The following is a 57,671-nucleotide window of genomic DNA, read 5'->3' as shown; positions in this document are numbered from 1 at the left end:
CTAAAACAGTTGAATCTGTCCATAATGCACAATAAACGCAAAACGGGCAGTATGTCAAAACATAAAAAGGAGGTATCGATATGGCAAATCCCAGATTACCCAATATAACAGAGGCGGAACAGGAGCTCCTGTATGAGAAGTTGAATATTTATAACCAAGGGAAAGCCTCGTATAAGGAGGCAGGGTGCTACCTTGTGGTCTTACCGAGAGAAGGGCATCCGAACTACAGCCTGTGGTTCTATACGCCTTTGCTCGACAAGCGATGCATCCTGTTTATCGAAGACTTGAAAACGGACATTATCCAGTCGCTGCGCATCGTCACTTCCGAATTGTGGTATGCCAACCGTCAGATCCTAATCACGGACTACAACGAGAAAAGGATGTCGACACATGGGGATGACCTGATCGCTTTCGGCAAATACCGTGGACATTTCCTGTATGAAATCCTGCGGATAGATCCGGGCTACGTGAACTGGATCGCCTTTAAATATACCCCTACCATCCCCAAGCAGGAACGTTTCGTCAAAATGGCACAAGCCTACAACTGCGTCTACCTGGACAAGATGCTCAAAAAGAAATATCAGCCACGCCCTACCAGCCGTTTCTTAGGAAAGAAAGGGGACAAGCTGTCCAATCTCACCCTAAAAATAACCAAAGTACGGGTGGAAGACGACCCGTACAGGACCCATGTCATCGGGACGACTCCAGTCTTCTTCGTCCGCCAGCGCCTGACGGCCATCGATGCGAGCGGCAACCTGGTCAACCTGACCTTTGCCTCCGGCAATCCCAGCCATGCCTCCGGACAGCTGCCCTCCCTGGAACATGCCTACCGGCCGGGTGAAGTGCTACATATCTCTTCGGCACGTATCGCCGCGACATTTGAAAGTTACGGCATACAGTACACGCGGCTGAATTATGTCAAGATTGGAAAATAATCCCTACCTTTGCCTTCTCGAAAAAGGACAGCAAGATGAAAATAGTCGCCGACAATACCGTTCCTTATCTGAAAGGAATCGCAGAACCGATCGCAGAGGTAAACTATCTCACTTCTAAAGAGTTTACACCGGAAAACGTAAAGAATGCAGACGCACTGATCGTGCGGAGCATAGACAAATGTACCCGCGAACTGCTCGAAGGAAGCCGGGTGAAGTTGATTACCAGCGCCACGATAGGTTTCGACCATATCGACACCCGATATTGCGACGAGGCAGGTATCGCCTGGAAGAACTCACCGGGATGCAATGCCGTTTCGGTCGCCCAATATGTATTCGCCGGATTGCTCACGATTGCACTCCGAAAGGGTGAACCCCTACAGGGGAAGACGATCGGGATCGTCGGAGTCGGCCATGTCGGAAAAGAGGTGGAAAAGTTATGCTCGGCCTACGGGATGAACGTGCTCCGTAACGACCCGCCACGCGCAGAGGCAGAAGGAGAAGACGGCTTCGTCCCGCTGGATACGATCGCAGAGCAAGCTGACATCGTCACCTTCCACACGCCGCTGACAAAAGAAGGCCGTTTTGCCACCCGCCACCTGGCAGGAGAAGACTTCTTCCGTAAGCTCCAACGGAAACCTTGGTTCGTCAACGCATCCAGGGGGGCCGTCCATAATACGGATGCCCTATTGCATGCCCGGAAAGAAGGCAAGATCGGCGAACTGATCTTGGACTGCTGGGAAAACGAACCGGATATAAACCGGAAACTGCTGGAACTGGCCACGATAGCCACCCCACATATTGCCGGCTTTTCGGCAGACGGGAAAGCCAACGGCACGCGTATGTGTTTGGAGAACATTGAAAAGTTCTTCCAGGTGAAGATCGAGAAGATCGGCGAAGTAGTTCCGCCAGTCCCCGAAACTCCGGTTATCGATTTGGACCGGTTTGACGGAAACCGGATTGAACAGGCGATCCTGACCGGTTTCAACCCGCTTACCGTGGACCGGGCGCTACGGGAACATCCCGACAGATTCGAATGGTTCCGGGCTAACTATCATCACCCAAGAGAATACGGTGCATACACAATCGTCCATGCAACCCCGGAAGAAGCCGGACTGCTCCGAAGATTGGGGTTCGGAATCCAACAATAACACAAACAAAACGGAACAATGGCAAAAGACAAACTTATATCACCCAGCTTCTGCTATATCTTAGCAGCCAACTTTTTGCTGTTCTTCGCATTTTATCTGATATTGCCGATCCTGCCGTTTTACTTGCAGGACCAATTCGATGCGGATAAATCGATGATCGGTTTTATCCTGTCATGCTATACCATTGCTGCTCTCTGCATCCGTCCGTTCTCCGGATATCTGCTGGACACATTCGCCAGACGGCCGTTGTATCTCTTAGCCTACTCCGTCTTCATGGTCATCTTCGCCGGATATATGATCGCCAGCCTGCTGAGCATCTTTATTGTGCTCCGTATCCTGCACGGCTTCGCCTTCGGCATGGTGACAGTATCGGGCAATACGATCGTGATCGATATCCTACCCTCCTCCCGCCGTGGCGAGGGGATCGGTTACTACGGGTTGGCAAATAATACGGCCATGAGTTTCGGACCGATGACAGGGTTGTTCATGCACACCAGCTTCTCTTACGAAATGATTTTCGCTTGCTCGCTCCTCTCCTGCCTCCTCGGCTTCATCATGGCCTATTTGGTCAAGACGCCACAGAAACAACCGATAAAGAAAGAACCGATCTCGCTGGACCGTTTCTTTTTGGTGAAAGGCGCTTGGGCAGGTATCTCCTTGCTGCTGCTCTCCATACCCTACGGCATGACAACCACATACGTGGCCATGTATGCCGATGAGATCGGGATTTCCGTCAATTCGGGATTATATTTCACCTTTATGGCGATCGGTCTGGCTGTCTCGCGCATGTTCTCCGGGCGGCAGGTCGACAAAGGGAGGATCACGCTGGTCATCTCGTTAGGAATGTATCTTGCCGCCGCCAGCTTTTTCGGGTTGGCAGCTCTGGAAAGGCTGATGCGGTGGAATCCGTCTTTCACTTCTTATCTGTATATCGGGATTGCCCTTTCACAAGGAGTCGCATTCGGTACGATGTTCCCGGCTTTCAATACCCTGTTCGTCAACCTTGCCCCCAACAGCCAGAGGGGAACAGCGACTTCCACCTATCTCACCAGTTGGGATGTGGGGATCGGGATCGGACTGATGATAGGCGGAAGCATTGCACAGGCTTTCGGGGGATTCAACTACGCTTACCTGTTCGGAGCGTGCCTGACCATTCTCTCAACACTGTTCTTTTTATTGAAAGCAGGTCCTCATTTCAACCGGAACAAACTGAGGTAAAGTCAGCTTAGCTGTTGCGATACTCCAGCGGTGACATCCCCACGTAGCGGCGGAAATACTTGTCGAAGAAAGCGACGTTGCTGTAGCCCAGTCCGATAGAAATTTCCTTGATCGGGAGATTCGTTGATTTCAGTTGAGCTTTGGCATCCATTATCACGACATTGGCAATAATATCGAGGGCTGTCATCCCGGTCGTCTTTTTGATCACATAACAGAAATGCGGCAAGGTGATCCGCAGTTTTCCGGCATAGAAAGAGGCGCTCCGCTCTTTCGTATAATATTGCCAGACAAGCTGCACGAACTCGCGGGCGATCTCCTTGTCACGGCTCAGAACCGGTTCTTTCCAGGTATTGAACTTCCTGTACATATTGACTACCCCTTGAATCAGTAGGTCGAGGACCGGTTTCAAGCTGTCGGTAAAGAGGATAGAATCAGGAGCGTTGTCGGCCCGTACTAGCAGGGAGAAAAAATCCTTATAGATAGTGGCGGCATTACCGGGTAAAGGGACTACCGGATTCTCGATGATCGTAACAATCAGGTTGGAGATCGTCCGGATAAAATTGATGCTTTCCAGAAAACGGGAAGAAAAAGCGACGAAACAAACCTCCGCATCTTCCGACACTTCATGGATCTGGATAAAGGTATTGGGTAGCAAGGTGATGAAATCGTTCGCCCGCGCCGTATGTTCATCCAGGTTTATCGTCACACGGATCGTCCCCCGCGTACAAAAGGCAAACACGCCCGCTTTTATCTTACAGGGAAAAAGCCCGTACATGTTCAGGATGTCGCCCGTAATACCATCGCCTACAATAAAATCCTTCGGAATATCGAATTTAGGCAAGTCAACGTCTATCTTCATAAAACATCGTTTTGTTGTTTCAAAAGTAGCAAAATATGTTTAGCTCGCCTAACAATCTTAAAAATAGAATATTTATTCCCAAACATGGAGATTGTTTGATTCAAACTTAAACCTGTTCTTTGTATCATCCTATAATATAACTAAAAGCGAAATACATGGACAGAAAATCAATATGCAGTTTCCTTTACGCCATGATGCTGGTTATTCTCTTGATAGCCTGCAATGACGATGATGATTATGACGGCCTTGCCCCGGCGAAACTGAGCGGGACCTACTCTAACAAACTAAGCGCCCCGGCAAACGGAGATCCCCTTATTTTAAGCTATAACGGGAATACATTTATCGGGAAAGACGTGGAGTTTAAGACGGATGACGGGAAAACCGCACACATCATTCTTAAATATGTATTACCACACGATAAAGAAACGACTGTTGCCGATATCTCTCTGACAGCAGGTTCCGACAGCTATTCCTTCAGTGGCGACGCAACTGCTTCAACCGGTACGGCGTTTCATTACCAGGGCAGCATACAGGCCGGAAGGCTGGTGCTGGAATTGTCGGACATCATGATTCCGGAGAACCGGCTACAGACGAACGGGACTTGGCATATCGCCCATGAAAATGCCTCTTATTATAATGTAGATAACGGCAGCATACAGACGATGATCGGAATGCTGTATAACCTGGTAGGCGGCAAACTGGTCAGTAACCTGATCAGCTCTGTGCTGGACGGTCTGACTTTCCAGGCGGACGGGAACATCATCGCCCGCTATGCTCCCCTGCCTGACTCGATCCAGATAGGAAGTTTGATAGGCAGCTACATCAAACATCCGGCAAACGACTGGACCGCTTCGCCACCCAACCTAGCAACTTATTATGTGGAAGACAATACATCCATATATGTAATCCCGCAGATCGACATGATCATCCGCCAGATGATGATAAACAGACAGACGAAAACCGACTCCGGGGATAGCTCTATGGAAAATGCGCTACTGGCGGCCTACCAGAAGATCAATACCTGGTCTACAACCGGCATCAAAATGACGATCCTCGAAAGCGAAGACCCGGCAAAAGGCGATCTCATCCTGCTCCTCGATAAATCGGAAATCCAGGAATTGTTTGCCCTACTGGACATTGTGAAGGTCTTTATCCCGGAAGAGACGCTTAACGCACCCGTCATGGACCTGATCGGCAACCTGATCCCGCCCCAGTTCACAAGTATCGTAGCCATACTCCTGAAAGGGAAAACGTTCGGCGCAATCCTGGACCAGTTAAGCCAGGAGCTGAATGCAATTCCCATCGAGATCGGTATCTATTTATACAAGGACAAAACCGTCAATTAAAAGCAATTCACATGAAAAAGCTATATATCCTGATTTTTACCCTGCTGCTTTTCACCGGGGTTACACTCGGACAAACAGTGAAAGGGCATGTCTATGACGCGGAAACCCATGAACCGCTACCGGGCGTCAACATCACCTACAAAAAAATAAACGGGGATACGAACGGAACCATATCGGATACCGACGGAGCCTACGAAATCGCACTGCCGGACGGTGGAGTCGACCTCCTGTTCAGTTACATCGGATACGAAAACGAACGACTCCCGTTGATGCTCCGCAAAGGGGATATCAAGACAAAAGATGTCTATATGCACATCAAAGCCAACTTGCTGGGGGATGTGGTGATCAGTGCCGGACGCTTCGAACAGAAACTAAGTGACGTCACCGTTTCGATGGATCTGCTGAAGGCGGGCGATATCGCCAAGCAGGCCCCTACCGACCTTAGTTCGACACTGAACACAATGCCGGGCGTGGATATCAACGACAAGCAGCCCTCCATACGTGGCGGAAACGGATGGACATACGGGGTCGGTTCGCGCAGCCTTGTGCTGGTGGACGGTATGAGCGCCCTGAGTTCGGGCAACGGAGTGATCAACTGGAACATCGTCCCGCTCGAAAACATCGAACAGGTAGAAGTGATGAAGGGTGCCTCCTCCGTACTCTACGGTTCATCGGCTCTGAATGGGGTGATCAACATCCGCACGAAACGGCCGGGACTCACGCCGACTACAAGCGCCCGAGCCTATGTCGGGGTCTACGACCATCCGGCTCATGACGAATACGAAGGGGTGGATCTCTCGCACGCACGACGGATCGGGAACTTCGATGTGTCGGGAGGACTCAACCTGTTTTCCGACGATGGATACCGCGAGCAGGGATACAACCGGCGCCTGCGGCTCGGAGGCAATATAACATACCACCATCCGATGAAAGAAGGGAAGCTCCTGAACTATGGGTTCAATTTCAACTATCTGGCCGACAAATATGCCGACTTCTTTATCTGGCGCTCTCCAGTGGAAATCTACCGGCCGTCGTCCATCGCCAACATGGGACGCAAGGGGAACACCTTCTATATCGACCCGTTCTTCAATTTTACCAATCCGGCTAACAACACCTCGCATAAGATCAAGACCCGTTTCTATTACCGGGGAGACAACATCATCGACGGAAGCTCCACCCGCAAGTCGCTCGACAATATCTTAGGTAATATGGGAAGCGATGCCACCACCGTCAACGCCTATATCGACAACATCAAGAACGGAGACTACAGCCCTTTCTTCCCGCTTATCCAGCCGATATTGCAAGGAGACCTGAACGGGATCGTGGATGGAGCCGTCAACATTCTGAACGGAGTATTCCCGACTGCCACGACTGCCGACTACTGCGACCTGATCTCCTGGGTGATGAACAACAACAAGGAGAATGTGCCTAAAGGGACAGACAAGAACTATACTTACTATGTAGACTACCAGTTCAATAAGAAATGGGATAACGGAAGCCAGATCACCGCCGGGGCGACCTACGAACATATGAAAAGCGTTTCGAAAACGACCGGGACACACGACAGCGACAATGCCGCCCTGTTCGTCCAATACGATCAGCGCTTCTTCGACCGCCTGAGCGTATCGGCCGGTATGCGTGCCGAATACTACCGGGTGGACAACTACCTGCGGGAAGCGGAAACCAAACTGTTCGGAACCAAGATTCCAGTCAAACCGATCTTCCGTGCCGGACTGAACTACCAGCTTGCCGACTACAGCTTTATCCGCGCCAGCTTCGGGCAAGGTTACCGCTATCCTTCGCTAACCGAGAAATATGCCCGCAAAGACATCGGTGGTGTCGGCGTATACCCGAACAAAGAGGTAAATGCCGAAAAGGGTATGAACGTTGAACTGGGGTTCAAACAGGGATATAAGTTCGGAAACCTGACAGGCTTCTTTGACCTGGCGGGGTTCTATACCCAATATACCGACATGATCGAGTTTCGCTTCGGAATCTTCAACAATACGACTTTCCAGTACATTAACGGCACGCACGACCTCCTGAGCATGATCACCCAGGGTCAGATGCCGGGGATCGGAGCCCAATTCTATAACGTGTCGAAAGCACGTATCTACGGAGCGGAAATCAGTACAAACGGCATCTATACGTTCAACCCCAATACCACATTGAGCTATAACTTAGGGTATGTATTCATCGAACCGGAAGACGCCGGCTACAAAAAAAAGAACGAAGAAGAAGCGGCCTACAACGATCCGATGCACATGAAAGAGAAGTCCAACACATCCAAATACCTGAAGTACCGCCAGAAACATACCGTAAAAGCCGTCCTCGACTTCCAGTGGAAACGATTGACGTTGGGAACCAATATCGTGTGGAAAAGCAAAACGTTGGCCGTCGACTACCTGATGGTGGACGAGCGGGCGAAAGAGCAGCCGGAGATTATGGACTACGTGCGCAACATCCTCTTCGGCAATGTGAACGGGCAAACACTTCATTCCTATTGGGCGAAGAACAACACGCCCTACTGCGTGATCGACCTGCGTGCGGGCGTGAAGATCACGAAGGAACTCTCTTTCCAGTTCATGGTGAACAACTTGTTCAATAAAGAATACAGTACACGCCCGATGCTCGTTTCCGCACCCCGCACCTACGTCATTCAGCTGAGCGCGAACTTCTGATACAATCCGGTCAACGGGTTGCAAGCAAATCTTCTATGATCTTAGGATAATGGGCGTATTCGAGTGCGTGCACTTTCGCAGCAACCTCTTCCGGCGTATCGGACGGCAGAACCGGACAGGTTGCCTGGAAGATAACCGTCCCTTCGTCGTAATGTTCGTCTATGTAATGGATGGTAATGCCAGTCTCCCGTTCACCGGCAGCAACGACCGCCTCGTGCACATGCATTCCGTACATGCCTTTACCGCCGTATTTAGGCAAAAGGGCGGGATGAATATTGATGATTTTACCCGGATAGGCATTCAGTAGGGGATCGGAGATCTTATTCATGAAGCCGGCAAGAACAATCAGATCCGTATCATATTCCGCAAGTTTTGCCAGGACAGGTTCCCCATCTGCAAATTCCTCCCTCGAAAAGACAAAAGAAGGAACCCCCAACTTATTCACCCGGGCATGTACGCCTACATTCCGGTTGTTAGACAAAACAAGCGCCACTTTAATAGTTTCACTTTTAGAGAAATATCGGACGATATTCTCCGCGTTCGTACCCGAGCCAGAGGCAAAAACTGCTACGTTTTTCATGTTTTCTCCTATTTTTGTGCACAAGAAAAGAAAAAATGTGCAGTTTTCCACATTTTTAGTGCATTAAATTTGTTTTGTAACATAAAAAATTCTTTTCTTTGCACTGCAAATTTAAAAAGTATATTCGTATTTATTAATCTAAATTGAAAAAGTTATGTCTGAAGTTGCTGAAAGAGTAAAAGCTATCATCGTTGACAAATTAAGTGTTGAAGAAACAGAAGTTACAAACGAAGCAAGCTTTACTAACGATTTAGGAGCAGACTCTCTTGACACTGTAGAACTGATTATGGAATTCGAAAAGGAATTCGGTATTTCTATTCCTGATGATCAAGCAGAAAAGATTACAACTGTAGGCGACGCCATTGCTTACATCGAAGCTAACGCGAAGTAATCAATCCTTTTAATTAAAGGTATGGAATTAAAAAGAGTTGTGGTAACAGGTCTTGGAGCTATTACTCCTCTTGGTAATACTCTCCCGGAAACATGGGAAGGTATTATCAATGGGAAGAGTGGAGCCGGGCCTATTACTCAGTTTGATGCATCCAAATTCAAGACACAATTTGCATGCGAAGTAAAAGGCTTCGACCCGTTGACAGTAATGGATCGTAAGGAAGCCCGCAAGTGTGACCGTTATAGTTTATTCGCAATAAATGCCGCAAAACAAGCGATTGATGATGCAGCTATGGACTTGGACAAGGAAGACAAGAACCGTATCGGCGTTATCTTTGCCTCTGGTATCGGTGGTATCAAGACATTCGACGAAGAAGTGTTAGGATATGCAAAGATCAAAGATACGATCGGTCCTAAGTTCAATCCTTTTTTCATCCCGAAGATGATCTCCGATATCGCAGCCGGACATATCTCCATGCTTTACGGATTCCACGGTCCCAACTTTGCGACAGTATCAGCTTGTGCATCTTCAACCAACGCGATCAGTGACGCGTTCAACTATATCCGTTTAGGAAAAGCTAACGTGATTATCACCGGTGGTGCCGAAGCCGCTGTTTCGGAATCAGGTGTCGGCGGGTTCAACTCGATGAATGCACTGTCGACCCGCAACGATTCACCCGAAACTGCTTCCCGCCCATTCAGCGCAAGCCGTGACGGATTCGTTATGGGAGAAGGAGCAGCCTGTCTGGTCCTGGAAGAAATGGAACATGCCTTGGCTCGTGGAGCTAAAATATATTGCGAGATTGCCGGAACCGGCATGTCTGCCGATGCTTATCACCTGACAGCTTCCCATCCGGAGGGATTAGGAGCCAAGTTGGTTATGCGTAACGCACTGGAAGACGCGGAAATGACTCCGGAAGACATCGATTACATCAACGTTCACGGAACCTCTACCCCGGTAGGAGATATCTCGGAAGTAAAAGCGATCAAAGAAGTTTTCGGAGATCACGCTTACAACCTGAATATCAGTTCGACGAAATCAATGACCGGACACCTTTTAGGGGCAGCTGGAGCGATCGAGGCAATACTCTGCATCAAGGCTATAAACGACGGTATCATTCCTCCGACGATCAACCATGCGGATGGTGATGATGATCCTGAAATAGATTATAAACTGAATTTCACATTCAATAAGGCTCAAAAAAGAGAAGTGCGGGCAGCACTGTCCAATACTTTCGGGTTTGGCGGTCACAATGCTTGTGCTATTGTTAAAAAATTTGTGAAGTAACGTGTTTACAAAGCTATACAAAAGAATAAGGCTCCTCAAGAACATGAATAAGGAGCCTTATTCTTCTTTATACAAGATACTCGGTTTTTATCCCGATAACATCCACCTTTATGAACAAGCCTTCCACCATAAATCCTCTTCCATAGAAAGCAGTGACGGCAGATGGCTGAACAATGAACGGTTGGAGTTTTTGGGCGATGCCATATTGGATGCGGTCGTAGCCGACATCGTTTTCAACCACTTTCAGAACAAGCGGGAAGGTTTCCTGACCAATACCCGCTCCAAAATCGTACAGCGTGATACACTGAACCGCGTTGCCGTCGAACTGGGACTCGAAAAGATGGTCGTGTATTCCGCCAAAGTAAACTCCCACAACAACTACATGTATGGAAATGCCCTTGAAGCACTGATCGGTGCAATCTATCTGGACCAGGGCTACGAAGTCTGCTATAACTTCATCCAAAATGTGCTCATCAAGAAATATGTCAACCTGGAAACAATCGCCCGTAAAGAGGTCAATTTCAAATCGAGCCTGATCGAATGGAGCCAAAAGAACAAGCTTGAAATATCATTCGACTTGATCGAATCATTTACCGATAACGACGGAAACCCGGTGTTCCAGACTGGCGTGACGCTCTCCGACACGCAGATAGGAGTCGGCATCGGCTATTCGAAAAAAGAATCCCAGCAAAGCGCAGCCAAGATGGCGATCAAAAAGTTGCGGACCGACAAGACATTCCAGCAATTCATCTCAGAGCTCAAAAAAAAGAAAACCGGCGAGAACACAGCCGATAACGAGTTCGAAGACCTACCTGAAGAAGCAATGGCAATTGAGAAAGGAGAATTGAAAATTGAGAATTAGTTTTTCTCTCCTCTAATTGTCAATTCTTCTTTTTCAATTTCCGAAGGAGATTCCCATTCGCTTTCCCTGAACGATCAGATCGTGTTCGGGAGTCACCAGTTTCAGTTTACCGGCTACTTCCGAAAGAGGAATCGACTCGACCTCATTTCCTTTCATACAGACCATACGTCCGAATTGTCCGTTTGCGATCAGCTCCGTAGCATGTCCGCCCAAACGGGTAGCCAAGTTACGGTCGAAGGGGGAAGGATTACCTCCGCGCTGGATATATCCCAAAACGGTATCACGGCTCTCTATCCCGGTCGCTTCCTCTATGACACGCGTCACATAAACGGAAGGGCGCTCCTTGTCGGGCGTTTCGATCCCTTCGGCCACAACCACGATAGAATAAGGCTTACCACGACGGGCACGATCCAGAATCACTTCGTTTATTTTGTCCATGTCAAAACCCAATTCAGGCAGCAGGATTACATCGGCACCTCCAGCCATGCCGGCATACAACGCAATCCATCCAGCATGGTGTCCCATCACCTCCACCACCATCACCCGCTTGTGCGAACTGGCAGTCGAATGCAGGCGGTCGATCGCTTCGGTCGCGATATTGACAGCCGTATCGAAACCGAACGTTATGTCCGTTCCCCAGATGTCGTTATCGATAGTCTTCGGCACACCGATCACATTCAAGCCCATCGCCGAGAGCATACCGGCGGTTTTCTGTGTCCCATTGCCACCGATACAGACGAGGCAGTCCAGACCGAGCTCCTCATAATTCTGCCTGATGAGCTGCGGTTTCTCACTTTCGCCTGAAGCCAGAAGTTTACGGAAAGGTTTCTCACGGGAAGTCCCCAAGATCGTACCGCCCAGGTTCAGGATACCTGAAAGGCTGCGTTCGTCGAAAGTCTGGACATCTTTATTCAGCAGGCCGACAAAGCCGCTGTGTATACCGATGACTTCCATGCCATAGTGCATAATGGCCGTTTTACCGACACCGCGTATCGTGGCGTTTATTCCGGGACAGTCGCCACCGGAGGAAAGGATACCTATTTTCATCGTTTTTCGGGATTAAGTACTCATTGCACAAAGATAGGGAATTTATCGTATCTTTGCATGCAATTCAAACAACAGGAGCATGGATATTCTGACAAATACAATATCACTACTCTTCCGCCCCAGGCAAAAAGAGATCGCAAAGTTTGCCCAGGATGCAGACGCCATCCAACACAAACAGTTGAAGTCCCTTTTGTCTACCGCCCGAAATACCGAGTGGGGGCTAAAATACGACTACAAAAGTATTCAAGGATATGCAGACTTTTGTGAGCGGATTCCCTTGCAGACCTATGACGACATAAAACCATACGTCACCCGTATGATCAACGGAGAAAAGAATATTCTCTGGCCTTCGGTCGTGCGGTGGTACGCAAAAAGCAGCGGCACCACAAACGACAAAAGCAAGTTCCTTCCCGTCACACCCGAAATTCTGAAAGGGTGTCATTACAAAGGTGGTTTCGACACCGTTTCCATCTATTTACGGAATCATCCCGACAGTCATTTTTTTGCCGGCAAAGGGTTGATATTGGGCGGAAGCCACAGCCCTTCCCCTTTGAACCGGAATGCACATTGCGGGGACCTTTCCGCCGTCCTGTTACAGAATCTGAACCCTCTTGTCAACCTGATCCGCGTCCCCGACAAAAAGATTATCCTGATGGATGAATGGGAAAGCAAGATCAAGGCGATCGTCGAGAGCACTTGGAAAGCCGACGTGAACAGCTTGTCCGGTGTTCCCTCCTGGATGCTGGTACTGATCAAGGCGGTATTGCAAAAGGCAGGAAGCGAATACCTGACAGATGTCTGGCCCAATATGGAGGTATTCTTCCACGGCGGGATCAGTTTCGAACCGTACCGGGACCAGTACAAGGCGTTGATCCCTTCCAACCGGATGCATTACATGGAAACCTACAACGCATCGGAAGGATTTTTCGGTCTCCAGGACGATCCGGCAGAACACAGCCTACTGCTGATGATCGACTACGGTGTCTTTTATGAATTTATCCCGATTAACGAGGTAGGTAGAGAACACCCGACCGTCCTTCCGTTGGAAGCTGTAGAGGTGGGGAAAAACTACGCGATGGTGATCACGACCTCCGGCGGATTATGGCGTTACCAGATCGGTGATACAATCCGTTTCACTTCCCTTTATCCGCACAAATTCGTGATATCGGGACGTACCAAGAACTTTATCAATGCCTTCGGAGAAGAGTTGATGGTAGACAATGCCGACAAAGCGATCAGCAGCGTCTGCCGCCAGACAGGAGCCAAAGTGAAAGAATACACCGCCGCTCCCCTCTTTATGCTTGACAAGGCGAAAGGCCGCCATCAATGGATGATCGAATTCGAGAAAATGCCGCCTTCGCTGGATAATTTTGCCTCCTTACTGGATAAGGCTTTACAGCAGCTTAATTCCGACTACGAAGCCAAACGCTATAAAGAAATTTCCCTCCAACCGCTGGAAATCCAAGTTGCCCGCGAAGGGACCTTCTACGAATGGCTTCGCAGGAAAGGGAAATTAGGCGGCCAGCACAAAATACCCCGTCTCAGTAATGACCGGACGTTTATCGAAGAGCTGGAAAAGATTTATAACTTATGATTTATCATCGGCATCTAAATCACAAGTCATCAAAATTTCCATGACAAATAAAGGCCTCCCCCAGTAGGACCAAGCGCCGGAGCGACAACCAGGCGATCACTTCCCTTCATATTGATTTTACGGGCGATCGCGTTACGGATGGGAAAATAAGTCAGATAGGCAAGTTCGACAGAAAGGATACCGAAACCAGCTCCCGCCACCACATCGGCCACCCAATGCCGGTTGTTATACAAGCGTGAACAAGCAACGAAAGTCGCCAGCGCATAACCGGAATAGGCTAAAACCGGGCTGCTGTCCTTAAATTCCTTCCAGGCGATATGCGCCCCTAAGAAAGCATTGGCGGTATGTCCGGAAGGGAACGAATGGGGACCGCCGTCAGGACGTATTTCACCTACAGTATATTTGACTGTCCGTGTCATGGCGGCATTGAAGCCTTCGGCAATGACAACCAGACAAAGCTGGTCCACCCAATTATGTTTCTCCTTCCCCATCAGGTCGCAGACAAAAACCCACCCCAGCATGCCCCATTCCATATAATCGTCGATCCGTATCTTCTTGACAGAATCTTTGCGGGAAAAGAGGTGGAAATCGTTCATCCCGTCTATGGCAGTGCCAATCGCCCCGACTGTTATCAAGGAGGCAGGAAGGATCAAGCTTTTCGGTTTGAATTTATATTCGACGACAGACATCCGGGATACACTGTCCTGTACTCCCGTATCGGATACGGAAAGACGGAAGGGCGGTTCGCAAACCGCTCCTACCGTTGTAAATATTGTAAACTGGAATAATACCAGCAGGATGCAAATAAAAGATTTCACTAAATGCCTTATTGATTTTCGCCCCCAAAGGAACAAAAATCTTCTTACATCGCAACTATCGATTTGCTATTTCTTAACGGTAAAACGGGATGTGTCAAATATCGGCATTCATGGGACACAGATGACACATACAAGCACTGATTAACACAGATACTATTAATTATCAACAAAATAAATCCGCCTCCGTCTGCGTGTTCTGAGTCGTCTGCGCCCGGTAATATCAATTTGACACACCCTCATTTATAAGGATGTTAAAACTTTTTAGTAGTTTATTGATCGTATCGCCTGCAAAAGCGCCTCCATATCGTTAGGGAAGATATCACCGATGTTCCCGATACGGAATGTATCGGCGTCGGAGATTTTACCGGGATAGATGACGAAGCCTTTCGCCTTCAACTGATTGTAGAAAGCCTGGAAATCGAAGTCGGCAGAAGGATACAGAAAAGAAGTGATGATCGGGCCTTGCGAAGCATCCGGCAGCAAGGTCTTGAAACCTAACGCACGCATACCATCGACCAATGTACGGTGATTTTGCTTATAGCGTTCCGAACGGGCAGCGATACCACCTTCTTCATTCAGCTCTTTCATGGCCTGATAAAAAGCGTGCACCACATGTGTTGGCGACGTAAAACGCCATTTGCCGCCGCCTTTTTCCATCGTTTCCCACTGCGCATAGATGTCGAGTGAGAGAGAGCGGGCATTTCCTTTCGTGGCCACCAGCTTATCTTTCTTCGCAATGATAAAGCCGAAACCGGGAACCCCCTGGATACATTTGTTGGCGCTGCTGACTAAAAAGTCAATATCCAGCTTCTTCATATCAATTGGCACACCGCCGAAGCTGCTCATGGCATCTACGATAAAGGTGATGTTACGACCCTTCAGGACTTCGGCCACTTCTTCGATCGGGTTCAACAGGCCGGTAGTCGTTTCGCTGTGTACCATCGACAGATGTGTGATGCCCGGATTGGCTTCGAGGGCCTTGCGGGCCACTTCGCCGGTCACCAGTTCCGTCTCGTGCAGGGAGATCAGCACATGGTCAATATGGTAGTATTCTGCGATCTGTGCCATACGTTTGCCGTAGGCGCCGTTTGCCAGGATCAGGAGTTTGTCGGTCGGTTTCACAGCCGCACCGATGGTAGCCTCCACACAATATGTCCCGCTGCCTTGCAACAAGACATCCGTATATTCGTCCTCATCCAGTCCGGCAATAGCCAACAGACCTTTACGGATAGGGGTTACAATTCCTTCGTTATAATCTTTATCCCAGGTACACCAATCCTGAAGCATCGCTTCGCGAACTGTTTCGGATGTGCTCAAGGGACCGGGGGTAAGCAGCAGGTAGTTTCTTTTTGTATTCATGACGTTCTTATTATAAATCAATATTTACCGTTAATTTTCTCAATGCAGGCGGGAAGTTCCGTAATATTGTCCAAGACGAAATGGGCGCCGGCATTCAACAGCCGTTCACGCACTTCGCGCTTGAGTTCGATCAGTTCGTCCGGCGAACGGTGGTTGTATTCCTCTTCTGTCAGTCCCATCTCGTTGCTGCCGGTCACGATGCCGATGCTCCATACTTTGGCGTTCACTCCTTCCTTGATATCGGCAATCGTGTCACCCACCTTCACCACATTATCGACAGAAGGAATAGCCAGATCGATCATATTCTTATAGATCATATACGGGGCAGGACGTCCGGCGGGAACATCGTCCGGAGTAACCAAATTATCCACCACATAGCCTTTAGCAGCCGCATCGGGACGGACCACATCCATCATCGCCTGCGTATAGCCTGTTGTCGAACCGATCTTAATTCCTTCTTCGCGCAATAGTTTCATCGTATCCAACACACCGGGGATCGGGTCCGTAAAGTTGCGAAGAGACGAGAACAAATGCTTCTCGAAACTCCGGTACATTTCATTTACATCATCCATGTTCCAGTCACGGTTATAGCGAGCTTGGAATTTGGCTTTTACTTCCGGCATATTCAGGATTGCCTTGATATGGTCTATTTTCAACAATCCCATCGGCTCACGTGCCTGCCGGTAGGTGATATCAATCCCTTTTTCTTCGGAGAAAACTTTCAGGAAAGCATTCAAAGGGGCAAAGCAGCCGAAATCGACAGCCGTTCCGGCCCAATCCATAATCACACACGAAATCTTTTTCATAACTGATTTATTTCTTTTATTATACTGATTCGTTTATCAAGCCATCGTGATCGCGTTCCGCGGAGCCGTATCCAATTCGAGCACTGCGTTGTTTTTGGCAGCCAATCCGTTTTCCTTGCGGAAACGCTGATGCAAATATACAAAGGAACAGATGAAGGTGATACAGCAGAAGATGCCGACATATCCGGCAAACTGGTTATAAAATACCGCCCAGTCGATATGCGGGTTGCAAAATTCCTTCAACACGAGCACCAGCACTGTCCCGGTATATCCTAAAAAGTCCGTCGTCACAATAAAGAACCCTACATTCCCATGAATCTTGAAGCAGGCAATGAACCGGTCGAAGAAAACTGTCTGGAAAGTAAGATACGCGATATACAGGCAAAGACTCTGGATGAACAGCCAGACAACGGGAGAAAGCTGGAACCGTTCCTGCCCGAAAGAGATAACAGACATCACGACCATCCCCGTAATAATCAATCCGAAAAGGATGGAAAGCGCTTTCAGATTGTCCTTCACAAAGACCATCAACCCGAAAACCACCAGGATGATAAGCGTCACCACACTGTCGATCTTCGCAAAAAGCCAAGGCGAATACTTGGAAACATCGATGATATTCACTAAAAAGTCTTCTTTTATATCGCGCAGCACCACGATGGCTATATTGGCAACGAATAACATCATGAGGAAAGGCATAAAATTCTTGAACAACTCCCAACGCTGTTTCCCGTTCAGTGTTGCACGCTCCGACTTCATCGCAATATCTTCTTCGGTCGGTTGCGGCAGACGATCCAAGGCATATCCGAGCAACGCCAAAAGGGGCAGTGCAACAGCTCCGATCAGCGCAGGCATCCAGAACTCATTCACATGCAGGTTATTCATAACATACAACCCTGCCGACTTAGCCGTCCCGGAACTGATCACCATGCTGACTCCTAACAGGCTGGCAAGGATATCCGTCATCCGACGCCCTTCGATAAAACTAAAGATCACACCCCACATACAACCCAGCGACAAGCCGTTCAGGAACATAGCTGCAATATTGTAAGGAGCGGAAAGCAGACCGAAGAAAACCAACGAAAGCTCCGCCATCACGACAGACATCAGGATAAACTTCAAACGCTCTTCCCGTCTCAGTTCGGAGATCAGCTTGATCCCCATAAACTTCGAAATCACATATCCTACTATCTGGGAGATTGTAACAACCACTTTATAATCCATATCGAAAAACTCGACATCCTCAAAAGCAGCCGCCGTATAAGGCTTGCGCAGTGCATATACCAATGAGTAAGACAAAAGAGCCGCACCGCCGGCCCAGAGGATAAAAAGAAAATCGGATAACCGTTTCCGAGATGGATTTTTAGTTTGTTGTTCGTAGTTCATAACACACTGTCATTTTGTTTACGGCAGCAAAAGTAGGCGTGATATATTACAGGAATATTACTGAAGGCATGAATGTTTATTATTTATATGTATTATAAATCAATCGGTTATAAAGCAATATTTATGTAACATTCATGTAACGGAAATGCAACACGTTTGTACTTATTTTGCAATACAAAACAGTAAACAAGAACAACATGGACGACTTCCGTGAACTCTACCGGCGGATAGAATATCTGCGCAATAACGGGATAAAAATGAAGGAGATTGCCGACTGTGCCGGAATGGCTCCCAGCATCCTGTCTTCTTTGTACACGACAGTGCTTCCGGCTTATTTCGAGGAACTAAAAAACTGCCCGCACGAGGAAGCTTTGGACCATGCGATCGTGTTGGTCAACAACATATCCAAACGGCGCCTGCTGTCCATCCTACCGGAACTGTTGGAACGTTTGGACGGGATGGAACCGAACATGCAATCCGACCGGAAAGCCAACCCTTTCCTCGAACATTTGCAAGAAGAAATACAGCTTTCCACCACACGGGTGGACAACATATGCGGACTTTATACGAGTTACAGCCTTTCTTCTTCTTCGGACTGCCTGAAGATGGAACCTTTCATCATCAGCCTGTCCGAAAACAAGGAGTACATCCGCATCGGGCGGTTAAATGCTTACGGGGAGGCGCAATGGGGCATGGGAGTCACAGGTGATCCGCAGAACTTTTATTGTATGTTCAGCGAAAACCCCTCGCCTCAATTCACGCTAGTAACAATCTATCTGCAAATCCCATTTTTCCGGAATCCCCGGCAACTGCGCGGTCTATATATCGGGCTTGACTACAATCGGAACCCGGTCGCACGCCGTATCCTGCTTATCAAGGAGTCGGACTGCACGGATACGGAAGAATTTTTATCCATGAAAAGCGGCCTGATCCAAAAGGAGGATTTCACCCCCGAGCAACAGGCCTATTATGACTACACCTGTCAGACCGGCGACTATATCAAGATGTGTACGGTTCCTTCGCTTCAGATGGATGAGAGTGATCTTGTCAAAGAGAAGACAATGCTATTGTTATAGTTACTTTTGGCTTGATCCAAAAGTAACCAAAAGATCAAGGCTTAAGCTGCTTCGCTACTCCGTTCCCTCCGTTCGCTGTCGCGTCTGAAACTCGCTTCGCTCAAACAGCAGACGCTCCGGGCGCTCACTGCGGTCTCTGCGCTTAACGCTCACCAGCTTAGGCCGGAAATAGAGCCTGACGGCTCTTCGGGGATGGCCGATACCGCCTGTTTTTTGTGATCCCGCGTCAAGCGTGGGAACGGGCTTGTTCCTATGCTTGTCTCCGGGCTTGTCCCTGTATTTGCCTCCGTGTTGCCTCTGGGCTTATCCTCGCACTTGTGAGGGTGCTTCGAAACTATCCTGTTCCCACGCTTGACGCGGGATCGCAGAAGAACGGTCGGCATCGGCCATCCCAAGAGAAAGCGCAGCTTTCTACGAAAGGCCTAAGCGGATGGGCGTCAAGCGGAGGGCAAAGACGAAGCGTCCGGAGCCTGCGCTGTCTGAGCGAAGCGAGTTTCGCAGGCGACAGCGTAGTCTTTGCCCGGAGTAGCCCAGACGGTTAAGCCTTGAACTTTTGGTTACTTTTCTTTCAAGAGAAAAGTAACAGAACAATCTTGATCTTTTGGTTACTTTTGGATCAAGCCCAAAGTAACACCTCGATTATTCTTTTTGGAACTTCCGGCTCACCTTCAGCAAATTCGCCGTAAAGGATACCACATTCTGTGCTTCCTGTACCATATTCAGATAGACCATGCTGACCTTCGTGCTGCCGCTCTGTCCCTGGATACGTTTCAGTTCCTCTTTTTTCAGAAGTGTCAGTTTAGCTGTCAGGTCGACCGATTCGGCGATCAGGTCATCCATACGGTGGTAATCATTGCTTTCAATCATAGCTGAACTGCGGTTCAAGAAAGAAACGATCTCATCGGTCATCTTTCCGAAATCTTCCTTCTGTACTTCGCTGAGCGGGCTGAAATGGTTGTCGACATGCTCCTTGCCCGGTTCCGTCAGACGGCGGATACTAAACACGATCTCACTGGCAAAGTCATTTCCCTGATAATAGTACAAACCTTTATCGATCGCAATATCATGTTCCAACTGGGTAACGCCCAATGTGCCGACACGTTTGACCTGTTTCAAGTAACTCTTCTTTTCCTCGATCGCGCTCATCACCTTGCGAAGTTCACGCAGGTTCTCGTCCATAAAGCCATGAACGGAGCGGTTGAAAGCATCGGAAGCGAAGTTCAGCACATTACAAAGCTCGTCGCGGCTATGTTCGCGGAACAAGGAAAGAGCTTCGCGTTTGTCCTTTGTCTCACGCAGCTTGGAAATCGTAGAATCGACTTCTTCCTGCATCGCTTCCTTCTTCATCTTTTTCTTATACAGAATCTGGTTGCGGATCAGCATATAGATCGCCAACCCCACCATTGCCGCCATTGCCGCAATACCACCGACATGGATCAACAGAGCGACCAGAAAACAGATCGTAAAGGCTGCACCTGCCGTAATGAACCAGCCACCAATCACGGAAAGCACACCGGTGATACGGTAAACCGCACTTTCACGTCCCCAGGCACGGTCGGCCAAAGAACTACCCATCGCCACCATGAAAGCTACATAAGTCGTAGACAACGGCAACTTCAACGAAGTACCCAACGCAATCAAGAGACCGGAAAGCACGACATTCACCGAAGCACGTACCAAGTCGAAACTGGCCTTATCTGCAAGTATTATCTCATTATTATTGAAACGGCTGTCGATCCAGTCCTTCACACGCAAAGGAACCACACTCAATATCGTACTGGAAGCGTTATTGCACGTACGCACCAGGACACGTGCAACGGGCGACGTTCCGAAATTCTCATTTCCATCCGACTGTCGGGCCAGATCCACAGACGTTTTAATCACCGCCTGCGCCTTCTTCGAAGTAGCCAAGGCAACCACCATGACCAAACCGGAACCGACAAGGAAGTACCACGGGGTTTTGGCCGGTTCAAGCAACGACTCCATCAGGAAAGTATCGGTCGTAGTCGTACCACCCTGTGCCATCAGGTCCATATAAGAAGAATAGCCTGCCAACGGAACACCGATAAAGTTCACCAAGTCGTTACCGGCAAACGCCAATGCCAGAGCAAACGTACCCAATAAGATCACCACTTTAAAGACATTCACCTTCAACCAATGGAGAATCTGCATCAATACAGTGAAGAAGATAAGCGCTCCCCACACAATCGTGTCCGTATTACTATAGATCATCGTTTTGAGATCGCCTTCCATAAAAGAGCTTTCCTTCAAACCTTTGATCAGCATAAAATAAAGGATGGAAGTTGCAGCCAGACCACCGAACAGCCCGATGAAATAAGTCGCATACTTCTTATAATTGAAGGTAAAGATCAGACGGGAGATATATTGGACAATAGCCCCGAAGAAGAAAGCGATCGCCACCGAAAGGAAAATGGCAAGTATCACCGTAAAAGCCTTATCGGTGTTCAGCAGGTCGCCCAACTGGAGCGCACCGTTGGAATTGGCAATCTTGATTAATGAAATCGCAACCGTACCGCCCAACAATTCGAAAACCAGCGAAACGGTAGTCGAAGTGGGCATTCCCAGAGAGTTAAAAATATCCAGCAACACCACATCAGTGAGCATGACAGCCAGCAAAATACACATAATCTCCGAAAAGTAGAAATGTTGCGGCTGGTAAATTCCGTGCCTGGCAATGTCCATCATACCGTTGGAAAGCGAGGCACCGACAAAGATGCCGATCGCGGCAATCACCATTATGACTTTAAAAGATGCAGCTTTCGAGCCTATTGCCGAATTCATGAAATTGACCGCATCGTTACTAACTCCGACTGACAGGTCGAACACTGCCAGCACAAAGAGAAAAATGATCAGAAAGAGATAAAATGTCTCCATAATTGCTTGTTATGTATTTGGTTGCAAAGGTCTGAAACAAATATTACGCAATAATGACATAGATGTTACAAACATGTTACAAGTCGAACTATACCCCCACAGAAACAGTTGAATAAAAAAATAATGTTACCAGACTAAGGGATTTTCCTTATATTCGCGACTCTTATTATAAGAACATTGTTAATCTTGCTCACACTTGGGAGAGAATCGAGACGATATCATACAGTGGGTTTGTGAAATGGCCTTATCGGATTCACAGACCGCTCTTAAATCGCTTTACATGGCCTATTTCGGTCCACTAATGCGATTTACGGGCATGTATGTCTCATCGCCGGCAGAAGCCGAAGAGATTGTTTCCGATACCTTCTTAGCTATCTGGGACAACCGCAAGCAACTTCCCGGCATCTCCAATTTCGACTCTTACATCTATACGGTAGCCCGCCACAAAGCGATCAGCTATTATCGCAAACAGCATATGGAGCAGGTATCGCTGGACGAAATCTCCATCGACCTTTTCACCTCGACCGAAACGACTCCCGAAGAAGAACTTATCAGCCAGGAAGGAATCCACCGCCTGAACCTGGCGATCGACTCGCTGCCCGCCAAATGCAAGATGGCTTTCAAACTCGTCCGCGAAGACAAGCTCAAATATAAAGAAGTGGCTGCCATCCTCGACATCTCCGTCAAAACTCTGGAAGCACACTTGGCGAATGCCGTCCGCAAACTGCGGGAAACACTTGCTGACGATTGCATCTGAAAAGCTACACTCCGGCAGGAAATAAAAGTTCCATGCCCATGAAAATTTATTTTCCCGCCGGTGAAAATAAATTTTCACTTTATGGAAACGGGTGAAAATTTTCTATCTTTTTCTCATTTCGACTAAGGGTATTCTCATTTCCCTGCGACTATACATATAGAAACACACAGAATGGAAAACAGAATAAACCATATAATCGCACGTGTCCTGAGTGGAGAAAGTTCTTCGGATGACATTCTTTCGCTAAGCGAATGGCTGAACGAAAACGAAAAGAACCGGGATGAATTCCGACGGCTCAAGAATTATTGGGATGCGGATGTCGCTTTCAAACATTCCGTCGCCCCTACTTTCTCGGCCGACAAACTGCAACAAAAGATCAATGTACAAAAGAGGCAGACTTACCGGCGGCAATTATGGAGAAACGCCATTCCACTAATTGCCGCAGCCTGTTTGTTTTTCATTTTCTCAACAGCCTTTTCCCTTTATAATACAAAGGACCGTACATCCGAATACTACACTTTGCTGGCAGGCGAACATACCTCCAACTTCACGATGGAAGACGGAACTGTCATCACATTGAACAAGAACAGCCGCCTAAGCTATTCCGACAAATACGGAAAAGACAACCGCAACGTCAAATTGGAAGGTGAAGCTTATTTCGAAGTGGCAAAAGATTCAGGCAAGCCCTTCCAAGTAGAGATGAACGGCGCCTCTATCACCGTATTGGGCACGCACTTCAACGTGAAAGCAGATGCGGAATCCGACGATATCACAGCAACCCTTGTGGAAGGTTCCATCCGTTTCGAAGGTGCAAAACAAAATATCGTAATGACCCCGAACCAACAACTAACTTTTAGCCGATCGACAAACAAGGTTGATGTAAAACAAATAGACACCGACACTTTCACTGCTTGGAAAGACGGCCTGTTGAAATACAAATCTATTCCATTCACCAAATTGATCGAGAACTTGAAAGACATGTATCAAGTAGAAATCCGGATTGATGATGAAAGACTGGCAGATCCGTCCGTCACCGTCTCCGGAACATTTGATCAGAGACAAAGTTTTGACCAGATTTTGAAAGTAATCTCATACAGCTTACCTGTACGATGGACAAATCATGATGGAGTTTATCATATCCAATATGCAACACTAAAAAGATAATGCCTATGAGAAAACACTGATACATATAAATACTGATGCCCGCGTAAGAAGGGCCACACATGAAAGCACAACCAAATTATTAATCTATTAAATCAATACATAAGCATGAAAAATGTTTCGTATTATAGGCATCTTCATTCTGAAAGCCTAAAAAAATTAGTAGCAATCACAAAAATTACAGCGGTTTCGCTATTGACGGTTTTACCCTCCACAATGCAAGCCGAGTCATCTTATTCACAATCGGCAGTAATATCTGTCAAAGCAGAGCGGATGCTTCTCACAGACTTGTTTTCACAGATAGAAAAACAAAGCGAATTCTTATTCTTCTATGTAGACAAAGATGTCGCAAACATCAAAGTCAACGTAAAAGCCAACAGCAATCAAATTGATGAAGTCTTGACACAAGCATTAGCCGGAACAGGACTGACATACACCATCAATGACCGGAATATTAACATTATGCGAAAAACATATGCCCGGCAACAACAGACTAAGCAAATCAAAGGGAAAGTCCTTGACAGCAACGGTGACCCAATCATCGGGGCCAACGTGGTGGAAAAAGGAACTACTAACGGGTCTATCACTGATATTGAAGGACTCTTCAATATCAGTGTAGCACCTGGTGCTACACTTTCGATTTCCTATATCGGATACAAACCTGTCGAAATAAAAATTAATTCACAGAACTCATATAACATTACACTCGAAGAAGATTCTGAAGCTTTGGATGAAGTCGTAGTAATTGGCTACGGTACAGCTCGAAAAATTGATTTGACCGGATCAACCGCTTCATTGGGAGGAGACAAGTTACAAATGAAGAATACACCACAACTCGCTAATCAGTTGCAAGGGCAAATGGCAGGTGTACAAGTCACACGTTCAAGTGGTGATCCAAACTCTGGAGCGACTATTCGCGTACGCGGTGTTACCACACTATCAACCAATGACCCATTAGTAATTATCGACGGAGTACCCGGAACACTCGGAGACATCGCACCCGAAGATGTAAAAGATATTCAAGTACTGAAAGATGCAGCCTCTGCAGCCATCTATGGTTCACGCGCTGCCGCAGGTGTTATCCTTGTCACCACAAAACGCGCCCGAAACAAAGAATTCCATCTCTCCTACAATATGGAATACGGCATCGACGCAGCAACTACAAAACCGAAATTTGCAAATGCAGTCCAATGGATGAAAGGATACAATGAATTGGCCTATAACGATGGAGCCTCTTCACTCAATTCTGCTTACTCTGAAGATCTGATCAATAATTATGCACAATTAAGGGCTGAAAATCCAGATCTTTATCCCGATACCGATTTTATGGGATTGGGTTTGAATAATACCACCCACCACCAACGACATTCTCTTTCACTTAGTGGAGGAACAGAAAAGCTAAAAACAAATTTCAGCCTCAACTACTATGAGTCGGAAGCGCTGTACGACAACAAAGATTATGAACGCTTCAATGTCCGTTCAAATAACGACTACACCATCAATAATTGGATTCATGCGAACGTAGATGTAAATTTGCTTTATTCAAAACAAAATTCTCCACATAATGGGGCTGGCGGCAGTATTATGAAAGACCTCATGTTTAGTTCGCCTCTTTATAATGCTTATTGGGCCGATGGACGTTATGCCGATGGAAAAGATGGTGACAATCCTATTGCTTATCATAATCTGAGTGGGAATAATAGAGGAGAATATTATCGTGTCGGCGGTAAACTTCAATTAGACCTTACCCCAATAAAAGACTTGACACTAACAGCTGTCGCATCACCACGATATACATTCGATAAAAAGAAAGACCATAAAATGGCATACGATGTGTATCGTATATCTGGTGATCCAATCTCCGGAGGAGGTTATTCCACAACAAGCTTGAGCGAAACACGTGACGACACCTATAGCTTGACCATGCAATTCTATGCTAATTACAAATTCCAAATCCAACGGCACTCCATAGGATTAATGGCTGGTTACGAAGATTATACCTATAAATGGGAAAATGAAGGTGCTTCCCGTACAAACTTTACATTGGATAATTTCCCTTATTTGGATTTGGGTCCAGAAGACTATCAATTCAATAGTGGAAAAGCAGGACACAATTCTTACCGCTCGATTTTCGGACGTATCATGTATTCTTGGGCTGACCGCTATATGTTGCAAGCCAACATCCGTTCTGATGGTTCATCACGTTTTGCTGAAGGACACCGCTGGGGAACATTTCCTTCTGTTAGTGCTGGTTGGATGATTTCTGAAGAACCTTGGTTTAATAAAAGCGTAATCGATTATTTAAAGCTCCGTGGTTCTATCGGTCAATTGGGTAATGAACGAATTGGTTCTGAGTTTCCTTATCAGGCAAAACTTACCTTTGGAACAGGTTTTATACCCAACGCCTCTACAGGTATAGCTGATGTGGTACAAACGGCTTATCAGACAGACTATGCTTTCAATAACTTGACTTGGGAAACAACAACGACTTATGGAATTGGAGCAGATATAACATTATTAAACAATCGTTTAAAAGCTTCAGCTGATTATTATTACAAAAAAACAGTCGATATGTTGATGGAAGTCGGCTTTCCCTCTTATTTTGGCTATAATGCACCGCAAAACAATGCAGCAGACATGAATACCAAGGGTTGGGATTTGGAACTTTCATGGAGTGACCAAATCAATGACTTTCGGTATGGCGTCAACTTCAACCTCTCTGACTACCGATCTAAAATGGGATATATGGCAGATCGTCAAAAAATAGACGGAAATAAGATTACAGAAGAAGGTTCCCATTATCAAGAATGGTATGGTTACAAAAACATGGGTATCATCCTAAATGAAGAGGCCATGTATGATAAAAACGGTGATAAAATTCCTGTTTTAACAAACAATGATGGCCCCGGTAATATTCGTTATCAAGATATCAACGGAGATGGTATAATCACAGCCTCCGAAGACCGTGTGTATTTAGGTAATTCTTTACCGGAATTACAATATGGAGGATCCATTTGGGCAGAATGGAAAGGTTTTGACTTCAATCTGGCATTCCAAGGAATCGGCCGTCAACTCAAATATTGGTCATGGGCTGTAAGACCATTCCAATATCAATCATACTCTTGTCCATTAAATTTATTCGAAAGTCATTGGAGTCCAACAGCTACAGATGCTGAAAACGCAACAGCTAAATATCCCAAATTTACGACTAATGACACGAATATTTATGCAAACAGCGACTTTTATCTCTTCAATGGGGGTTACATGCGTATCAAAAATATTACATTAGGATACACGATACCTTCAAACATTACGAAAAAATTCTTTGTCAATAAGTTAAGAGTTTATTTCAGTGCCAATGATTTGCCGGCATTTTCAAAATATCCTAATGGATATGATCCCGAATGGGACCGCAGCGGTGACTTAATTATGTCATCTTATATCTTTGGTTTGAATGTTTCATTTTAATCAGTAAATCTTATGAACAAAATAAATAAATATCTATTCAGCGGAATAATAGCAGTAAGTATGACAGCTTGCGCAGATCTCGACCTAAACCCTCTATCGGAAGGTTCGAGTGAAAATTGGTATCACGATGAAACCGAAATAGAAATGGCGATCAACGATTGGTGGCGACCAGACTTTTTCCCTATTGATGGAATTGAATGGGATGATGATATGCTTCACCGCGATGGTTCCAATGATGTCACAATAGGAACAATAACCTCTCAATGGGGAACAGCAGCAACCCGTTGGAATTCTCTATATAAGGCTGTTGCACGTGCAACTAAAGTCATCCAAGCGTTAGACAACGGCACAGCTGATGGAATAAACGAGGAAAAAACCAATCAATATAAAGGAGAAGCCTATTTCATGTTAGGTTTTGCTTACGGAGAATTGGCAACTTATTATGGAGATTGCGTATTAAACAAAGGCATGACGCTGGAAGAAGCATACGAAGCTGTACGCACCCCCAAAAAAGAAGTGATGGCTTATGCTTATGAATGTTTGGACAAAGCAATAGAACTACTACCCGATTCTCATACCGGACAACAAAGACCTACAAAAGGCGTCGCTCTCGGAATCAAAGCACGCTTCGCTCTCTATCATGAAGATTGGGAAACAGCGGCCCAAGCTGCCGAACAATGTATGAATTCCAAGGTTTATAAATTACATGATAATTACGGTGAATTATTCAAAGCTGACAGTTCTCCTGAATTGATGTTCTACTTCAAAGGAGATCTGACTTTAAAAAAAGGCTATGGCCTTTTTGATAATGTATACAATTATGTAATTCGTAAAATCGGTGGAGCTTGTAACCGCAGCCCGTCACTGGAATTGTTCTGCTCTTACACCTGTACAGATGGCCTTCCAATCAACAAATCGCCACTCTACAATCCGAAAGATCCGTTTGCAAACCGCGATCCACGTTTAGCTATGACGATACAGCCGTTCAAAACAAAATATTCTACAGATTATGCAGAATATGAACAATCAAAAATCGACGGAACTTTTCCTGAAAAATATCCAGAGTATATCATATTAGGTTATGAATATAATCCTAATCCTTATGCAACTAAAGTATATGAAGTTTCTTCCGGGAAAATGGTTCTTAGCAACGATTCTAAAGCTACCAATCAACATGCTGCTTATAATGGACTTGCTATGCGCAAATTTGTAAAAGATAATTGGAAAGACTATAAAATGTATGGTAACAAAGCTGATAACTGTTACCCCTATTTGCGCTATGCTGAGATATTAATGACTTACGCAGAAGCAAAGAATGAAATGGGGCAATGTACACAAGAAGACTTAGACAAAAGTATCAATCTAGTTCGCGAACGAGCCTATAAAGGTTCAGGTATTGCCTATCCACGAGTAGAAGTAGCCTCACAAGAAGCATTACGTAAGATAATCCGTATGGAACGTCGTTCTGAATTTGCTTTTGAAGGGCTTCGCTATCGTGATTTACTACGTTGGAGAATTGCTGAAAAATCACATAATAAATCAATGTACTATCTATCACGTGCTTGGTCAGGATCTTCAGAATGGAACGGTTTAACTGGAAGTGAATCCAATTTACAATTATCTTCTGATTTCATGACTATTTTAAAAAACTGGGATGATGGAAACTTTCCTATTGGAGGTATACCTACAATTGATGAAGACGGATTACCGGATATTTCACCAATGGAAACAGCTGGATATATCACCACTTTCTATAAAATGTCATTTGATCCTAAGAAAAACTATTTATGGCCGATTCCTGCCGATGATATTTTAGTTAATGATAAAATAACTCAAAATCCAGGTTATTAATAAAGAACTCTGAATTTTAATATTTCTGTTTGTATACCTCGGTTGTAACATCTATCTTTACATAAAGATTAATTATTTGATGAACAACCGGGGTATATATGAAAACAATTAATCTGAAAAATAAATCATTCATCTTCTTTCATTTTAATTCTTAAATAATAAAACCATGATTACACGTAGAGATTTTTTTAAAATAGCAGCAGCAAGTGGAGCTTTAGCTTCTGTCGGACAAATTGTAGAAGCAAAGTCAACAATACAATCAGCCGTTCCCGACGAAGGGTTCTGCCATGAAGGGGCGCGTAAGATTCCGGTGATTGCAGAGGTAGACCTTGTGGTCGCGGGCGGAAGTTCGCGGGCAATTGCCGCAGCTGCTGCCGCAGCGAAAGCAGGTAGCCGGGTTTATTTAGTTGGCTACATGCCTTATTTGGGTGAAGACATCTGCGGCTCACATCTCTACGAACGGGAAGCAGGAGAAAAATTGCAGACAGCACTTGCACGCAAGCTCTTTCCGGGGAAAAATTTCCCGACCCCGCTGCATATAAAGAAAACATTGGAAGATGAATTGATTGACAACAATGTCCAATTCCTTTACAGCAGTTATGTAACGAATGTGCTGACGGACCCGTCCGGAAAACCTGCGGGAGTCGTGATCGCGAACCGTTCGGGCAGACAAGCCATCCGTTGTAAAGCGATTATCGATGCGACACACAATGCTTCCGTTGCAGGACTATCAGGAGCGGAACGTAAACCTTTTACCGCAGGTACGCAGGAATTCTGCTATACCGTAGTAGGAAATACCAAAAAAGAAGCACCGGAAATTATCCTGGCCGAAGAATTATCCCAACCCATCAAGGTTGGCGAGAAAAGCTATCCGGTCACCCGCTATACATTCCGTTTACCGCTCAAAGACGACTCGTATGCATCACTGGCCGAGGCCGAACAGATCATCCGCAGCCGGACATGGGATATCGAGCAGGTCGATAGCTCGGATCTGCTCTGGTATATTCCGAAACAAACGATTGACAGCGAAAAAGCATATAACGGAAATCCGGTTTCCTTGCGCAAGCTACCGATGCAAGCGTTTAAATCAAAGAATATAGCAAACCTATGGGTACTCGGACCCTGTGCCGAAATACCAAGAGAACTGGCAACCCAAGTGATGCGTCCCGTTCCGGCTTTATTCATAGGAGAGATGATGGGAGAAACGGTTGCCAGACAGATAAAGGATATACCCGTACCGGCTCAAGCCACTGTCCGTCAACTCAAAGTAAATGCTTCGAACTACGGACAAACAGGCGAACTGCTCTCCCCGCTCCGTCCGTCTCTGCAAAAGGGATTCGTCGACTCTCCGTCAGGTGCACTCCCGATTTTAGGTAGCTACGACGTAGTTGTGATGGGAGGCGGTACAGCAGGTGCTTCCGCCGGGATATCCGCAGCCAAACAGGGAGCCAACACATTGGTATTGGAATACCTGCACGGGCTTGGCGGATTAAGCACGCTGGGTATGATCGGAGTCTATTGGGACGGGTTCCGGGGCGGATATACCGCTCATATAGATAAGAGTGTCCTGGCAATGGCACCCAAAGACCATCCAAGACAACCCAAAGGGGAAGGCCGCTTCCCCGCCGACTGGAAGATGGAATGGCATCGTAAAGAGCTGCTACAGGCAGGAGGCAAACTCTGGTTCGGCGTGATGGGATGCGGGGCTTTGACAGAAGGGAACCAGGTAAAAGGAGTCGTTGTCGCCACTCCCTTCGGGCGGGGTGTCATCCTATCCAAAATATTGATAGACAGTACAGGAAGTGCAGACATAGCTATTGCAGCCGGTGCATCATTCGATTATACAGGCAAAAAAACAATCGCCGTACAAGGTGCGGGAACCGGCAAATGGGCACCGGGTGACTATTATAACAATAACGATTGGCTATTCGTTGACGATACGGATATACTGGATGTCTCACGCGCTTTCGTACAAGCCAAAACAAAACTGCAAGGACAATACGATCTGGTCAAAATCCCCCAGACACGCGAACGCCGGCGGGTGATCGGAGACTACATCATCTCGGTATACGACGTGATAAACCATCGCCGCTATCCCGACACGATTTCTTATCACAAAAGCTCGTTCGATACACATGGCATGATCATAGACCCTCTCTTTATCCTGAACCCGCCGGAAAAACGGCATATGATCTATGACGCAGATGTTCCACTACGCAGTCTTCTGCCTAAAGGATTGGAAGGGATTCTGACAACCGGTCTGGGAGCAAGTGCTCACCGGGATGCCATGCCGGTGATTCGTATGCAGCCCTGCCTGCAAAACCAGGGATATGCAGTCGGCTACCTCTCCGCCCTATGTGTCAAAGAAAATAAATCTCCGCGCAAGATAGATATCAAAAAGGTGCAGCGTCACCTGGTCGAGATCGGGAATCTGCCGCAACGGGTGCTGACGGATAAGGAGTTTAAAGGGTTCAGTAATTCCGAGATGAAGAAGGCCATCACCAGTGTGACGGATAATTATAAAGGGCTCGAAATACTGTTGACCGATCCCGAACGTTGTATACAGCTCGCCGGCAAACAAATCGCCGGAGCCACTATGCCGGAAGAGAGGGTAATCCTCGCCAGCATCCTCTGTATTTTAGGACAAGGGAAACACGCTCCGGTACTGGCTGAAGCCATCCGCCAATATAAAGATTGGGACGAGGGCTGGCACTACACCGGGATGGGACAATTCGGGATGTGCCTCAGCCGCTTGGATGCCCTTATCACCGCGTTGGGAAACTCTCGCGAAACATCCGTACTGCCCACCGTACTGGAAAAGGCAAAGAAGTTGGAACCGGAAGACTATCTTTCCCATTTCCGTGCCATCGCTATGGCTACGGAAGCAATAGGCAGCCGAGAAGCGGTTCCCCAACTGGCAACCATGCTGACGACACCGGGGGTACGGGGGCATTCGATCCTTTCCTACACCGAAGCGCGCAGCAAAGCCGTTCCCGACCTCAACGACACATCCACCCGTAACCTCGCGTTGAAGGAATTGCATTTGGCAAGAGCCCTTTACCTATGCGGCGACCAAGACGGTATCGGGGAAGAAGTACTCCGCCGGTATGCCGACGGCCTGCAAGGCCACTATGCCCGTTACGCACAAGAAATATTAAACTGTAAATAGCATTTTATGAGAAAGAAAACACTTGTACTCTCCCTCCTTTTAGCCTGTGCGACCGCTTTCGGCCAATCGTCCTACGACCTGGTGATCGTCGGAGGGAATCCCGGAGGGATCATGGCAGCCATCTCTGCCGCCCGGATGGGGAAAAAATCGGTGATACTCGAACGAACCCGCTATGTCGGCGGACTGCCCGCCAACGGACTCGGAGCAACTGACATCGCCACCCGTGCCGCAACGACCGGTCTGTTCCGTGAGTTTGTAGACGCGGTGAAGCAACACTATATCGATACCTACGGTCCTGCTTCCGAGCAGGTGAAAGTATGCAGTGACGGTTACCACTTCGAACCCTCCGTCGGAGCACGCATCTTCCAGAAGATGCTCGACGGACAGAAGGACAAGATCACGGTCCTGACCATGCGTCAGTTCGATGCCGAAGATGAAAACATAGTTATGCGCGATAACCGCATCGAAAAGATCCGCATCCTGAACCGGGAAACCGGAGAGATGGAGGAATACACCGGTTCGGTATTCCTGGATGCCACCTACGAAGGTGACCTCGGAGCCGCCGCCGGCGTTCCTTTCCGTGTAGGGCGCGAAGGGAAAGACGAGTTCGGCGAACCTGGAGCCGGACGCGTCTACAAATATTGGGGCGGTCCGGAAGGGGACGGCAGCACGTTCAAGAAAGACAATGCCGTGCAGTCCTACAATTACCGCCTCTGTCTGACCAACAATCCGGCGAACCGCGTGGCCTTCACCAAGCCGGCCCGTTACAACCGCGAAGACTATGCCTCCATCGTGGAGGATGTCTGGACCGGACGCAACACGGATGCCGCCATGCAACGCGTGACACCCGAAATGATGGAAGAGAACCGGAAGCATATCAAGGCCGGCAACCCATCCAAACTTCCGGGTGACAAATGGGGGATCGCCAAGATCACCAACATCGTCCATGTCCCGAACATGAAGACGGACGCCAATAACCAGCACGGCGTGTTCGTCTCCACCGACCTGCCTGAGGAAAACTGGCCTTGGCCCACTTCTTCGTGGGAATGGCGTGACAAGTTCGCCCAACGTCTGCGCGAATACACCGAAGGTCTTTTCTGGTTCGCCCAAAACGATCCCGAACTGCCCGCCCACTTCCGCAAAGCGGCAAAAGAATGGGGCCTTTCGAAAGACGAATATGCGGACAACGGACATTTCCCACGCCAGGTCTACGTCCGTGAGGGCCGTCGTTTCGAAGGCGCCTATTTCTTTACCGCCAACGATGCCATTCCGGTAACGATCGGCAGCCGCCCGCCCATCCACGAAAGCAGCATAACGGCCAGCCATTATGCGCTGGATTCGCATGCGGTGCGGAAAAGAGAAAAAGGAAGGGTGCATCTGGACGGCTTCCTGAGTTATCCGTCGGCGGTATATACAGTCCCCTATGGCGTGATGGTTCCGAAAGAGGTGGACAACCTTCTGTTGCCCGTCCCGGTTTCGGGTTCGCACATCGGATTTTCCACCCTGCGCATGGAGCCTTGCTGGATGGCGATGGGACAGGCCGCCGGTATCGCCTCTGCCCTTTCGATCGACGGGAAGGTGAAGGTGCAGAATATCGACCTCTCCCGCCTACAGGACAAACTGATCGACCAGAAAGCGACGCTTATGTATTTCAAGGATGTGGATTACACGAGTCCTCACTTCCGCATGGTGCAGTATTTGGGACTGCGCGGCTACCTTCCCGAATGGACTGCACGTTTGCAGGAGCCGGTGGATGCAACGACTCTGGCCGCCTGGAAAAAGTTGAGCAGAACGGACCTGCCGGGCATAGAAGCCGGGAAAACGACAAGATTAGCGACTTTGGAAATGATTTATCAGAAAATAAAATAATCTAAAAGGAAGTGTGTTAAAATCATCTTTTTCTTGATAGAAAAACAGATAGATCTCGACACACTTCCTTCCAATATAATCATCCAATATAATTTCTTACTCAATCACTTCTCCGCGACCATTCATTAACACAAACTCCTCGCTCCGATCCGGATTACAAATCTCGATCTTATAAGTTTCACTTCCGGGATGCCCCATCATGTAAGCACCTTCAAAAGTACAACCCTCATAAGAGGAAGAGGTTCCCATTGTCCGTAATACGGCATGCGGAAGGTTTTGTATATCTATTTTCCTGAATCCGTCAGGAGTAGCCTGTTCGAAAGATGAGTATACCGCAGCTTGTCTACATTTCACATCCTGAGATGCAAATACCACCACACATGCAACAACTGTAACGACTAATGCTAAAACAATCTTTTTCATAACCTTACATCTTAAAAACCTAAATCTAACAATCTTCTTATAACCTAAACTTCATTACATCAACATAAATACAAATGCCATGCCAAACCGATAAAAGCGCTTATAAAGCGGGAAATCACCCCATAAAACAACGGGGCGTGTAGAAAAAATCCACACGCCCCGTCTATCATTCCACAATTATCGTCTGTCAAGCCTACATCTCCGGCTTGCAATAGTTCAACACTTCCACATTACGGATCGAACTCTTGAAATCCCCCGCTTTTTCCAATGGGAACACTAATGTGCGGACATATCGCATCGAATCTTTCCCTCCATTGAAGTAACGTTTTTGGATATCCAGGTCTTCTTTCAGTTTGCCATCGATGTAAAGACGCGTAGATTTCTCATCTCCGGTGATGGTTACCGATGCAGTCTCTTCAGGATAAAACTGGTAATTGAAGGTATTCAGATAGCCATCCCGGATAAATCCCAACTTTCCGGAAGCCGGATCGGACAGATAAAAGACGGCATCAGGCGAACGGAACAACTCGGTGCCCTTTTCTTCCGCCTCCGCTTTGATATCGAAAGAGACAGTATAATGATAACCGATCTCTTTCAATCCCGTTTCCATTCCCGGCTTCAAGGTTTCGAGGTTGTAGACGGCACGCGGCTTCGTACCGACACGTCCGGCCACGTTCACCCCTGGAGCTTCGCTGATCGCCGTCCTCGCACTGTTGAATTCTTCATACGGAACAGCACAATCCTTCCCTGTCCACATTTTGACTGCTAACGTCTGCATGGCGGGAAACACACGGTAATGAATATCCTTCGTACTGATACCGTTGCCCGCGTGGTCGTTCCAGACAGCAAACATTCCCCCTTTGATCTGTTTATGCTTTTCAGGGAACACCTCTTTCCCAATGTGGGCAGGTGTCCATTCCTTATAAAGCATTTCCGTATTCAGGTAATCATAATAATAGCCTGCCGCAGGAACGATATATAGATACCCGTCAGGAATACTGATCAGATCATAGCCTTGTTTGATCATTTCTTTCGGATCGGCATACCCGTTATACCAGGCACTCATCAACACATTCTTCGATTTGACAGGCGTCTCACCCTTCGCGTGCGTCAAAGCTCCCCAGACACAAGCCTGCTTGCCGAAACCTTCCACGAAACGGATATAATGATCGGTGAAAGCACGGAATTTCTCCACCACATCCTGTTTCTTATTGGAATACTCATCCGTACCGATATGGACACGCTTACCGGCAAAGACAGGATTACGTCCTTCCAGGTACTCGCGGAAAAGAGCATCCACGAACTCATAGGTTTCAGGCTTGAACAGGTCGAGATGGTCCATGCCGTATTCTTCACTGCCTATCTCCGGCTTGTATTGTGTAAGCGCAAGCGAATGTGCCGGGACATCTATCTCCGGGATGATCTCGACACCCAGGCTGTCGGCGAGTTGCTGAAGGGCGATAAACTCCTTTTTTGTATAATAACCGTCACGGGCAGTCAGTCCGGGGTAAGTTTCGCATTCGAGACGGAAAGCCGAATAGGTCTTGCTCCAATCATGATTATAATACTGCTTGAAAGCATTATCGTTCAAATGAATTTGGAATGTATTCATCTTATAGTAAGCCATCATCTTCACATAATCGCGCAACATGCTCATCGGAATAAACTTACGCCCGCAATCCATCATAAAACCACGAATCGCATAATCGGGATAATCGCGGGCCGTCCCTTTCGGTAAAGCCTGGTTTCCCTGCTGTTCGGTCAGTTGTAGCAACGTACGGGTAGCCCAATACAGTCCTTTGCTCTTGGGAGCGGTAACAGTAACACGATCGGTAATCTTCATCGTGTAGCCTTCCTCTCCCAACCGGCTGTCGGACGAAAGGGAGAAAACAAAATCGCCAGCAGCCGCACGGCCTTGCACCACCATCATCCGGCGGCCGAACATTAACGCGTAGTCGTCGGCAAACTGATTGGCTACACGGACAACGGACGGATCTTTTCCGGTATACACGATCCGGGATGTCGCTGTAGGGGTGAACATTCCCTGGCTACCTCTCCACTCCTGCAATTCAGGGATGACGAACGGTTTCTTGTTATTTGCGGCGTCTGCCTTTCCAGGCAATAACAATAAAGCTGCCGAAAGCAGCCAATAGAGTTGTATCTTCATAGGTATTTGAATTAAAATGTGACAAAGATATATAAAAAAACGGGCGTTTCTGATTGATTTATTACTTTTGCACCTAAAATCATTTTAATGAGTTACAATTGGAACACACGGACGGAACTTTTGTTAGGCGCCGACCGGATGGAGAGACTGGCACATAGCCATGTGCTGGTAGTAGGATTAGGAGGTGTGGGAGCATACGCTGCCGAACAGATATGCCGGGCCGGAATCGGCCACATGACAATCGTAGACGCCGATACGGTAAACGAAAGTAATATCAACCGTCAACTGCCGGCGTTACATTCGACATTAGGGATGCCGAAAGTCGAAGTCGTAGCCCGTCGCCTGTTAGATATCAATCCCCGTCTGAAACTAAATGTCCTGAACGAGTTCTTGCGCGACGAACGGACAGAAGAGGTGCTTTCTGCAACCCGGTATGATTTTGTCGTCGACGCGATCGATTCCCTCAGTCCGAAAGTATTCCTTTTGTATCACGCTTATAAGAAAAATATTCCCGTCGTTTCCTCGATGGGTGCAGGAGCCAAGATGGACCCGTCACAGGTCAGGATCTCGGATATATCGAAGACCTGCAACTGCGGCCTGGCGAAAGCCGTACGTAAACGGCTGCGCGGGTTAGGTATAAACAGAGGTATTCCGGTTGTCTTCTCCACAGAAATCGCCAATCCGGATGCCATCATAGAGGTAGAGGGCGAGCAATGTAAACGGACAACAACCGGAACCGTTTCCTATATGCCGGCGATATTCGGATGCCATTTGGCCTCATATGTTATTAACCAGTTGAAAGTTGAAAGTTGAAAATGAAAAGTTATTCTTTTCCTTATACAACTTTCAACTTTCAACTTTCAACTTTCAATTGATATGATACAAACAGAAGGAATAACCAAAAGCTTCGGCTCCCTGCAAGTATTGAAAGGAATCGACCTGACGATAGGTGAGGGTGAGATCGTAGCGATTGTCGGTCCGAGCGGGGCAGGAAAAACAACCCTGCTTCAGATCATCGGGACACTCGATGCTCCGGACAGCGGTAAATTATATATAAACGGGACCGAAACCGTCCGCCTTTCGGAAGAGAAACTGGCAGCATTCCGCAACCGGAACATCGGTTTCGTTTTCCAGTTCCATCAGCTTCTTCCGGAGTTCACAGCTTTGGAGAACGTGATGATCCCCGCATTGATCGCCCGTGAAAAACCGGCTGCGGCGGAGAAGAGAGCGAAGGAGATCCTCGACTTCATGAATCTGGCCGACCGGATGTCTCACAAACCGAACGAATTGTCGGGGGGAGAGAAACAGCGCGTAGCCGTTGCCCGCGCCCTTATCAACAACCCGTCCGTCATCCTTGCAGACGAACCGTCGGGAAGCCTGGATACCAAAAACAAGGAAGAACTGCACAAGCTCTTCTTCGACCTGCGCGACCAAATGCACCAGACATTCGTGATCGTCACGCACGACGAGCAGTTGGCAACCGATACGGACCGCGTGATCCATATCAAAGACGGAACGGTTCAATTGACAATTGACAATTGATAATTGACAATCATTTTTAATTCTTAATTTTTAATTCAAATATGGTGGACAACAGAGTCACATTCGGTAGTAAACTCGGAGTTATCCTGGCTACCGTCGGATGCGCCGTAGGGCTGGGAAGTATCTGGCGTTTTCCCTATATGTTAGGAACAAACGGTGGTGCCGCATTCTTGCTTATCTATATTCTTTTCATGATATTTTTAGGAATTCTGGTGATGGTAACCGAGTTCTTCATCGGCCGGTACTCCCGCAGCAACACAGTCGGTTCATTCAAGAAAATGGCTCCCGGGACGAAATGGTGCTGGATCGGATACAATGGTATTTTAGCCGCTTTCCTGATCCTTGGTTTCTATGCGGTCGTTTCCGGCTGGACACTCGAATACGTCTGGCAGACGGTGAACGGCAGCCTCTACAGTACTCCAGGAGTGGATTTTACCGCCGATTTCGACAACTTCTCTTCGAATGCGCTCCGGCCGATCTTCTGGACAGCTGTGTTTATCGGGCTGACGCATTTCGTAATTGCTTCGGGTGTGGAAAAAGGGATCGAACGGGCTTCCAAGATCATGATGCCGCTCCTGTTCTTAATCCTGGTCGTGATGTGTATACGCTCCGTCACGCTGCCAAATGCAGAAGCGGGACTGGTGTACCTATTCAAACCGGATTTCAGCAAGCTGACTTCATCCGTTGTGCTGAGTGCCGTCGGGCAAGCGTTCTTTTCACTAAGTCTCGGCATGGGTTGCCTTATCACCTACTCTTCTTATTTCGGAAAAGACACCAATATGTTGGCGACGGCCTGGCAGGTGACGATCATCAATACTTTCGTAGCAGTCCTGGCAGGGATCATGATCTTCCCGGCTGTCTTCAGCTTCGGGATTGCCCCGTCGGCAGGTGCCCAACTGGTATTCATCACTTTACCCAACGTATTCGAACAATTACCATTCAGCAGCTTGTGGTCGCTTATTTTCTATATCCTGCTGGCGATGGCGGCCCTGACTTCCACCATCTCCCTGCATGAAGTGGTGACCGCCTATATCCATGAAGAGTTCCATATGACACGTAAGAAAGCGGCTTGGCTCGTTTCGGTCGGTGTATTCATCTTAGGCGTCCTCAGTTCACTCTCGTTCGGGTTATTGAAAGAGCTCACGATAGGCGGACTGATCTTTTTCGATGCGTTGGATTACCTGACGGCCAAGATCATGCTGCCGCTAGGAGGAATGCTGACCTGCATCTTTGTCGGGATACGTGTCGACAAGAAGATCCTGAAAGCCGAGTTGACCAACGAGGGGACAATCAAGTTCCGCCTCTTTTCCATTTATGTCTTCTTCATGAAATACGTCTCCCCGATCGCTATCGGCATCGTATTTCTGAACGAACTCGGCCTACTCAGCCAGTTGAAGAAACTATTTTAAAATAAACCTGTAAGTTCCTTGCATATCGGCAGGGAACTTATACCTTTGTAAAATAGTATCCATTTTAAACCTTTCACTATGAACTGGCGCGACCTTCTCTATTTCTCCAAAGGCGAACGGAGAGCCCTAACTTTACTCCTTTGTCTCGTCACTATTTCCTGGATTTTATTGCTTTGGACAGACACGAAACGAATGCCTATCGAATCGCAGACGGATGCCCATCGAACGGAAAACCAACAAGCATCGGGCGAAAGACGGATCATCACCGGAAAAAACACATCCGAAAAGGAAACCAGTTCCATCCGGAAGGAATCCGTACCTCATCCGAATAAAACTAAAAACGCCCTTACTGATAAAAATGCTATCCTTATAGATAACGCCCCCTACTCTACAAGCAAGAAACGGAAAGGATATACCCCATACACCCAAACAGAAAAGTACGCACCGGGAACCCTCGTCGAACTCAACACCGCCGACACCACAATCCTGAAAAAAGTCCCCGGCATCGGCAGCACTTTCGCTCGGAGAATCATAAAATACAGGGAACTCTTAGGCGGCTTCTACGATGTCAGCCAGTTGGCGGAAGTGTACGGGATCGACGAGGAACGCTACCAAGCCCTCGTCCCCTGGTTTATTGCCGACACGCTCCATATACGCAGGTTAGAGGTCAACGCATTGTCTGCCGCCACCCTCCGCAAACACCCTTACCTCGATTACCGACAAGCGAAAGCGATCGAACAGCTCCGGAAACAAAAAAGCAGGCTCTCCGGGTGGGAGAACCTGCAATTGATAGAAGAATTTACAGATACGGACAAGAAACGGCTCACACCATACCTGTCATTTAAGTAAACTTTAAAACGCGACTTGTATCATTACGGGGAAATGATCCGACGGGAAACGACCGTACTGCATATCGTTGAGAACAGCATACTTCTTCACCTTCGTTCCCTTTGTCACCCAGATATAATCGATGCGGTTCTTCATCTCGGAATCCGTCTTGAAGCTGTTGTAAGTGCCTTCCGTACCATAGTGCGGCTGCTCACTCAGACCATACGAGTCCAGCAGCAGGCCGTCGGAAGCCAGCGTCACCATCGGCTCGTCGGTCGGGACAGCATTGAAGTCTCCTGTCGCAAAGACCGTCGCATCCGTTCCGGCAATCTGCTTGATACGGGCAATCAACAGTTTGGAGGACTCCCGACGTGCCACCTTCCCCTGATGGTCGTAATGGGAATTGAAGAAATAGAATACTTTACCGCTCTCCTTATCACGAAACTTACCCCAGGAGCAGATACGGTTACAACAAGTAGCATCCCAGCCCTTGCCTGGAACATCCGGTGTCTCGGAAAACCAGAAGTTCCCCTTGTCCAGCAAATCAAAACGACCGGTCTTATAGAAGATAGCGGAGTGTTCGCCCGCATCCTCCCCGTCATCACGTCCGGCACCGATATAGGCATAGCCCTCCAGTTCGGCAACCCCGTCCAGCATATGCTTGAACCCTTCCTGTGTCCCGAAGATATCGAAATCGTGGAAACGGATCAGTCCTTTCACCATCTCCTTGCGGTTCGGCCAGGCATTTACGCCATCCTTCTCCGTATCCATACGAAGGTTAAAAGTCGCCACGTTCAGTTCGCTCTTCCCGTCTGTAGCCGGGCGGGATTCTTTCATGGCCCATGACTGAAGCAAAGCTGCCAGCAAGAGGACCGAAGCAAATACACTTATCGTCTTTTTCATATCCTTATCATTTATTGATTAAACATTTACCAACCCGGATTCTGTTTCAAATTAGTCGTACCATCCGGTAATGTCGCATTGTTGATTGCCGATTGAGGAATCGGGTAATAATATTGACGTCCATCATCGTACCAGACGCGCGGATCATTGTCCGACCAAGTCAGATTGCCCGAAGTCGCTCCGGTCAATCCCTGCTGCGTACCCTCTCCTACCGAAACAGGCGTACAGGAAGCAGGCAGCCCGGTCGGTTTCTCTCCCTTGTAGAAGATCACGTCCGGCGTACCGTCCTTATCAAGGTCCATCTGGACATTCAAGGCGGGAACATAAATGCCGGTCCAACGCATCGTCATCAGCTCGCCACGTTTCCAACGTTTCAGGTCGGTGAAGCGGAAACCCTCCAGAGCCAATTCGATGGAACGCTCGCGGCGCACTTCGAGGATGACCGGATCAGAGATATTCGGAAAATAGTTCTGCTGGAAATAAGCATCCACCTTAGTTGGCTTGGCAGAAAGGCCGCCGGTGATACCGGCACGTGCACGCAGCACACCGACCGTATTCGCCCAGTCCGCATCCGTCAGCGTCCCCAACTCAGCCTTTGCCTCGGCATAGTTCAGCAGGACTTCGGCATAACGGAACAACGGGATCGCATTCGTGTTCAAAGCACCAGCATCATATTTGGTATCATCCAACGTATATTTGATCGGTTGGTAGCCCGTATAGGAATAACCGTTGAAGTTAGGGGCGGCAGGTGCTCCGTCGCGTTCATACCCCGGTGTGCGGATCGTCTGGGCAAGACGGGCATCGCGGTTTTGGCATTCGTCGTAGAACTCCATCGTCTCGTAGCCAGCCCGGTCCGTAAACGGTGTCCCATCCGTATTCAGGAACGTGTTGACAAACGTGCGGATCATGCTGAAACGCGCCCCATACGTGCCCGAAGTCCACCACCAGTTAGCCTCGCCCAATACTGCCAGCCCGGCATCGGCGCAGCTCGCCAGCATCACTTCGCTGGTCACCGGCTTATCACTGATAAACAGCGAGCGGAAAGAGGCATCCGTACCCTCACCTGTATAAATGGAGTGCCCACTTTCTTTCATAACCGTTTCGGCTGCACGGACAGCCTCCTGGTACCATTCGTCGACCGAGTCAGTCAATCCCAACTCCGTATGATACTTGCGGAAAGATGCTTCGAAAAGGCAGATACGGGACTTCAATGCGTATGCCACCCATTTTGTCACCAATGAACCGGTTTCGTCCTTCGTTCTTGAAATATTCTCGCAAGCAAAGTCCAGGTCTTCCAGCACATGATCCATTACCGTCGTACGGGAATCTCGGCCAGCATACAACAACTCGTCGTCCACACCTAACGTGCGGTCTATCCAGGGCACATCACCGAAACGCACCACCATCTCGTAATAGAAATAGGCGCGGAAAAAGCGGGCCAGGCCGATATAGTTGTTACGGACAGACTCATCGACCGCCTCGTTCGTACAGTTCTCGATAAAATAGTTGATATTGCGCAGATCACCCCACGACCACCCGCTGCTCAACTCAGCCGAGTAAGCCCCTTCGCGGATAAAATTGTCGAAACTGGTCACCGCCCCATAGTCGCACATCGCATCCTGACGGAAACCGTCACTGACGGAAGGGAGCATATTGTAGAAAGAATAGGAATATGTTTCCAGCCCTTTCTCCGTCCTGAAAACCGTGTCCTTGTCCACCGAGGCCTGCGGTATCTCGTCCATCGAGCAGGAAGAAAGAAGTAAACAGGCAGATACAAAAGAATATATAATCCGTTTCATGTCGTTGATAGTTCTTTAATTAAAATGTTACTGATAAACCTAAACTCACACTCTTCATCTGCGGATAGCTGTTTCCGTCACCGCTACCACGGTTCCCGTTCAGTCCGGAAGACATATCGGCATCCGTCAGGTCGGGATCGGACCCATAGATATTCGTCACGTCGAGGTCGCGCGTATGCTTGTAGAGCGGGGACCAGCACCAGAGGTTCTCTGCAGAGATGTAAACCCTTACGTTCTGCAACTTGGCTTTCGAGATGATCGGCTGCGGCAAAGTATAGCCGAATTGCAGGTTCTTCAGACGGATATAAGCGACATTCTGCAAGTAGCGGGTCTGCGGCGTAGACTTCAGAGAAGCATTATAGCCGGCATAGCGGGGCAGGTAAGCATCCGTATTGTCTTCCGTCCAATAATTGCCCTGATGCCAAGTAGGCATGTTATTGTACGGGCGATTATACTGTCCCCAGAAAATACATTCCGAACTAGGATACCAGTCCTGTTTCCCCACACCCTGGAAGAAAGCGGAAAGGAAGAAGTTGTTCCAGTCGCCGGATAGATTGATGCTGTACGCATAGCGAGGCAATGTATTTCCGATCACGGTCTTGTCGCCGTGGTCTTTCAGCGTGTTGTTGCCGTAGTCGATCACGTGGTCGCCGTTCAAGTCTTTGATCTTCACGTCGCCCGGATAGGTAACACGCTGGGAGGAAGACTGTATCAATGTCTGGTCGGCATGGCTGTCGATATCGGCCTGATCCTTGAACAAGCCTTCAGTCACATATCCCCAGATTTCACCGACACGCTTGCCGGCATAATAGTCGTTCAGGTTACCCGTCTGGTTGTTATAGCGGTCGATGGTCGAGATATAGTCGGACAACGTACCGCGGATCTCGTAGTTGAACGGTTTCTCCGCCAATGTGAACTGGTCGCGCCAAGTCAGCGTGATTTCCCATCCTTTGGTCGTCATATCGGCATAGTTGCCTTTGGGAGAAGAGGCACCGAACACGTCGGGAAGCGTTTTGCCGACCGTGTACATATCCGTTGTCTTACGGATGTAATAGTCGCCATTGAACTGCAAACGGTTGTTCAGCATGCCGAAGTCCAGTCCGACGTCGGTCGTCGTAGCCGTTTCCCAGGTCAGTCCGTCGGGCATGACGGCCGGAGCACTCGTGTATTTGTTCTTCAAACCGTTCAGAACACGATCAGAAGTGCTGATGCTCAACAGTTCGAGGAAGCTGTAGGGAGAAACATTACCATTCCCTAACGAACCGTATGAAGCACGTATTTTCAGATTGGAGAACAGCTCCGGGTTCACCTTCCAGAACGCCTCTTCCGACACGCGCCATCCACCGGAAACGGAAGGGAAGAACGCCCATTGCTGATCAGTCGGAAATTTGGAAGAACCGTCATAGCGCCCGTTCACCTCCAACAGGTAGCGATCCTTGAATGCATAGTTCAAACGGAAAAAGCCGCCTGCCACACGCCATCTGTTATAACCTCCCGATGTAGTGATCGCATCTCCCAACGCCAGATTGATGTTTTCCGAATCGTCGAGCAGCAAACCATTACGTTGCACATATGTACTCTTATAAGTAGACTGTTCATAGTTGTAACCGATCATCCCCTTGAAATAATGCGCATCGCCAAATGTCTCCTCGTAGTCGGCATACAGGTTGGTCGCAATGTATTCGGTCCGCATATTACTCTCCTTCAAGTCGTTGTATTTAGTGCTCAGTTCGACTGTCTGCCCTTCGTAAGTACTGTAGGGGACCGGTACGCGGCGTTGCGTCTGCCCCTCGTCCGTATTGCGGAACGTGAAGTCGCCCCGTACGTGCAACTTGTTTTCCAGGAAAGAAGCCGTAAAGCCGGTCGTATTCTTCAACACCTTGTTATTGGTATCGATGCCGTTCTTGCCATAGATAAAGTCACCGACCGAATAAGCGGCAGAGAAAGTCAGGCTGCCGTCGGGATTGAAGATGGGCGAAGTCGGATGACCTTCATCGGAAATATTACGCCAGATGGAACCGCCTTCGCCGACGTTGATCGGGTTATGGTAATCCATATTGGAGAAATCCATGTTGTTCTCGATCTTCAACCAGTCGAACACCTGCACGGAACCTTTCGCACGCAGGTTCATCATCTTATAATCGTCGGTATTATAGCGGAACAAACCGTCGTAGCCATAGAAACGCCCGGAAACGTAGTAGTTCAGCTTCCCGTTGTTACCGGTCACCGACAAGTTGTGATCCTGTGCAAAAGTCGTCTTCTTGTACAGAGCGTCATAATAGTCTTCGTTGCCGTAGTAGACATATTTGCCGGTAGCATCGACCGTCACCTCGTCAGTGATGCCCTGCTCCTTCCGGTTCTTGAAGTCTTCCAGCCAGCCGAGGGAAAATTCCTGCGTCTTGTTTATGTTCTTGGGATCAGCCGAATAGTTGTTCCACGCATGATAAGCTTCATAGAAGTGGCTGGCATATTCGTATCCATCGGTCACAAAGTCGGGAACCGTCACCGGTTTCTGCATGGCGAAGTTGCCGGAATAGGTAATGGAAGTCTTGTCTTTAGTCGGCTCTTTCGTGGTGATCAGCACGACACCGAAAGTACCACGTGCCCCATAGATGGCAGCCGAGGCGGCATCTTTCAGGACAGACACGCTGGCGATATCGTTCGGGTTCAACATCGAGGGATCGCCTTCCACACCGTCGATCAGGACCAGCGCACTACCCCCCTGTCCGATCGAAGTCGTACCGCGGACATTATAACTTGCCGAGCGGGTCGGCTTGCCGTCGGTCAATTGGATATTCAGGTTGGGGATTGAACCTTGCAGGGCCTGTGTCACGTTGGGAACGGAACGATTGTCAAACACTTCGCTGGTCACCTGCTCGACGGCTCCGGTAAGGTTCACTTTTTTCTGCGTGCCGTAGCCGACCACGACCACTTCGTCCAACGTCTGCGTATCTTCCATCAAGACCACTTTCAGCTCCTTCTCTCCTTTCAGTGTGATTTCTTTCGGAATATATCCGATAAAAGAGATGGTTAACACAGCGTCAGGGGCTACTTCCAGCGAAAACTTCCCGTCAATATCGGTCACCGTCCCGTTAGTCGTTCCCTTTTCCACTATATTGGCTCCGATAACGGGTTCTCCGTATCCATCCACAATCGTGCCTGTCAGATGATACGTTCCCTGCTGGGTTACGCTTATGATTCCGCCCGGATTGGTGGAACTGATTACAGGAAATCCCTGTAATGCACTTGCGACACATAGTAAACCCGCAAGCCGGGTCACTCTACTCTTAATCTCCATGATTGTCCTTTTTGTGTTAAAACAAATATATTTTTACCTATTAAAACCACTGCAAAGAAACAACCGGAGTATTAAACCGCTGTTTACTATCAATTACAATAATGTTACAGAACCAATTCCCTGAACAGTATCTCCAACGTTCGGTCCAAGTCGTCGGAGAAGCCCGGATGCGGACGCGAAGTCTGGATAGATGCGCTCCGCACGGCCGTCAGCCAGCGGAACCGTTCTGGGATGTCCAGAGCGGCGATAGGACCGCCCTCTTTCGTACCTGAGCAGATTTTATCGAAAACATGCAGATTGGCAAACAACGATTCACGGTCCAACTCGGAAGAAAACAGATTCAACTTGTCCTCATCTACCTTATAGAGCGCCTTGATATACTTCGCTCTTTTCGAGAACAGAATAATTCCCACATTGAAGAACTCCTCACGCTCTACCCTGGGGACCAGACGGATAACGGCATATTCATATAAGTGCTTTCCTTGCATCTTGTGCTTCTTTTATAAATGTTTCGGAATGTGCCAGTCTCTCACATAAGAACCGGATATAAATCTCTCTTATCTCTTGAGGCATACCGGGGCTTTCGCTCCAATGCAACCAGTCGTCGGGAATCAAAGCCACGATCTCCCGAATTTTTTCCTCCGTCAGCAGACGTCTCATATCGGCATTCGCCTCCTCCAGCCCGGAAGCTTCGGGCAACAGCACATGATCTTTGATCTGCACGAACGGACTTACGGCATGCTTTTGCCAATTCACCCATGAATAATGGAAATAAAGCGAAGCGCCATGATCGATCAGCCACAGTTCCTTATGCCATATCAGCATATTAGTATTCCGGAATGTGCGGTCTACATTGGTCAGGAATGCGTCCAACCACACGATGCGGGATGCCAATTCAGCCCCGACCTTCGTCACTACCGGGTCGAAGGTAAGAGCTCCCGACAGAAAATGCAGCCCGAGGTTCAATCCCCGGCTACCCTGCAGCAAATCCTGGATTTCCTCATCACCTTCGGTACGCCCGAAAGCCTCGTCCAGATTCAGAAAGACCAGTTCGGGAACCCGGAAACCAAGTGCACGAGCTATCTCGCCGCCAACCAGTTCGGCAATCAGCGCTTTCGTCCCGTGGCCTGCCCCGCGAAACTTCACGACATATTTAAACTCGTCATCAGCTTCCGCCAATGCCGGCAAAGACCCGCCTTCCCGAAGAGGCATGATATAGCGTGTCACATTCTCTGTTCGTAATTCCATCACATTCCAATTATTTGAAGATAAAGATACATGTTCTTTTTAAACAAACGAAGATTGACTGCACACTATCTGTTTGCTTTTTCACCATAATCCACAAATCACCTTCACCAATCACTGACAGCCTGACAGATACTGGACTATAGAAATAAATATGCTCTCCCCTATCCTCAAAAAATTAAAAGAGGAACCGACAAATATAAAAGACAAAAAAGCAACCTTATCCAAAAATGATTAAGTAAGGCCGTTAACGATACGTTAAATTCATAACATCGTCATCTGCCTCATACGGGCTTATCATAACATTGGACCTTATTGTACGGTTTGTTCAAGTATCCATTAGTCTAAATCGAAACACTATAGCATTTATTTTGATTTTCTACCCCACTTTTTGCAAATTACCCGCAAGGGTAATATTTTTTAAGAAACAACAGTTTTGTTAATCAATTAATAATCAATCATATAGTATCCTTTTGCGATTTAAGGAGGATATTGTCATTTTTTTATTGTGAAAGCGACTGCCTGTCTATCAACACCACCAGCCCCCGACCGGGCCGTGTACCCCCAATACAAGGGCCTGTTTGATATCGGCTGTTTTGGAAACGATACGGGTTGCGAAAGGATCAGGACGAAACAGGGTGAAGGCAGTCCCGATGCTCACCTTCACCCTTATACACATTGATAATCAAAAATGTTTCAGAAGATGGTGAAGCCAAAACATAACAAGACCTGTCATATGAAAAATAAGGATCATCCCGAAATCCTGAGGGGAAAAATCGTATCTTAGTGGCAGTAAAAAAATAAAAGAGATGAGTTACGATCAATTTCTTCGTTTTATCTTTCCGGAGGGAATGTTTGATTATTTTGAGTTGTCTGATTTCAAAGAAAAGTCGGATAGGGTAGAAATATACTTTGAAGAGAAGAATATACATCCTAAAGAATATGCAACCAATAACTTGGAAAGCAAGGGCTTTTATGAGCAAGTCAGGATGCAGGATTATCCGATGCGTGGGCGTAGCTGCCTGTTGTTTATCAAAAAACGAAGATGGTTCAATCACAGTACTGGCAAATATGTAAGCCGCAATTGGAAATTAGTGGCAGAAGGAACGTAAATAACGACTGAATTTGCGTCTTTTTTAAAAGCATTGGATCGACTCTCACGCTCTTAGCATTAGTCTTTGGGCGGATCATTACGGAATGGAAGCCAAACTGTTGGAGTCCCAATATAAGAATCATCTGAGTCATTTCAGGAATTGGGAGCAACGTGCCCATGCCGAAGAATGGATTCTCTTCGAGAAAAACATTGGACCCTACGTCGGGCTGGACGAAATGGCACTGTCGTCGGGAGAACTGTATACAATCCTGATTAACAAAGAGGCCAAAGGAAGAAAAGGCACTATCATCGCCATGATCAAAGGGACATCCGTAGAAAAGGTATCCCAAGTTATACTCAAACTTTCCCGTCGCAGGCGGTTTCAAGTTCGGGAAATAACATTGGACATGGCACCCAATATGGCCCGGATAGCCCGTCTCTGTTTCCCGGCTGCCAAGCTGGTTATCGACCGTTTTCATGTTCAAAAGTTAGCTTTTGAAGCCGTTCAGGAAATGCGGATAAAGGCACGATGGGAAGCCTTGGATAAAGAAATGGTCGAGATCACATACGCTAAAGCATCAGGACAGCCTTTTGTTACTGAAACATTTGAGAATGGGGACAGTCGAAAACAGCTGTTGGCCAGAAGCCGCTATCTTTTGTTCAAAAAAACTGAACTGTGGTCGGAGAGCCAAAGAAAAAGAGCTAAAATCCTTTTCCGGGAATATCCCGATATCAAGAAGACCTATTACTTAAGCATAAGGTTAGGGTTGATATATCATCAGGCACAATCGGCAGATATTGCCTTGACGCGTTTGGCGCATTGGTATGATCAGGTGGACAAATCCGGTTTCCTGTCTTTTGGCACTGTTGCCAGAACCATACAAACACATTACTTGAATATTGTTGGCTTTTTTAAAAGACGCTCCACCAATGCTGCGAGTGAGTCCTTCAATTCTAAAATCAAAGCTTTTAAAGCACAGCTGAGAGGCGTGAGGGATATTTTTTCTTATTCAGACTCACCAATATTTATGCATAATTAATTCTCTATGGATATAGGTATCTCTTTATACGTACATAACCGGGCTAAATAAAAGAACTGCAACATAACTTATTAAAAAAAGCGTGTCCCTCTAATATAGAGGCAACACGCTCTTTCTAATAGTTAAGGTTTGGGATATTTATATTTCTTGTCGTTATATACTGTTACAAAAAAAGCTTGACCTGAAAGTTGTCAAGCTATACCCATTGCACAGTCAAGGCTCCTTTGTTTTTGTTCACTCTATACCTATAATCTCTCTGAAAATGAGTGACAGCACGAAGGAACGCTTTTATTTTATACAAAACAAATTTATCTGGAGTTATTTTTACACTATCGGGGATTATAATAAATACTTGAATACTATCAGGAGGATTATAGGAAGATGCAATAGATACTTTAGGAGATGATTATATTTTAATCCCTCAGGATTTCGGTATGATCCAAAAATAAAAAGGGGAAAAGCTTCCCCCCATAAACAATTAAAGGCTGTCTCACGACAACCCCTAACCAACTTTGTTAACCTTAAATCTAATACTATTATGAAAAAACCACAATGCAAAGATACATGCGCTAAGTCCGTTTGTCAAGCCTTTTACAGACAATATATGTTAAGCCCGGAAGAGCTTTGCGGTAAAAAGTGTTACAAAGGGCAAAACTTTATACAATGACATCAAATTCTGCTAAAATTAACATTTTAGCCTCTCTTTTTTAAAGAGAAAGACGCTCTTTCAAGAGCTTATAACCGGCATTACTTGCCCGCAAACAAACTCCGCTTTTCAAACGGACCTGGTAATTCTCTTTCCCGAACAGCTCCACTCGTAAAATCTGTTCGGTATTGACAATGCAAGAACGGTGAATCCGCACAAACAGAGCAGGCGGAAGATGTGTCTCAAAATATTTCATCGTCTGTTCCTTCACATACTGGCCTCCCGGAGTAAAAAGCGTCACATAATCACCTCCGGCTTGCATGTATAAGAGTTCTTCGAGATGGATAATATGAATGCGAGAACCGTCTTTTACCGATACGCGATCCAGAAAAGTCTCATCTACGGGAATCGCCTCTTCTTGTCCCTTACCTAGCTCGGTCCCGGATATCTCCTCTAAATCCGGTTCATCGGCCCGGTTAATCCGATACCATTGCAACAGGATAATCCAGCATAATATACCCAATACCAGGCGGAGGGAAACACTATCCATAAAGTCACCGGCATTTCCCTGTTCCAAAAAAACTTGTAACTCAAAGGCTCCTGCCAAACTGATCGCCTGAACCAATACCGCCAATGCAATTTGTATTTGCCATGCATGGATAGTTCCGTCAACATACCCGTACAGGAAACCGGCGACAGCCAATAATCCGACAGAAACCAGACCATCCAGACAGGCCATCCATATCCCCTCTCCTCCATAACAGAACAGGAGCCATGAATACATCATCCAGACCACAACCGCCAAGGAAATCCCCACCACGCGATTGATGACTGACTCTATAAATGGATGCGTCCGCATAAATCAACTTTTAAACTCGATACCTCCGAAAGAAACTTTTCCCCTCACGATCAAAGCGTGTTCCTTGTCTATCTCCACAGACGAATTATAACGTTTATCGTCACATCCTCCGATAAATGCATCGATCTGCGTCTGCAAATTCCAGTCCGACGGCAAATAAATCTCAACCCCTCCAAAAGAACAGTCAATATCTATAAATGTCCGGGGAGCGGCCAGTTTGCTCCGCCGTAAATCCAGGACAGTTCCGCCAAACACATTTCTAATCCGTGCCCCCCTGAACACCGGGTCCAGGACAATCTGCTGAACCGATCCGAAAGTGTTGTCCGATACGACAAAACCGTCTTCAGAGCTATATACTTCCTTTACATACTCCGGCCTTCTACCATCCCAATGGCCATTAAAGCGGTGACGTTTCGGTTTAAAAAGAATCATGATTCCCACCAAAATAAGCAATACCGGCCAGAACATCCCGATCCATTCGCTCTCTACCCCGCTTATCTCCGGCAACAGAAAATAAGTTCCTATGGCAATCATTATCATTCCCCCGAAGAAATGCCGTTTAATCAGATTGACAACGCCGACCACGATCAGCAGCATCTGCCAGGAAACCAGGATATCGAACAGGTCAGAGTCTATTACCCCGAAATTCCGCCCAAGAAACAACAGACCTACTATGATAAACACAGCAGCCGTTACAACCGTATTCAGTTTACTGTGGCTGGGACAACCACCTCTGACAAAATCCCCTTGTTGATTCGTTCTCATACTCGTACATTTTTAATTTGTTGCAAAACTACCCTCACACAATCGCTTACACAACAGAAAAGCGGCCAGTAGCAGCTAAATCCCGGCGAATAGCGGAATACTCCCGATAAAAAAGCATTGATAGCCTCCCCAAAGATATTCATTCGACCTTTGTCAATGCTCCAAAATTCCATATATTTGCAATGTTCGGAGGAACTATTTGAGAAAAGTTAAAAGTGCTTCACTTTGTCGAAATCGCCAGTTTTGACCACCACGAAGCACAAGCAATCGCTATATCAGTGGGTTTGCTTGTCTATGTGGTAGAGGTTTCTGGCGATACCTGACAAAGTATAGGCAACAGCCCACTGTTTTTTTGGCTGTCTACAAAAACTTTCATTCTCAATCCAACCGAAATAACGATCCATATAAAAAATATGAAATGAATACCGAATATGAAATCATCGAAGGCCTGAAAGCGGGCTACGAAGAAGCATACAAATACATATACGATCGGCAATACAAAATACTTTGTATCATCGCGAAAGAATATGTAGATGATACTTTCACCGCAGAGATGATTGTAAGCGATGTCATTTTTGCCCTATGGAAAAACCGGAAAGAAATAGACATCAACCTTTCGTTACGCAGTTATCTGATTAAGGCTGTCCGTAACCGGTGCCTGAATTATCTTGCCCAACTGAACAAAAGAGAAGATGTCCGTTCCCATATCGGGAATCTGTTGGAAAAGGAACAGATCCATTACGAGGAACAACATGGCTATCCACTGTCCAACCTGATAGAAAAAGAACTCGACGTCAAAATAAATAACTGCATAAACAATTTACCCGCACTTACCCGGCGCATATTCTGCCTGAGCCGTTTCGAAAACCTCAAATATGAAGAGATCGCTCAAGAGGTCAACGTTTCCGTCAATGTAGTCAAATATCACATCAAGTCTGCCCTATCTCATTTACGGGAAGAATTAAAAGACTATTTACCCTTGTTTCTACTTATTTTTTTCCCTTTCGGAAAATAAATCCGTTTTTCATTTACCCTAAATCTTTTCCGGCTTGTCTTATTTATACAAGCAGAAAAGATGGACACACAAAATCAACATAAAGAGCATTGGTTAAATCTCATAATCGACCGGCTGACAGAGACGATATCGGAAGACTCCGACTTGTGCCTGCAGGAATGGATTGATGCTTCTGATGAGAACAGCCGATATTTCAGAAATATGGAACAGCTCTGGGATTCAATGGAGGTTGTCCGCGAAGGAGAACAATACGATTCAGACCGTGCTTTTTTGCTCTTTCAACAACGTGTCCGGGCAGAGAGCACGATAAACACACGGAAATCGTTCACCTTAAAGAAAGTGTTGTCATATGCAGCCATCCTGATCTCATTCATTGTCCTCAATTATCTGACCTATCAATATTACATTCATTCCTCAGATCAGAATATTATCCGATTGTCAGAAATCGCAGTTCCCAATGGTTCAAAAACAAAACTGACATTACAAGACGGGACGAAAGTTTGGCTGAATGCAGGTTCAAAAATCCAATATGACTCCGATTTTGGAAAGAAGAACCGCCTGCTCAAATTATCAGGTGAAGCCTACTTGGAAGTGGCAAAAGATGAAGACTGTCCTTTTATTGTCGACGCAGGAGAAGTCAAAGTGAAAGTATTGGGTACTTGCTTTAATGTAAGAGCCTATAAAGATAACGAAGAAATAAAAGTCGCTTTGCTAAGGGGCTCTGTCGAAATGGAAACAAATAATGGGGATATGTTGAAATTGGTTCCTAAAGATATCGCCCACTTCAATATACAGACAAAAGAAACCGGCATTTGCCATAACACCGGATACTCCCAAAATTGTATCGGATGGATTGATAACAAGTTTATATTCAACGGGGAAAGTTTCGAACAAATCACAAAAATATTGGAAAGGACCTTCAACGTAAAAATAAACATTCACAAAGAATCCATCAAAAAACGTTGTTTCATTGGCGACTTCGTTAATAACGAAACAATCGAACAAATATTTAAAGTCATGTCATCTAATGAGAAATTCACCTATACGATAAAAGGAAATATCATAGACGTCTATTAAATTCATATTTGTGTTTAATCTTAAATAATCATTTGCCTATGAAGTAGTACAACAAAAAAACAGAACCGGAGAATGCTGCAACACTCTCCGATCCCGAGAATAGATTTAAATTTCTGATTACTAACTTTAAATCCGATACAAATGTATAAAAAATACCAGGATATAGGAAAATTATACCCGCTTATATGCAAGAATAAGGTCTTGAATATCATGAAAATATCAATTCTGCTACTTCTGTTTGGAATATTTTCTGTCTCAGCTACAGGATATTCACAGGAAGCCCGAGTCTCCATTACAGTAAATAACACGACAATCAATGAAGTTTTCACTGAAATCAAAGCTCAGACAAACTATTCATTCTGGTTTGATGTAAAAGATGTCGACATCGACCGTAAAGTTTCTATTCATGTAGAAAACGAAACGGTCAAATCTGTCTTATCAACCATATTGAAAGGGCAAGGTCTTGGTTTTGAACTAAAAGGAAATCATATCATTATTGTTAAAAAAGAGGTATTAAACCAATCAGCAGGAACCGGGTTACCTCAACAAAACAAAAAAATATCCGGTGTCATTAAAGATGAACACGGAGAGCCCATAATAGGAGCAAATGTCGTCGTCAAAGGTTCTACCATCGGTAATATTTCCGACCACGAAGGTCGATTTACATTAGAAGTTCCGGAGAACTCTATCCTTACGGTATCCTATATCGGATATTTGTCACAAGAGATCAAAGTCGGCAAAAAAAATATATTTAACATCACCTTGGCCGAAGACTCCGAAAACTTAGATGAAATCGTTGTAATCGGATACGGGACAATGAAAAAATCCGATTTGACAGGTGCTGTCTCCAGTGTAAAAGGAGATAAGATTTCGGCGATTGCCTCGACCGATATTACTGATATCCTACAAGGAAAAGTTGCCGGTATGAACATCACATCTTCCTCCAAAGTTGACGAATCCGGTTCTATCCGTATCCGTGGCAATCGTTCACTGAATGCGAGTAATGATCCGCTGGTTATCGTAGACGGAGTCCCCGGACGTATGGAAGCTGTTAACACCAATGACATAGAGTCGATAGAAGTATTAAAAGATGCAGCCAGTACAGCCATATACGGTTCGAGAGGGGCAAACGGGGTAATTCTGATCACGACGAAGAAAGCGAAAGAGCAGCAAACCCGTATTTCGTATAGCGGTTACATCGGTATCAGCGTACCTAATTTAGTAAAAATGCAAAGCGGAGACGAATATATTCAGTTCCGCCGCGACGGTTATAGGTACAGAAACGGATGGGATCAGCCATTTGCAGACGAAGATGTATTCGAACCGGCCGAATTAGCAGTCATCAAAAGCCGCGATTTTACAGACTGGATCGATTTGTTGTATCGAAACGGTCAGACACAAAGTCATTATATTGGTCTCAGTGCCGGAAATAAAACAACCAAATTACATCTTGGATTAAACTATACCAAAGATGAGGGTTATTCCAAAATAAATTTCAAAGACAAATATAATATCACATTGAATCTCGACCATGAAATCAATAAATACGTGTCAGTCGGATTATCCGCCCGCTTACAAAGAAATAATAGCCAGGGTATGACGAAATTCGAGGAAAAGCTGCAATACATGACTCCACTCGCAAAACCTTACAACGAGGACGGAAGCCTGAATTATTATCCGGCACCACAGAATACATCCGGCTATAACGTATTAGCCAATTATGGCAAAGACAACTATACGAATGAATTTATTAAAAACGCGGCATACCTCACCGGTTATATCAATATCCGTTTTTCAAAATATTTGAATAACAGGGCGAATATCTCCTATAACATCATTGACCGAAAGAATGGTTATTTCTTTGGAGAAAATTCATATGAGCGGAAAGGCACAGTACCTCTCGCCGGGAAAAAATATCAGAATGAAGTGGAATATACTTTCAACGATATCATTTCCTACGATAAGAACTTCGGTAAGCATCATCTTGTTCTGGACGGAGTCTTTGAAGCAACCGGATATACGAAAGAGACAGGAGACATGAGTGGCGAAAACCAGCCGGTGGCTTCGACATCGTTTCACAACTTGGGGACTGCCGCTGAAAACCTGCAAATCGGAAGTTCATACCAACATTGGACTTTGGCATCTTTCCTGGCACGTGCACGTTGGGATTATCAAGGCAAGTACTATGCCAACATCGCTATGCGTACAGATGGTTCATCCCGGTTGGCAGCAGGGAACCAATGGGCCTTTTTCCCATCGGGAGGTGTTGCCTGGCGTATCTCGGAAGAAGAGTTCTTCGGAAAAAGAGAATGGCTTAATTCTCTGAAATTAAGAGCCTCCTACGGAGCTGTAGGAAACTCTGCCATCGATCCTTACCAGACGATTGCCGGATTAAGCAAATATGATTACCTGTTTGGAGAGGATGCCGGAAACAAATTTTTCGCTTATCGGCCTTCTATGATTCCAAATAAAGATTTAGGATGGGAAATTTCGCGTACGGCAAACTTCGGAGTGGATTTCGGCTTGTGGAACAATCGTATATCCGGTTACATTGAGGGTTATATCACCAAAACAAGTGATTTGCTAATGGAACGTACGTTGCCATTTTTCACCGGCTTCTCCAAGGTTTGGCAGAATATCGGTAAAACCGAAAATAAAGGTATCGAACTAAATATCCAAGCAAATACGTTGAAGACTAAATCATTCTCTTGGGAAACAACTGTAACTTTTGCCCGCAATTGGAATAAAATCACGGAACTGCTGGGAGGTGGCGACATTCGCAACAATTCATGGTTTATAGGCAAACCTTTGCAAGTACATTACAACTATGAGATGATAGGAGTATGGCAGTTAGGCGAAGAAAAGGAAGCACAGAAATATGGTGCTATCCCTGGAGACATCAAAGTTAAAGATCAAAATAATGACGGTTCGATCGGAGAGCTGGACAAAGTAATATTAGGACAGAAAGATCCAAAAATCATTGCATCTTTACTGAACTCATT

Annotated in this window: 42 protein-coding genes and 1 pseudogene (1 of these 43 only partly in view); 25 read left to right on the top strand and 18 right to left on the bottom strand. The window is 46.8% G+C overall.

Annotated features, from left to right (window positions below; all coding sequences use genetic code 11):
• The first annotated feature begins 80 nt into the window (after positions 1 to 80).
• From NQ564_RS16280 to NQ564_RS16270, 3 genes are read left to right on the top strand one after another with little or no spacing between them, the layout of a single operon-like run.
• Positions 81 to 935 (top strand): exodeoxyribonuclease X C-terminal domain-containing protein, encoded by an 855-nt coding sequence (locus NQ564_RS16280; protein WP_008146974.1) that lies wholly within the window; start codon positions 81 to 83, stop codon positions 933 to 935.
• 35 nt (positions 936 to 970) lie between these two features.
• A complete protein-coding gene (gene pdxB, locus NQ564_RS16275; protein ID WP_008146973.1) occupies positions 971 to 2,083 on the top strand; it encodes a 4-phosphoerythronate dehydrogenase PdxB in 1,113 nt (370 codons plus the stop codon).
• An 18-nt stretch (positions 2,084 to 2,101) separates the two neighbouring features.
• On the top strand, positions 2,102 to 3,301 hold the full coding sequence (locus tag NQ564_RS16270; RefSeq protein ID WP_008146972.1) for an MFS transporter: 1,200 nt from the start codon (positions 2,102 to 2,104) through the stop codon (positions 3,299 to 3,301).
• A gap of 7 nt (positions 3,302 to 3,308) precedes the next feature.
• Here the strand turns inward: NQ564_RS16270 and NQ564_RS16265 are convergent, their stop codons facing one another.
• Complete coding sequence (locus tag NQ564_RS16265) at positions 3,309 to 4,160, bottom strand: helix-turn-helix domain-containing protein (RefSeq protein WP_008146971.1); 852 nt, start codon at positions 4,158 to 4,160, stop codon at positions 3,309 to 3,311.
• Between the two features lie 155 nt (positions 4,161 to 4,315).
• On the opposite strand from NQ564_RS16265, the gene NQ564_RS16260 reads away from it, so the two are divergent.
• Complete coding sequence (locus NQ564_RS16260) at positions 4,316 to 5,506, top strand: DUF4925 domain-containing protein (RefSeq protein ID WP_039848006.1); 1,191 nt, start codon at positions 4,316 to 4,318, stop codon at positions 5,504 to 5,506.
• A gap of 11 nt (positions 5,507 to 5,517) precedes the next feature.
• Positions 5,518 to 8,187, top strand: a complete 2,670-nt coding sequence (locus NQ564_RS16255) for a TonB-dependent receptor (RefSeq protein ID WP_008146969.1) — start codon at positions 5,518 to 5,520, stop codon at positions 8,185 to 8,187.
• 10 nt (positions 8,188 to 8,197) lie between these two features.
• Here NQ564_RS16255 and purN read toward each other — a convergent pair whose 3' ends face one another.
• The gene (purN, locus tag NQ564_RS16250; RefSeq protein ID WP_008146967.1) at positions 8,198 to 8,767 is read right to left on the bottom strand and encodes a phosphoribosylglycinamide formyltransferase; all 570 of its coding nucleotides are present in this window, start codon (positions 8,765 to 8,767) and stop codon (positions 8,198 to 8,200) included.
• A 154-nt stretch (positions 8,768 to 8,921) separates the two neighbouring features.
• On the opposite strand from purN, the gene NQ564_RS16245 reads away from it, so the two are divergent.
• The 3 genes from NQ564_RS16245 to rnc are packed head-to-tail and all read left to right on the top strand — an operon-like array spanning position 8,922 to position 11,307.
• Positions 8,922 to 9,158, top strand: a complete 237-nt coding sequence (locus tag NQ564_RS16245) for an acyl carrier protein (protein ID WP_005639879.1) — start codon at positions 8,922 to 8,924, stop codon at positions 9,156 to 9,158.
• Positions 9,159 to 9,179: 21 nt separating this feature from the next.
• Entirely contained in the window at positions 9,180 to 10,445 is a 1,266-nt protein-coding gene (gene fabF, locus NQ564_RS16240; protein ID WP_008146966.1) for a beta-ketoacyl-ACP synthase II, read from the top strand.
• Between the two features lies 1 nt (position 10,446).
• The gene (gene rnc, locus NQ564_RS16235) at positions 10,447 to 11,307 is read left to right on the top strand and encodes a ribonuclease III (protein ID WP_008146965.1); all 861 of its coding nucleotides are present in this window, start codon (positions 10,447 to 10,449) and stop codon (positions 11,305 to 11,307) included.
• 33 nt (positions 11,308 to 11,340) lie between these two features.
• Here rnc and NQ564_RS16230 read toward each other — a convergent pair whose 3' ends face one another.
• Positions 11,341 to 12,354 (bottom strand): ATP-dependent 6-phosphofructokinase, encoded by a 1,014-nt coding sequence (locus NQ564_RS16230; protein WP_008146964.1) that lies wholly within the window; start codon positions 12,352 to 12,354, stop codon positions 11,341 to 11,343.
• Positions 12,355 to 12,433: 79 nt separating this feature from the next.
• Between NQ564_RS16230 and NQ564_RS16225 the strand changes: the two genes are divergently transcribed.
• Positions 12,434 to 13,948, top strand: coding sequence for a GH3 auxin-responsive promoter family protein (locus NQ564_RS16225; protein WP_008146963.1), 1,515 nt, complete (start codon positions 12,434 to 12,436; stop codon positions 13,946 to 13,948).
• Positions 13,949 to 13,977: 29 nt separating this feature from the next.
• Here NQ564_RS16225 and NQ564_RS16220 read toward each other — a convergent pair whose 3' ends face one another.
• The 4 genes from NQ564_RS16220 to NQ564_RS16205 form a co-directional block, all read right to left on the bottom strand.
• Positions 13,978 to 14,766: a phosphatase PAP2 family protein gene (locus NQ564_RS16220; RefSeq protein WP_039848005.1), complete on the bottom strand. Its 789-nt coding sequence runs from the start codon at positions 14,764 to 14,766 to the stop codon at positions 13,978 to 13,980.
• 261 nt (positions 14,767 to 15,027) lie between these two features.
• Positions 15,028 to 16,125, bottom strand: coding sequence for a 2-aminoethylphosphonate--pyruvate transaminase (gene phnW / locus NQ564_RS16215; RefSeq protein WP_039848004.1), 1,098 nt, complete (start codon positions 16,123 to 16,125; stop codon positions 15,028 to 15,030).
• A gap of 17 nt (positions 16,126 to 16,142) precedes the next feature.
• On the bottom strand, positions 16,143 to 16,931 hold the full coding sequence (phnX, locus tag NQ564_RS16210; RefSeq protein WP_008146960.1) for a phosphonoacetaldehyde hydrolase: 789 nt from the start codon (positions 16,929 to 16,931) through the stop codon (positions 16,143 to 16,145).
• A 36-nt stretch (positions 16,932 to 16,967) separates the two neighbouring features.
• Positions 16,968 to 18,314 (bottom strand): DUF5690 family protein, encoded by a 1,347-nt coding sequence (locus tag NQ564_RS16205; protein ID WP_008146958.1) that lies wholly within the window; start codon positions 18,312 to 18,314, stop codon positions 16,968 to 16,970.
• Positions 18,315 to 18,511: 197 nt separating this feature from the next.
• Between NQ564_RS16205 and NQ564_RS16200 the strand changes: the two genes are divergently transcribed.
• Positions 18,512 to 19,390: a hypothetical protein gene (locus tag NQ564_RS16200; protein ID WP_008146956.1), complete on the top strand. Its 879-nt coding sequence runs from the start codon at positions 18,512 to 18,514 to the stop codon at positions 19,388 to 19,390.
• Between the two features lie 639 nt (positions 19,391 to 20,029).
• On the opposite strand, the gene NQ564_RS16195 is transcribed toward NQ564_RS16200, so the two are convergent.
• The gene (locus NQ564_RS16195; protein WP_008146954.1) at positions 20,030 to 22,285 is read right to left on the bottom strand and encodes an inorganic phosphate transporter; all 2,256 of its coding nucleotides are present in this window, start codon (positions 22,283 to 22,285) and stop codon (positions 20,030 to 20,032) included.
• 196 nt (positions 22,286 to 22,481) lie between these two features.
• Between NQ564_RS16195 and NQ564_RS16190 the strand changes: the two genes are divergently transcribed.
• From NQ564_RS16190 to NQ564_RS16165, 6 genes are all read left to right on the top strand, one after another.
• Complete coding sequence (locus tag NQ564_RS16190; RefSeq protein WP_021861723.1) at positions 22,482 to 23,042, top strand: RNA polymerase sigma-70 factor; 561 nt, start codon at positions 22,482 to 22,484, stop codon at positions 23,040 to 23,042.
• A gap of 171 nt (positions 23,043 to 23,213) precedes the next feature.
• Positions 23,214 to 24,206 carry a FecR family protein gene (locus NQ564_RS16185; RefSeq protein ID WP_008146951.1) on the top strand — a complete coding sequence of 331 codons (993 nt, stop codon included), beginning with the start codon at positions 23,214 to 23,216 and terminating at the stop codon, positions 24,204 to 24,206.
• A 105-nt stretch (positions 24,207 to 24,311) separates the two neighbouring features.
• Positions 24,312 to 27,671: a SusC/RagA family TonB-linked outer membrane protein gene (locus NQ564_RS16180; RefSeq protein WP_008146949.1), complete on the top strand. Its 3,360-nt coding sequence runs from the start codon at positions 24,312 to 24,314 to the stop codon at positions 27,669 to 27,671.
• Positions 27,672 to 27,683: 12 nt separating this feature from the next.
• Positions 27,684 to 29,522: a RagB/SusD family nutrient uptake outer membrane protein gene (locus NQ564_RS16175; RefSeq protein WP_008146948.1), complete on the top strand. Its 1,839-nt coding sequence runs from the start codon at positions 27,684 to 27,686 to the stop codon at positions 29,520 to 29,522.
• A gap of 166 nt (positions 29,523 to 29,688) precedes the next feature.
• Positions 29,689 to 32,691, top strand: a complete 3,003-nt coding sequence (locus NQ564_RS16170) for an FAD-dependent oxidoreductase (RefSeq protein ID WP_087375110.1) — start codon at positions 29,689 to 29,691, stop codon at positions 32,689 to 32,691.
• A gap of 6 nt (positions 32,692 to 32,697) precedes the next feature.
• Complete coding sequence (locus NQ564_RS16165; RefSeq protein ID WP_087375109.1) at positions 32,698 to 34,560, top strand: FAD-dependent oxidoreductase; 1,863 nt, start codon at positions 32,698 to 32,700, stop codon at positions 34,558 to 34,560.
• A gap of 96 nt (positions 34,561 to 34,656) precedes the next feature.
• Here NQ564_RS16165 and NQ564_RS16160 read toward each other — a convergent pair whose 3' ends face one another.
• Positions 34,657 to 34,983, bottom strand: a complete 327-nt coding sequence (locus NQ564_RS16160; protein ID WP_008146940.1) for a hypothetical protein — start codon at positions 34,981 to 34,983, stop codon at positions 34,657 to 34,659.
• A gap of 193 nt (positions 34,984 to 35,176) precedes the next feature.
• On the bottom strand, positions 35,177 to 37,150 hold the full coding sequence (locus NQ564_RS16155; protein ID WP_008146939.1) for a family 20 glycosylhydrolase: 1,974 nt from the start codon (positions 37,148 to 37,150) through the stop codon (positions 35,177 to 35,179).
• An 87-nt stretch (positions 37,151 to 37,237) separates the two neighbouring features.
• Between NQ564_RS16155 and NQ564_RS16150 the strand changes: the two genes are divergently transcribed.
• From NQ564_RS16150 to NQ564_RS16135, 4 genes are all read left to right on the top strand, one after another.
• Positions 37,238 to 37,963 carry a tRNA threonylcarbamoyladenosine dehydratase gene (locus tag NQ564_RS16150; RefSeq protein WP_008146937.1) on the top strand — a complete coding sequence of 242 codons (726 nt, stop codon included), beginning with the start codon at positions 37,238 to 37,240 and terminating at the stop codon, positions 37,961 to 37,963.
• 63 nt (positions 37,964 to 38,026) lie between these two features.
• Entirely contained in the window at positions 38,027 to 38,692 is a 666-nt protein-coding gene (locus tag NQ564_RS16145) for an ABC transporter ATP-binding protein (RefSeq protein ID WP_008146935.1), read from the top strand.
• Between the two features lie 41 nt (positions 38,693 to 38,733).
• On the top strand, positions 38,734 to 40,101 hold the full coding sequence (locus NQ564_RS16140) for a sodium-dependent transporter (RefSeq protein WP_008146934.1): 1,368 nt from the start codon (positions 38,734 to 38,736) through the stop codon (positions 40,099 to 40,101).
• A 78-nt stretch (positions 40,102 to 40,179) separates the two neighbouring features.
• On the top strand, positions 40,180 to 40,950 hold the full coding sequence (locus NQ564_RS16135; RefSeq protein WP_008146933.1) for a helix-hairpin-helix domain-containing protein: 771 nt from the start codon (positions 40,180 to 40,182) through the stop codon (positions 40,948 to 40,950).
• Between the two features lie 3 nt (positions 40,951 to 40,953).
• Here NQ564_RS16135 and NQ564_RS16130 read toward each other — a convergent pair whose 3' ends face one another.
• The 6 genes from NQ564_RS16130 to NQ564_RS16105 form a co-directional block, all read right to left on the bottom strand.
• Positions 40,954 to 41,832, bottom strand: coding sequence for an endonuclease/exonuclease/phosphatase family protein (locus NQ564_RS16130; RefSeq protein ID WP_008146932.1), 879 nt, complete (start codon positions 41,830 to 41,832; stop codon positions 40,954 to 40,956).
• Positions 41,833 to 41,858: 26 nt separating this feature from the next.
• Positions 41,859 to 43,631: a RagB/SusD family nutrient uptake outer membrane protein gene (locus tag NQ564_RS16125; RefSeq protein ID WP_039848003.1), complete on the bottom strand. Its 1,773-nt coding sequence runs from the start codon at positions 43,629 to 43,631 to the stop codon at positions 41,859 to 41,861.
• Positions 43,632 to 43,650: 19 nt separating this feature from the next.
• Entirely contained in the window at positions 43,651 to 46,929 is a 3,279-nt protein-coding gene (locus NQ564_RS16120; RefSeq protein WP_008146930.1) for a SusC/RagA family TonB-linked outer membrane protein, read from the bottom strand.
• A gap of 104 nt (positions 46,930 to 47,033) precedes the next feature.
• Positions 47,034 to 47,417: a DUF3037 domain-containing protein gene (locus tag NQ564_RS16115; protein WP_008146929.1), complete on the bottom strand. Its 384-nt coding sequence runs from the start codon at positions 47,415 to 47,417 to the stop codon at positions 47,034 to 47,036.
• Positions 47,395 to 48,177, bottom strand: coding sequence for a HipA family kinase (locus NQ564_RS16110; RefSeq protein WP_008146928.1), 783 nt, complete (start codon positions 48,175 to 48,177; stop codon positions 47,395 to 47,397). The genes NQ564_RS16115 and NQ564_RS16110 overlap by 23 nt, the downstream gene beginning before the upstream one ends.
• A gap of 526 nt (positions 48,178 to 48,703) precedes the next feature.
• Positions 48,704 to 48,841, bottom strand: coding sequence for a hypothetical protein (locus tag NQ564_RS16105; RefSeq protein ID WP_157632028.1), 138 nt, complete (start codon positions 48,839 to 48,841; stop codon positions 48,704 to 48,706).
• Positions 48,842 to 48,983: 142 nt separating this feature from the next.
• On the opposite strand from NQ564_RS16105, the gene NQ564_RS16100 reads away from it, so the two are divergent.
• Together NQ564_RS16100 and NQ564_RS16095 are read left to right on the top strand one after the other, a co-directional pair.
• Positions 48,984 to 49,286, top strand: coding sequence for an ISAon1 family transposase N-terminal region protein (locus tag NQ564_RS16100; protein WP_129650239.1), 303 nt, complete (start codon positions 48,984 to 48,986; stop codon positions 49,284 to 49,286).
• Positions 49,287 to 49,371: 85 nt separating this feature from the next.
• A pseudogene (locus NQ564_RS16095) lies at positions 49,372 to 50,303 on the top strand (ISAon1 family transposase).
• A gap of 711 nt (positions 50,304 to 51,014) precedes the next feature.
• On the opposite strand, the gene NQ564_RS16090 reads toward NQ564_RS16095, so the two are convergent.
• Together NQ564_RS16090 and NQ564_RS16085 are read right to left on the bottom strand one after the other, a co-directional pair.
• Positions 51,015 to 51,812 carry a LytR/AlgR family response regulator transcription factor gene (locus tag NQ564_RS16090; RefSeq protein WP_008146924.1) on the bottom strand — a complete coding sequence of 266 codons (798 nt, stop codon included), beginning with the start codon at positions 51,810 to 51,812 and terminating at the stop codon, positions 51,015 to 51,017.
• A gap of 3 nt (positions 51,813 to 51,815) precedes the next feature.
• Positions 51,816 to 52,577 carry a LiaF transmembrane domain-containing protein gene (locus tag NQ564_RS16085; RefSeq protein ID WP_008146922.1) on the bottom strand — a complete coding sequence of 254 codons (762 nt, stop codon included), beginning with the start codon at positions 52,575 to 52,577 and terminating at the stop codon, positions 51,816 to 51,818.
• Between the two features lie 418 nt (positions 52,578 to 52,995).
• Between NQ564_RS16085 and NQ564_RS16080 the strand changes: the two genes are divergently transcribed.
• The 3 genes from NQ564_RS16080 to NQ564_RS16070 all read left to right on the top strand — a co-directional run.
• Positions 52,996 to 53,592: an RNA polymerase sigma-70 factor gene (locus NQ564_RS16080; protein WP_008146920.1), complete on the top strand. Its 597-nt coding sequence runs from the start codon at positions 52,996 to 52,998 to the stop codon at positions 53,590 to 53,592.
• 60 nt (positions 53,593 to 53,652) lie between these two features.
• The gene (locus NQ564_RS16075; RefSeq protein WP_008146919.1) at positions 53,653 to 54,669 is read left to right on the top strand and encodes a FecR family protein; all 1,017 of its coding nucleotides are present in this window, start codon (positions 53,653 to 53,655) and stop codon (positions 54,667 to 54,669) included.
• Between the two features lie 210 nt (positions 54,670 to 54,879).
• On the top strand, positions 54,880 to 57,671 hold the 5' portion of the coding sequence (locus NQ564_RS16070; RefSeq protein ID WP_227963174.1) for a TonB-dependent receptor. 433 nt of this gene lie beyond the right edge of the window; the window shows 2,792 of its 3,225 coding nt (coding positions 1–2,792); the start codon lies at positions 54,880 to 54,882; its stop codon lies off the right edge, out of view.

It is taken from the genome of Parabacteroides johnsonii DSM 18315, from assembly GCF_025151045.1.
Lineage (GTDB): Bacteria > Bacteroidota > Bacteroidia > Bacteroidales > Tannerellaceae > Parabacteroides > Parabacteroides johnsonii.
Note: the sequence above shows the minus strand (reverse complement) of the source record. Positions and strands in the feature narration are given on the sequence as shown.

What these genes read in the sequence shown, in the direction of transcription:
- NQ564_RS16280 (WP_008146974.1), top strand. Translation starts at nt 81, where the DNA reads ATGGCAAATCCCAGATTACCCAATATAACAGAGGCGGAACAGGAGCTC.
- pdxB (WP_008146973.1), top strand. Translation starts at nt 971, where the DNA reads ATGAAAATAGTCGCCGACAATACCGTTCCTTATCTGAAAGGAATCGCA.
- NQ564_RS16270 (WP_008146972.1), top strand. Translation starts at nt 2,102, where the DNA reads ATGGCAAAAGACAAACTTATATCACCCAGCTTCTGCTATATCTTAGCA.
- NQ564_RS16265 (WP_008146971.1), bottom strand. Translation starts at nt 4,160, where the DNA reads ATGAAGATAGACGTTGACTTGCCTAAATTCGATATTCCGAAGGATTTT.
- NQ564_RS16260 (WP_039848006.1), top strand. Translation starts at nt 4,316, where the DNA reads ATGGACAGAAAATCAATATGCAGTTTCCTTTACGCCATGATGCTGGTT.
- NQ564_RS16255 (WP_008146969.1), top strand. Translation starts at nt 5,518, where the DNA reads ATGAAAAAGCTATATATCCTGATTTTTACCCTGCTGCTTTTCACCGGG.
- purN (WP_008146967.1), bottom strand. Translation starts at nt 8,767, where the DNA reads ATGAAAAACGTAGCAGTTTTTGCCTCTGGCTCGGGTACGAACGCGGAG.
- NQ564_RS16245 (WP_005639879.1), top strand. Translation starts at nt 8,922, where the DNA reads ATGTCTGAAGTTGCTGAAAGAGTAAAAGCTATCATCGTTGACAAATTA.
- fabF (WP_008146966.1), top strand. Translation starts at nt 9,180, where the DNA reads ATGGAATTAAAAAGAGTTGTGGTAACAGGTCTTGGAGCTATTACTCCT.
- NQ564_RS16230 (WP_008146964.1), bottom strand. Translation starts at nt 12,354, where the DNA reads ATGAAAATAGGTATCCTTTCCTCCGGTGGCGACTGTCCCGGAATAAAC.
- NQ564_RS16225 (WP_008146963.1), top strand. Translation starts at nt 12,434, where the DNA reads ATGGATATTCTGACAAATACAATATCACTACTCTTCCGCCCCAGGCAA.
- phnW (WP_039848004.1), bottom strand. Translation starts at nt 16,125, where the DNA reads ATGAATACAAAAAGAAACTACCTGCTGCTTACCCCCGGTCCCTTGAGC.
- phnX (WP_008146960.1), bottom strand. Translation starts at nt 16,931, where the DNA reads ATGAAAAAGATTTCGTGTGTGATTATGGATTGGGCCGGAACGGCTGTC.
- NQ564_RS16205 (WP_008146958.1), bottom strand. Translation starts at nt 18,314, where the DNA reads ATGAACTACGAACAACAAACTAAAAATCCATCTCGGAAACGGTTATCC.
- NQ564_RS16200 (WP_008146956.1), top strand. Translation starts at nt 18,512, where the DNA reads ATGGACGACTTCCGTGAACTCTACCGGCGGATAGAATATCTGCGCAAT.
- NQ564_RS16195 (WP_008146954.1), bottom strand. Translation starts at nt 22,285, where the DNA reads ATGGAGACATTTTATCTCTTTCTGATCATTTTTCTCTTTGTGCTGGCA.
- NQ564_RS16185 (WP_008146951.1), top strand. Translation starts at nt 23,214, where the DNA reads ATGGAAAACAGAATAAACCATATAATCGCACGTGTCCTGAGTGGAGAA.
- NQ564_RS16180 (WP_008146949.1), top strand. Translation starts at nt 24,312, where the DNA reads ATGAAAAATGTTTCGTATTATAGGCATCTTCATTCTGAAAGCCTAAAA.
- NQ564_RS16175 (WP_008146948.1), top strand. Translation starts at nt 27,684, where the DNA reads ATGAACAAAATAAATAAATATCTATTCAGCGGAATAATAGCAGTAAGT.
- NQ564_RS16170 (WP_087375110.1), top strand. Translation starts at nt 29,689, where the DNA reads ATGATTACACGTAGAGATTTTTTTAAAATAGCAGCAGCAAGTGGAGCT.
- NQ564_RS16165 (WP_087375109.1), top strand. Translation starts at nt 32,698, where the DNA reads ATGAGAAAGAAAACACTTGTACTCTCCCTCCTTTTAGCCTGTGCGACC.
- NQ564_RS16160 (WP_008146940.1), bottom strand. Translation starts at nt 34,983, where the DNA reads ATGAAAAAGATTGTTTTAGCATTAGTCGTTACAGTTGTTGCATGTGTG.
- NQ564_RS16155 (WP_008146939.1), bottom strand. Translation starts at nt 37,150, where the DNA reads ATGAAGATACAACTCTATTGGCTGCTTTCGGCAGCTTTATTGTTATTG.
- NQ564_RS16150 (WP_008146937.1), top strand. Translation starts at nt 37,238, where the DNA reads ATGAGTTACAATTGGAACACACGGACGGAACTTTTGTTAGGCGCCGAC.
- NQ564_RS16145 (WP_008146935.1), top strand. Translation starts at nt 38,027, where the DNA reads ATGATACAAACAGAAGGAATAACCAAAAGCTTCGGCTCCCTGCAAGTA.
- NQ564_RS16140 (WP_008146934.1), top strand. Translation starts at nt 38,734, where the DNA reads ATGGTGGACAACAGAGTCACATTCGGTAGTAAACTCGGAGTTATCCTG.
- NQ564_RS16135 (WP_008146933.1), top strand. Translation starts at nt 40,180, where the DNA reads ATGAACTGGCGCGACCTTCTCTATTTCTCCAAAGGCGAACGGAGAGCC.
- NQ564_RS16130 (WP_008146932.1), bottom strand. Translation starts at nt 41,832, where the DNA reads ATGAAAAAGACGATAAGTGTATTTGCTTCGGTCCTCTTGCTGGCAGCT.
- NQ564_RS16125 (WP_039848003.1), bottom strand. Translation starts at nt 43,631, where the DNA reads ATGAAACGGATTATATATTCTTTTGTATCTGCCTGTTTACTTCTTTCT.
- NQ564_RS16120 (WP_008146930.1), bottom strand. Translation starts at nt 46,929, where the DNA reads ATGGAGATTAAGAGTAGAGTGACCCGGCTTGCGGGTTTACTATGTGTC.
- NQ564_RS16115 (WP_008146929.1), bottom strand. Translation starts at nt 47,417, where the DNA reads ATGCAAGGAAAGCACTTATATGAATATGCCGTTATCCGTCTGGTCCCC.
- NQ564_RS16110 (WP_008146928.1), bottom strand. Translation starts at nt 48,177, where the DNA reads ATGGAATTACGAACAGAGAATGTGACACGCTATATCATGCCTCTTCGG.
- NQ564_RS16100 (WP_129650239.1), top strand. Translation starts at nt 48,984, where the DNA reads ATGAGTTACGATCAATTTCTTCGTTTTATCTTTCCGGAGGGAATGTTT.
- NQ564_RS16090 (WP_008146924.1), bottom strand. Translation starts at nt 51,812, where the DNA reads ATGCGGACGCATCCATTTATAGAGTCAGTCATCAATCGCGTGGTGGGG.
- NQ564_RS16085 (WP_008146922.1), bottom strand. Translation starts at nt 52,577, where the DNA reads ATGAGAACGAATCAACAAGGGGATTTTGTCAGAGGTGGTTGTCCCAGC.
- NQ564_RS16080 (WP_008146920.1), top strand. Translation starts at nt 52,996, where the DNA reads ATGAATACCGAATATGAAATCATCGAAGGCCTGAAAGCGGGCTACGAA.
- NQ564_RS16075 (WP_008146919.1), top strand. Translation starts at nt 53,653, where the DNA reads ATGGACACACAAAATCAACATAAAGAGCATTGGTTAAATCTCATAATC.